Here is a 57,488-nt window from a genome sequence, read left to right on the forward strand (position 1 = left end):
GAAGCGGCGTCTTCGTTTGGCGATGACCGTATCTTTATCGAGAAATTCGTCACCCAGCCGCGCCACATCGAAATTCAGGTTCTGGCGGATGCCCATGGCAACTGCGTCTACCTGAACGAACGCGAATGTTCGATCCAGCGCCGGAACCAGAAGGTTGTTGAAGAAGCGCCGTCGCCGTTCCTTGACGAGGCAACACGTAAGGCGATGGGCGAACAGTCTGTCGCTCTGGCGCAGGCGGTGGGCTACACCAGCGCGGGTACTGTGGAATTCATTGTCGACGGTGACCGGAACTTCTACTTCCTCGAGATGAACACGCGTCTTCAGGTGGAACACCCTGTAACCGAACTGATCACCGGCGTCGATCTGGTTGAACAGATGATCCGCGTCGCCAATGGCGAGCCGCTGTCGATCACTCAGGACGACGTGAAAATCAACGGCTGGGCGATTGAAAACCGTCTTTATGCCGAAGACCCGTACCGCAACTTCCTGCCGTCCATCGGCCGCCTGACACGCTATCGTCCGCCGGCGGAAGGCGAACTGGGTGCAGGCATCGTGCGAAACGATACCGGCGTCTACGAGGGCGGCGAGATTTCGATGTACTACGACCCGATGATCGCCAAGCTGTGCACATGGGCCCCGACCCGTGCCGAAGCCATCGAAGTGATGCGCAACGCACTGGACAGCTTTGAGGTCGAAGGCATTGGTCACAACCTTCCGTTCCTGTCGGCGGTTATGGACCACGATCGCTTTACCTCTGGCAACATGACCACGGCATTCATCGCCGAGGAATACCCTGAAGGTTTCGAAGGCGTTGAACTGGGCGATGCCGATCTGCGCCGGATCGCAGCCGCAACCGCAGCGATGAACCGTGTCGCGGAAATCCGTCGCGCCCGCATCTCGGGCCGTCTGGACAACCACGAACGGCACGTAGGCGAAAGCTGGAACGTAGCCTTGCAGGGTCAAAGCTATGACGTGACAATCGCTGCGGATCGTGACGGTTCGACCGTTCGTTTCGAAGATGGTGCAGAGCTGCGCGTATCTGGCGATTGGACACCGGGTGATCAGTTGGCGACGATGGATGTCGATGGTGCGCCGCTGGTTCTGAAGGTTGGTAAAATCTCGGGCGGGTTCCGTATCCGGTCCCGCGGTGCTGATCTGAAAGTTCACGTGCGCACCCCGCGTCAGGCCGAACTTGCGCGCCTGATGCCGGAAAAACTGCCGCCGGACACCTCCAAGATGCTGCTCTGCCCGATGCCGGGTCTGATCGTCAAAGTCGACGTCGAAGTCGGCCAGGAGGTTCAGGAAGGTCAGGCGCTGTGCACCGTCGAGGCGATGAAGATGGAAAACATCCTGCGCGCCGAGCGTAAGGGCGTCGTGTCCAAGATCAACGCATCGGCTGGTGACAACCTTGCCGTCGACGAAGTGATCATGGAGTTCGAATAAGCCGATGATCCGGCAATCCCCGATAGCAGGGGGCGTGATGAACGCCCCCAAAGCTCAGGCCACGTTCGGTACGAACGCGGGCCTGTCGGGGTTTGTCGTGGCTTATGGCAATGCGTTGCGCTGGTCGCGGATTTCCTGCTGGCGCAATGGTAGTTTGTCGATGGATCGCGTGATTTCGCGCACGTCCCAAGGGAACGGTTTGCGCAGCACCTTGGTGCCGTCTTTTGCGATCAGGACAAACATAAAGCCGCGCGGGCGTAGTTCGGTGCGGATGGTCGATTGGGCCGCTGGATCGGTGTCGGTCAGAATGACCACATCGCGCTCTTCCAGAATATCCAGCCGTTCGGTCAACAGGTTGATCTGCTCCACATACCGTGGATCTGCGGGGCTGTCGGCAAAGACGACGATGGGCCGTTTCAGCCAGAGAAATTCAGACAATTCATGGTTGCCCGCTTCTAGAATGGGCACACCTGCGGCTCCGTCAGCGGCGTGCGCTGCGGGTCCAGACAACATCAACGCCGCAAGGGCAGAGGCAAGTATCCGTCTCATGCCTATCAATATAGGCGCGACTGCGTTGAAAACGAATAGCTTCGCCCCCTCGGGCCGAGAAAAAATTCAATGCCGGACAGGCCAGGCCCGTGCCGCGCATTCCCATTCGCCATGCCACCCCGCTTTGGTCGCGCAATTTGCGCATTCGGGGACGGCTTGCACTACGGAAGGACACTGACATGACAGCCAACAAAGACGACTGGAAGGCGCTTGCCGAAAAGGAACTGCGTGGCCGGCCCCTGGATGACCTGACATGGAACACGCTGGAAGGCATTCCGGTTCAGCCGCTGTATACCGAAGACGATGTGAAAGACCTGCCGCACATGGGCAGCCTGCCGGGCATCGGCCCGTTCACACGCGGTGTTAAAGCGACAATGTATGCAGGTCGTCCGTGGACGATCCGCCAGTACGCAGGTTTCTCGACAGCCGAGGAATCCAACGCCTTCTATCGCCGCAACCTTGCTGCCGGTCAGCAGGGTGTGTCGGTTGCCTTCGATCTTGCCACGCACCGTGGATACGACAGTGACCACCCACGCGTTGTGGGCGACGTTGGTAAGGCCGGTGTGGCCATCGACAGCATTGAAGACATGAAAATCCTGTTCGACGGCATTCCGCTGGACAAGGTTTCGGTCTCGATGACGATGAACGGTGCGGTTATTCCGATCCTTGCGAACTTTATCGTAGCAGGGGAAGAGCAGGGGCACGACCGCTCGGTTCTGTCCGGCACGATCCAGAACGACATTCTGAAGGAATTCATGGTGCGCAACACCTATGTCTATCCGCCGGAACCGTCGATGCGGATCATCGCGGATATCATCGAATACACCTCGAACGAGATGCCCAAGTTCAATTCGATCTCGATTTCGGGCTACCACATGCAAGAGGCTGGCGCGAACCTTGTTCAGGAACTGGCCTATACGCTGGCGGACGGTAAGGAATACGTCAGCACGGCGATGGCCCGTGGCATGGACGTGGACAAATTCGCAGGCCGCCTGTCGTTCTTCTTTGCCATCGGCAAGAACTTCTTCATGGAAATCGCCAAGCTGCGCGCCGCACGTATGCTGTGGCACCGCATCATGACCGATCTGGGTGCCAAGAGCGAACGTTCCAAAATGCTTCGGACCCACTGCCAGACGTCTGGCGTGTCCCTGGCGGAACAGGATCCCTACAACAACGTGATCCGGACGGCTTACGAGGCAATGAGCGCGGTTCTGGGCGGCACACAGTCGCTTCACACCAACGCTTTGGACGAAGCGATTGCTTTGCCCACAGACTTCAGTGCGCGCATTGCTCGGAACACCCAGCTGGTTCTTCAGGAAGAAACCGGCGTGACCAAGGTCGTCGATCCGTTGGCAGGTTCCTACTACGTCGAAAAGCTGACCCACGATCTGGCCGAAGCGGCGTGGAAGCTGATCGAAGAAGTCGACGAAATGGGGGGCATGACCAAAGCTGTGGCTTCCGGCATGCCCAAACTGCGTATCGAAGAGGCAGCAGCGACCCGTCAGGCGCTAATCGACCGCGGCGAGGACGTGATCGTCGGTGTGAACAAGTATCGTCTTGAGAAAGAAGACGACCTCGACATCCTTGATATCGACAACGACAAGGTGCGCGAAGCCCAGGTTGCGCGTCTGAACAACATCCGCGCAACCCGCGATGCGGCGGCTTGCGAAGCGGCACTGGCCGAACTGGAACGTCGTTCCGCCGAAGGTGGCAACCTTCTGGAAGCGGCAGTTGAGGCAGCACGTGCCCGTGCCTCGGTAGGAGAGATTTCGATGGCTATGGAAAAAGTATTCGGACGTCACCGCGCCGAGGTGAAGACATTGGCTGGCGTCTATGGCGCGGCCTATGAAGGCGACGAAGGCTTTGCCGCGATCCAGCGGTCGGTGGAAGAGTTCGCCGAACAAGAAGGCCGCCGCCCGCGTATGCTGGTGGTCAAGATGGGGCAGGACGGTCATGACCGTGGTGCCAAGGTCATCGCAACAGCCTTTGCCGACATCGGCTTTGATGTCGACGTAGGCCCGCTGTTCCAGACGCCGGAAGAGGCCGCGCAGGACGCTGTCGACAACGACGTGCATGTCATCGGTATCTCCAGTCAGGCGGCTGGCCACAAAACGCTGGCACCGCAGCTGGTTCAGGCCCTGAAAGAGGCCGGCGCCGAGGATATTCTGGTCATCTGTGGCGGTGTTATCCCGCAGCAGGACTATGACTTCCTGAAAAAGGCAGGCGTGAAAGCGATCTTTGGTCCGGGCACCAACATCCCCGAGGCTGCTCAGGATATCCTGAAGCTGATCCGCGAAGCGCGCAGCTGATCCTTTCGAGAAGGTGAGAAAAGGGCCGGAGTTTTCCGGCCCTTATTTTGTTGTGCGCACATGAAAAAAGGGGCCGAGAACGCTCGACCCCTTTTCAGAATTCTGCCGTGATGGCTTAGGGAATGATCCGCGTGTACTTGGTGCCGTCCAATGTCGCGCCAAGGCGCAGACCGGATTGGCCAAAAATCACCGCGATGATCGGTGCTGTCGAAGTTGTGGTCTCGGCTGCCAGCGTCTCACCACCCGACGGGATCGCATATTCGACGTTCGCGCCAGCAGCCCAACCGGGCGAACGGCGGAAGTTCAGCAGTGCTTCGTCCGTCATAAAGAACAGAACATGCGCGTATTGCTGTGCGCCGATTTGTAGACCGCCCGATGCTTTCGCGACCGAATAGTAGTCGACTGTCACGTCGTTGATGCGCAGTGCGCCGCGTCCGTATGCGCCACCCAGACCAAGGCCAGCCTCAGTCACCAACGGCATGACCAGCATGCCTGTGGATTTCGCACGCAGTGTGCTTGTTCCGGGGTACTGCGCATACATCTGGTTCAGTGTTGAATCAACACGCGCATCAATGCGCGCGCCGCCATTGCTGCCGACACCGTTTGCGCATGCCGCTGTCAGGCTGGTTGCGCCAAGCGCGAGGGCAAAGCCCCGTCGTGAAAAATTGTTCATATTACCGCTCTCGATGGTTGCCTGTTCCGGCTTGTGCGCCGAATTATGCCGAAACTCTATCCCTTGTTGCGCAGAATGTCACGCATTCTGAATATGGTACGCAAGTAATCGCTAGTTATTCAGTAAACGGGACGCTTCTGGCGCGAAATAGGTCAGGATGCCGTCGCAGCCTGCGCGTTTGAAGCACATCAGGCTTTCCATCATGACCTTTTCGCCATCGACCCAGCCATTCTGGCCAGCGCCCGCAATCATCGCGTATTCGCCGGACACCTGATAGGCATAGGTCGGCGCGCCGAACGTGTCTTTCACGCGGCGGCAAATATCCAAGTAGGGCATGCCGGGTTTGACCATCACCATATCAGCGCCTTCCGCCAGATCACGCGCGATCAGGCGCAACGCTTCGTCGCTGTTGGCGGGATCCATCTGGTAGGTTTTCTTGTCGCCTTTCAGTGCGCCCGATGCGCCTACAGCATCGCGGAACGGACCGTAGAAAGACGACGCGTATTTGGCCGAATAGCTGAGCAGAAGTACGTTCTGATGCCCCTCAGCCTCAAGAGCCGAACGCATTGCGCCGATACGGCCATCCATCATATCCGACGGGCCGATAATGTCTGCCCCTGCATCCGCCTGCGACAGGGCCTGTTTGACCAATGCCTCGACCGTGCGGTCGTTCACGATCACGCCGTCTTCGACAAAGCCGTCGTGCCCGTCGATGTTGTAGGGATCAAGCGCAACATCCGTCATCACCAGCATCTCGGGCACCGCGTCCTTGATGGCGCGGGTGGCGGTGTTCGACAGGTTGTCGGGGTTCCATGCTTCGGCGCAGTCTTTGGTTTTCTTGGCAGGGTCTGTGTAGGGGAACAGGCAAATCGCCGGAATACCTAGGCTATGCGCTTCTTTCGCGGCCTTGACGATGTTGTCGACAGACAGGCGGTTCACGCCGGGCATGGAGGGGATCGGTTCCGATACGCCCTCACCGTCGCGCACAAACACGGGCCAGATGAAATCGGCCGGGGTCAGCGTGTTTTCCCGTACAAGGTCGCGCATGGCTTGGGATTTGCGCGCGCGGCGAAAGCGTGTGGCGGGAAAGGGGGCTTGTACAGGCTGCATGTGTATGTCCGCTTACTGTGTTCCGGTTTCCACTTGGATGCACTGGAAGCCACAGTATTGTCCAGTCTTCGCCGTTTCGAACGGCCCATCTGGGCAATCCTGAAAAGGGGCGCTAGACATGGCACACGTTTAGAATGGAGTGCCGCGTGGATTGGCATCAAACAGTTTACGAACTGATCGATTTCAGATCTTTCTCCAACCTTTGGTTCTGGATCGGGCTTGCAGTTTTGTGGTCTACAGCAAGCCATTGGGTGATCGGCGTTCCGTTCGACATGGTGGCACGCGCAGCGAGACAGGGTGGTCAAGCGGAACAGGATTTCGAAAGCCTTGTCCGGATCAACTGTAACCGCATTCTGTTCATCACCGAAGAAGCCGGCCTGATCATGGCGGCGATCGGGTCGTTCCTGCTGAGCACCTTGGCCGTGCTGGCCTTTGTTTTCGACATCGAACTGGCGCAGGCGATTTTCCTGATGGCGGCACCTATGACCTTGGTTTGGGGGCTCAGCATCAGAACAGCCCGTAAGATCACCGGAAACCAGCTATCAGACGAACCGCTGCGCAAGGCGATGACGCGTCACCGCCTGATTGTGCAGGCCATCGGCATGGTGTCGATCTTTGTGACAGCGCTCTGGGGTATGTTCCAGAACCTGAGTGCAGGCGTTTTCGGCGGTTGACGCCGCCTGAGGCGCGGTCCATGTCAGCCAGTATGGCACAGAACACACCAATTCTTATGGGCGGCGCACCGGAGGGCTTTGATGCTCGTCTGGTGCTGAAAGAGGTCGAACGCGCAGGTGGCCCCGTCATCCACGTGGCACGCGACGCCAAGCGCCTGTCGCACATGCAAGAAGCTTTGGCCTTTTTCGCGCCCGACATGCCGGTTGTGACCTTCCCGGGGTGGGACTGCCTTCCATTTGATCGTGTGTCTCCGAACCCGGACATCTCTGCGGCACGCATGGCGACGCTGGCTGGGTTGGTGCACGGGATGCCATCCCAATTTGCTCTACTGACAACGCTGAACGCGGCGACCCAACGCATACCTGCGCGATCCGTTTTGCGGGAAGCGGCCTTCACCGCCCGCGTCGGTGACCGTGTTGATGAAGGCGCCTTGCGGAATTTTCTGGTGCGCATGGGCTTTGTGCAGGCGCCAACGGTCATGGAGCCGGGCGACTATGCCATCCGTGGCGGCATCATCGATATCTTTCCGCCGGGTGAGGGCGGTCCCGTCCGTCTGGACCTGTTTGGCGACATTCTGGACGGCGCACGCCGGTTCGATCCCGTGAGCCAGCGCACCACGGACAAGCTTGACCTGATCGAACTCGCGCCAGTGTCTGAAGTGATCCTTGATGAAAAGGCGATCACACGCTTTCGCCAGAACTACCGGATCGAATTCGGCTCTGGCGGTGCGGCAGATCCGCTGTACGAGGCCGTCAGCGCGGGGCGCAAATACCAAGGGCTTGAACACTGGTTGCCGTTTTTCCACGAGCATCTGGAAACCCTGTTCGATTATCTTCCGGACGCCACAGTGGTGCTGGATGAACAGACGACACCGGCCCGAATTGCGCGCTGGGACTCGATCATGGATCAGTATGAGACCCGCAAAGAAGCGATGGGCGCGAAGAACCGAATGGATACGGTGTATAAACCCTGTCCGCCGGATCAACTCTATCTGAATGAAACGGCTTGGGAAGAGGCCGTAGGTGATCGCCGGAGCGTTCAGCTAAGCCCGCTGCCACAAGCGTCTGGTCCCGGTGCTGTGGATGTAGGTGGTCGCGTGGGTCGTAACTTCGCCCCTGAGAGACAGCAGGAAAGTATAAGTCTTTTCGGTGCACTGGCGTCACATGTTAAGGTGAAGCTTGAACGTGGTCCGGTCGTCATCGCATCCTATTCCGAGGGTGCGCGCGAACGACTGACCGGTCTGATCGAAGACGAAGGGCTGGCCGAAGCCATTCCGATTTCCGATGGCACGCGCATTGGCAAACGGGGCCTACATCTGGCTGTCTGGGCTTTGGAGCACGGCTTTGAAGGCCCATGGAATAACGACCAGTCGATCACAGTCATTTCCGAACAGGATGTGCTGGGCGACCGGCTTATCCGCCAACCCAAGAAACGCCGTAAGGCTGAAAACTTCCTGACCGAAGTTCAGTCGCTGTCTCCGGGCGATTTGGTGGTCCACGTCGATCACGGCATTGGCCGCTATCAGGGGATGGAGGTCATCACCGCTGCGGGTGCGGCGCGCGAGTGCCTTCTGCTGGAATACGCCGAAGATGCACGCCTGTATCTGCCGGTCGAAAACATCGAACTTTTGTCCAAATACGGCCATGACGAAGGTCTGCTGGATCGGTTGGGCGGTGGCGCATGGCAGGCCAAAAAGGCCCGCCTGAAAGAGCGCATCCGCGAAATGGCGGACAAGCTGATCCGCATCGCGGCGGAACGCGCGCTCCGCAAGGGCGCAATTCTCGAACCGCCCCCGGGCGCATGGGATGCGTTCTCGGCGCGTTTCCCCTATCAGGAAACCGACGACCAGCTGCGGGCCATCGAAGACGTGATGGCCGATATGCAATCCGGCCAGCCCATGGACCGCCTTGTCTGTGGCGATGTGGGCTTTGGCAAAACCGAGGTCGCCCTGCGCGCCGCGTTTGTTGCGGCCATGTCAGGCGTGCAAGTGGCCGTCATCGCGCCAACCACGCTACTTGCCCGTCAGCATTTCAAAGGCTTTGCAGAACGCTTCCGCGGCTTCCCGCTTGAGGTGCGCGGTCTGTCCCGCTTTATCAGCAGCAAGGAAGCCAGCGAAACGCGCGACGGTCTGGCCAAAGGCACCGTCGACATCGTCATCGGCACCCACGCCCTTTTGGCCAAGAACATCAAGTTTAAGAACCTCGGCCTGCTGATCATCGACGAAGAACAACATTTCGGCGTCGCGCACAAAGAGCGCCTGAAATCCCTGCGGTCTGATGTGCACGTTCTGACCCTGACAGCGACACCTATCCCGCGCACATTGCAATTGTCGCTGACCGGCGTGCGCGACCTGTCGATCATCGGCACGCCACCGGTCGACCGACTTGCCATCCGCACCTATGTCAGCGAATTCGACGCGGTCACAATCCGTGAAGCCTTGCTGCGCGAACATTACCGCGGTGGGCAAAGCTTCTATGTCGTCCCGCGCATCTCTGATCTGCCCGAGATCGAAGAATTCCTGAAGGAACAGCTGCCTGAACTGACCTATGTCGTGGCGCATGGCCAAATGGCAGCGGGCGAGCTGGATGATCGTATGAATGCCTTCTACGACGGCAAATACGATATTCTTCTGGCGACCACGATCGTTGAAAGCGGTCTGGATATCCCGACGGCCAACACCATGGTCGTGCATCGCGCCGACATGTTCGGCCTTGCGCAACTCTATCAGATCAGGGGTCGGGTCGGACGTTCCAAAACCCGCGCCTATGCCTATCTAACCACCAAGCCGCGCGCAAAACTGACCCCCGGCGGCGAAAAACGCCTTCGCGTGCTTGGATCGCTCGACACACTTGGAGCGGGCTTTACACTGGCAAGCCAGGACCTCGACATCCGTGGCGCTGGCAACCTTCTGGGCGAAGAACAGTCCGGCCAGATGCGCGATGTGGGCTATGAACTCTATCAATCCATGCTGGAAGAGGCGATCGCCAAGATCAAAGCAGGCGAACTCGAAGGTCTGTCGGAAACCGATGATCAATGGGCACCGCAAATCAATCTTGGCGTCCCGGTTCTGATCCCCGAGGATTACGTGCCGGACCTCGACGTCCGCCTTGGCCTCTATCGCCGTCTGTCGTCACTTTCCACAAAGGTCGAACTCGAGGGTTTCGCCGCCGAACTCATCGACCGCTTCGGCAAACTCCCGCGTGAGGTCAACACACTCATGCTGGTGGTCCGGATCAAAGCCATGTGCAAACGCGCAGGTATCGCCAAACTCGACGGCGGGCCAAAAGGCGCGACGATCCAGTTTCACAACGATAAATTTGCCTCGCCCCAAGGGCTGGTCGATTTTATCAAGGATCAGAACGGTCTGGCGAAAGTCAAAGACAACAAGATCGTCATCCGCCGCGACTGGAAGTCCGATAAGGACAAAATTCAGGGCGCCTTCGCTATCGCTCGCGACCTTGCCGAAAAAGTCCGCGACGAAAAGAAACGTGCCAAAACCAAGCAGAAACAAGCGGGCAACTGACCCAACTTGGATCGCTTGTTTCATCTGTCCTGAAATACTCTGCGAACCCATGCATTGGGCGGCTCTTGGCAAACTGATGTTACGTTTGATGCCTTTTCGCACAGAGTGTTTCGTTCATGCGTGGTAAAGACCCCTGTCGGGTCCCGCACTGATCCGAACAATGTTGAACAGGTTGGTAGGGCGCCCGCGTATGTTATCTGTCGAACTCTTGGGCTGGGCCGGTTCGGCTGCGACCCTTGCAGCCTATTCCATGAAAACGATGCTGCCGCTCCGTGTCGCCGCGGTGCTGTCGAGCGTATTTTTCATCAGCTACTACGGCATTATCGGGATCTGGCCGTCGTTGGCGCTGGAATTGGCCTTGCTTCCATTCAACCTCTATCGGGCGTGGCAAATCTTGTCCCTGCGCCGCAAGGTCGAAGCCGCCCGCGCAGAACAGGTCGATGATTTTTCGGTCCTCAAAGCCTATGGAAAATCTTGCGATCTCGAAGCAGGCATGACCATTTTTCGGCGGGGCGATGCACCTGACCACCTCTACCTAATCGAAAAAGGCCAAGTGTATCTCGAAGAAATCGACGTCACACTCGGGGCTGGTGAAATATTTGGCGAAATCGCCTTCTTCTCAGACGCCAAAGAACGCATGGCGACAGCGCGCTGCACCGAAGACACCAGAATTTATATGGTCGATGAAAAGACCTTCATGCAGTTGAATTTCCAAGACCCAAGCTTCGGCATACAGGTTATGCGGATCATCACGCGACGTATCGTCGAAAGCGTCAGCCACTCTCCCCAACTGTTCCAGCGCTAAAAATAAGCCACTGCAATCCAAACCTCCCGCAGCGCCTCTGTTTCATCTGTCCGAAAATACTCAGGGGGGCTGGGGGCATCGCCCCCAGCCTCGCGTATCCTTTTTTAGATGGGCGTAGGCTGTCGACGTGCGCTCGTTACAGCCCAGTCAGAAGACTGCCCATCAGTCTGCGTCGTCGCAACCAAAGGCGCCGCACCATGCGCCCGTGTAGGTAATCTCGTCCATACGCTCGGCTAGCGGGCCGGTGATTCCCAGATCATTGGCTTTCTCCGCGTAGGCTACAGCCAATTCCATATTTTCGGGAATGCCATACAGCCCTTCATAGAAGATCAATGCCAGGTCGGCCGCGGCGGTGGCGTGCCCCTCTTTGGCGGCGAACCGCAGCATGGTCAGGCCAAAGACTTTGTTCTCGGGCACGTACTCGCCCTGCAACATGAGGTTCCCGTAGTTCTTCATAGCCACAGGATAGCCGGCCTCGGCGCCGCGCCGCACAAAGCCGACCCATTCTTCGGCGTTGTGGCGGACAAAAGCGCAATCCTGATTGGGGCTGATCATCCAGGCAAGGCTGGTCATTGCGACAGGATTATACCCCTGCGTCGCAGCATCAAAAAGCTCGGCAAAGGCGTCTTCGTCCCCAGCGCAGGCGGCAGTGGACTTTTTGATATAGTATGCGCGTGGCGTGGCCCATTCCGGGTCCAGCTTGTCCGCGAATGCAGGTGCCGTCGTTAGTGCGGCAAGAAGGGCGGAGTTCAGCAGCGCTTTCATCGGGTTACGGCCTTTGTCGTTTAGTTGTGGTGCTTTGGTCTTGGCTCGTTGGGTAGCATGGTGAAACGGGCTTTGCCAAAGAACAAAAAAGGCCGGGCGCCTTAAGGGCGCCCGGCGAATTGTCAGAAATCAAGCGCTTAGCTACGACTTAGCCGCGACGACGACGACGGCCACCTGCGCGACCACCACCTGCAGGTGCCGCGTCCGGATCCTTGTTGAAGGCAATCCAGTCACCACCGTGTGCGTCATTGTCCGTCAGCAGGTTGGCCGCGCGGATGGCTTCCATTTCTTTGCCTGCGCGGTACTTGGTCGAGCCGAGGTTGAACATTTTGCAGAACGCTTCGTCGTCCATATCCGGCGGCAGCATTACGCCAGCCGCTTCGACTTCCGCGCGCTTTTCTGCGATCTTCTTGGCAGAAACCGGCAGGGCGATCGGGTTCATGATCGCCGATGTCATGCCTGTGGCCATGGCCATGGGCAGGAACGCGTTGTTGATGCCGTGACGGTTGGGCAGGCCGAAAGAAATGTTGGACGCACCGCATGTCGTGTTCACGCCCAGTTCTTCGCGCAGGCGACGGACCAGAGCAAAGACCTGATTGCCTGCTGTCGCCATCGCGCCGATGGGCATTACCAGCGGGTCAACCACGATGTCGTGCGCCGGAATACCGTAGTCGGCTGCGCGTTCAACGATACGTTTGGCCACGGCAAAGCGGACGTCGGGGTCTTCGGAAATGCCTGTGTCGTCGTTCGAAATCGCCACAACGGGAACGTTGTATTTCGCGACCAGCGGCAAAACAAATTCCAGACGCTCTTCTTCGCCTGTGACCGAGTTTACCAGCGGGCGGCCTTTGGCGGCTTCCAGACCGGCCTCAAGCGCCGCGGGAACCGAACTGTCGATACAAAGCGGCACGTCAACAAGGCCCTGAACCAGTTCGATCATCTTCCGCATCAACGGCGGTTCGGTTTCGTTCGGGTTAGGGTTCGAGTTGTAAACAACACCTGCGTTCACATCCAGAATGTTGGCGCCTGCGGCAACCTGTGCAAGTGCGTCGCTTTCAACGGTGGAAAAATCGCCAGCTTCCAGTTCGGCGGCAAGTTTTTTGCGGCCCGTCGGGTTGATCCGTTCGCCGATCACGCAGAAGGGCTGGTCAAAGCCCATAATGGCGGTCTTGGTGGCTGACTCGATAATAGTACGGGTCATGAGTGTGCTCCTGTTGGGGTCATTCTGCGATCAAGCTCTGTAAGAAGGAGCGGATCATCAAAGGTGTCGATTGTCATATGAGCGCCAGCGGCGCGAAGTTCTGCATCATTCAGGCTGGACCGAAGGCCAACACAGAACGCACCGGATCCGCGGGCGGCTGTCATGCCGGAAGGGCTGTCTTCAAAGGCAACGCTGAGTTCGGGGCCTGACCCTGTTGCCTGCATGGCGGCCAGGTAGGGCGCAGGGTCCGGTTTGCCGTGTTTGCATTCTTCGCCGATGATCAGCGTTTCGAAACGGTCGCGAAGGCCGATGGCATTCAGCATGGCATCGGCGTTCACGCGCGGCGCATTGGTGACTAGCGCGCGGCCCCAGCCCTTGGCATCGCACAGATCCAAAAGTTCGATCAGACCGGCAACCGGTTCTGCCGACGCGCCGAGTTTGTCACGAAAACGGGCTTCCTTTTCGTGGCTCAACGCCTCCGCATCTTCATCCGGAAAAGCTTCACTAAAGATGTCCGCGTTCAGACGGCCGTGGATGTGACGCAGGTAATAGGCTTCATCAATGGCCCTGCCACGTTCGGCGAACAATTCCTGAAACACGGCCGCATGAAGCGGGTCTGTGTGCAGCAGGGTGCCGTCCAGATCGAAAAGCAGGGCAGGGCGCATGGTGAAAGACTTATCCTGTCTTGCTGTTTGTCAGGGTGTCGCCACGACGTTCGGACAGCCATTCGGCGCTGGCTTTGATGCCACCCAGCGGGAACAGGTGAATGTTCTCGATGTTGGTGGCGTCAGAGCCTGCTACGCCATCAGCGATGCCATCGACCACATCGTCAGGTGTGAACGGCAGCAACAGCTTGGTGACATCCTTGGCACGCTTTTGCAGCACCGACAGGGACGGGCCGACACCGCAGGCGATGGCGAATTTGATCAGCGTTTGCAATTTCGCGGGGCCTGCGACGCCCACGTGAACGGGCAGCGTGATGCCTGCGTCTTTCAGGCGTGTGGCCCATGCGATGACAGGCTCGGGGTCGAACACAAACTGGGTCGCCATGGCGATCTGTGCGTCGGTGCGCTCGGCAAAGGCGTTTTTCCACTCCAGCGCTTTGGTCACTTCGGCCTCGCCGCCATCGGGGTCGATATCGCGGTTGCCTTCGGGGTGACCAGCAACATGCAGGCGTTTAAAGCCCGCCTTGTCGAACAAGCCACTTTCCAAAAGCTGGATCGAGCTTTCGAAATCGCCGTGGGGTTCCTTGACGCCACCAGCCAGAACAAGCGCCTGATCAACGCCAGCTTCGCCCTGATAGCGGGCAATCCAGTCACCCAGCGTCGCCTTGTCGGCAATAATTCGGGCAGGGAAGTGCGGCATCACAGGGAAGCCTTCGCCAGCGATACGCTTGGCGGTGGCGACCATATCCTCGATCGGGGTGCCTTCGATATGCGCGATGTAGACGCGTGTGTTGGCAGGAAGAATGCTTGTAAAGCTTTCGACCTTTTCGGCCGTGCGCGGCATCACCTCGATCGAGGCATTGGCCAAAAGTGCGGACGCCGCCGGGGTCGCGGTTTTTGTCGCGGCTTGTTTTCTGCCAAATTTAATCACGGCCATGTATTCCTCCTACGCCTATGCGTTTCAGGCCTTGCCCCCGTTTTCAATCAAGACTTTCAGCCGTTCGGTGTCGTACTCTTGGTCGATCCGTGCGGTTTCAGCCTGAATGATCTCGGATGCTTCGCCCTCTACCTGATAAGGGGTGCCTTTGCGCCATTCGGACAGGTATTCATCGGTGCCTGCTGCGCCGGATTTCATGGCAGCGCGGTCGATGGCCTGTTCAAAGCGTTCGGGCAACTGGGCCTTGGTGCCGCGACGGCCTTTGCCCACGGTGATCTGCGCGGGGATATCGCGCCAGTAGACAATGGTGACGTCAGGCATCTTGGCCTCCCTCGTGATAGTTCAGCATAGCGCGGAAGAAACGACACGCGCGGTCGGATTTCGACCCTCGGTGCGATCTTCGCGACGTCCTGTACATATGCGGAAGCCGCCAAGGTGGCTACAGTGCGTTCAACCCAAAGTTTTCACACAGAACGTGAGCGCGGCTCATAATAGGCGTATTTGGCGCCTTATCAGGGTCACACCGGACATTTTGCCGATGCGGGCAATGTCGTTCGCGTATCTGCTTTGCAGAATTTCGGCATCTTTATCCGAGAATGCTGCAATCGGTGGGCCCGAGCTGTCGTCGGCGTATTTGCGGATCATCTCGGACAGACTGGCAGGTGACAGTTTCTTGCCGCTAGCGAAATGCGTCTGCATCGCACGGCAGGCGGCGTTGCTGGCCAGAAAATCCTAAAAGCTGCCGGTGCGATGTGCGCCGAAATGCAGATAGACGCCGTCTTGTGGCAGGTAGATAGGCATAGCCAACCTTTTAATTTGTTTGGCGCATGATGTTTTGCGCGGCTTGTTCGGGCAAGGCGATATTGATCAAGTTGGCTTCGGCCTGGCCAAATTGCACAGGGCCAGTGCGAAGCATTGCGACGAAAGCAGCGTGTTGCCCATTGCTCAGTTGTCAGGTGCTGCATATACTGAATGTAAGTTGTTATTCGGAAAGGCGCATAGACATGGCGCCAAAGCGTCCCAACGGTGCTGGCGCTTTCCCGAAACCGGTAGAGAGCCCCGCGCCGCAAAGGCCGGATCCGAGCGAGCTGTATGCCGCATTGGATCTGGGTACGAACAGTTGTCGTATGCTGATTGCCCAGCCTAAGGGCAGTCAGTTTCACGTTGTCGACAGCTTTTCTAAATCAGTTCAGTTAGGTCATGGGCTTGAAAAAACGGGCAGGTTAAGTCGTGCGTCCATGGGGCGGACAATCTCTGCGCTGCGGGTCTGTCAGCAAAAGATCAAGCGTCACAAGGTCAAACGCATGCGGCTTGTCGCGACCGAGGCCTGTCGCCGTGCCGCCAACTCGCGCGAATTCATTCGTGCGGTAAAACGCGAAACCGGTCTGTCGCTTGAGATCATCGCGCCCGAGGATGAAGCCCGTCTGGCGGTCATTTCCTGCGCGCCCCTGGTGTCGACCAAAACGGAACAGCTTTTGGTCGTCGATATCGGTGGTGGATCGACCGAACTGGTCTGGATCGACCTATCCTCGGTTCCGCACCGTGATCGCCCCCGTGCCATCATGCGCCTGCATGCGGGCTTCCATCAGCTTGAAAGCCCGTTTCCTGCTGCCAAGGTCGTGGATTGGATCAGCGTGCCGTTGGGCGTTGCGACCTTGCGGGATCAGTTTCTCGACGTTGAAGATGACGCCGCGCGCTATGCGTTGATGAGCTGGTTCTTCGAAGAAAACCTTGCCGAGTTCGCGCCATACAAGGACGAACAGGCGCGGGAAGGGTTTCAGATCGTTGGCACCTCTGGAACGGTGACCACCGTAGCCGCGTCGCATCTGGGGCTGAAACGCTATGACCGGACCAAGGTGGACGGTCTGCGGATGACATCCGATCAGATCGAAACCGTCATCAACCGTTATCTGGAAATGGGCCCGAACGGTCGCCGTAAAGATCCGCGTATCGGTCAGGATCGTCAGGCGTTGATCATGTCAGGGGCCGCGATTTTGCAGGCGCTTTTGCGCTGCTGGCCTACAGATCGCCTGTCTGTGGCGGATCGTGGTTTGCGTGAAGGGCTGCTTTATGCACAGATGTCGGCGGACGGAGTGCTTGAGGACGGCCCGTTTTAAGGGCAAATAGCGCCAAAAGGGTCGGGCGAACGGTGCGATCCGCAATGAAAAAGTAAAGTCATGGCCAAGAAACCAACAAGCAAGAACACCTCGGGACGCGGCGAACGCGATTTGAAGGTCAAGGTAAAGACCGCCCGTGGGCGCAAGCTTAGCTCGACCCGTTGGTTGCAGCGGCAACTGAACGATCCTTACGTGAAACGCGCCAAGGCGGATGGTTATCGCGGTCGCGCCGCCTACAAGATTCTGGAGCTGGACGACAAGTTCCGTTTCCTCGTGCCCGGTGCGCGTGTTGTTGACCTAGGATGCGCCCCGGGTGGCTGGTGTCAGGTCGCGGTCAAACGCGTCAATGCGCTGGGCGAAAAGAAGGGCAAGGCCATTGGCACCATTCTGGGCGTCGACCTCCAAGAGGTTGAGCCCATCGCAGGCTGCGAAATCCACCAGCTGGATTTCATGGAAGATGATGCCGACGATCAGGTAAAAGCATGGTTGAACGGTAAGGCCGACGTGGTCATGTCTGATATGGCTGCGGCCTCATCCGGTCATAAGCAAACCGACCACTTGCGCATTATGGCGCTGTGTGAAGCGGCCGCGTATTTCGCATTTGATGTTCTGGAAGAAGGCGGCACATTCGTTGCCAAGGTGCTGGCGGGCGGGGCCGAGGGTGATTTGCAGAAGATCCTGAAGCAGAACTTTACCAAAGTCATGCATATGAAGCCTCCGGCGTCGCGATCGGATTCATCGGAAAAATTTGTGGTGGCGACGGGTTTCCGTGGGAACCGTGCTACTCAGCAGCAAGGGCAGTCTGAGGAAGAGTAAAGGACCGGTTCGCGCGGTTCTGGAACTCCATCAACGCGTCGAGCGTCATAGGCTTATCCGTGGCTTGATCGGCAAGCGTCGTTTGACGCCAGACTTGCCCATGCAGCGCAAACAGGCGTTCAAGCCGCTGGCTGCGCGACGCGTCGCTTGGGAGAATCGGAAAATGCTTCACTGGACACCTGCAATCTGGTTTGTCCTAGGCGTAGCGGGCAAATCGGGCAGGGGTGGTGCGCTTTCGTGATCAATAAAAGAAAAAATACGGCATTAATTTGCGCGTTTGTCGGAATGACTGTGTTGGTTGGCTGCCAGAAACCCGCCGAAACGGTGGCGCCTATGGCATTGCGCAATCAATCCGCGCCTGTCGCCGCGCAGGTGGACGCGACAGAAGCCAGAATTTCAGGAGACTGGCGTGTGGTTGCTGGCGTGGGCATACCAGTAGGGTCCAAGGTATCCATAGGGCAAGGCGTGATGGCCGTGAATGGTTCGGCGTTGCCGTTGGCACAGGTAGGTCCTGGCCAGTTCAATGCCGCTGGCACAGCGCTTTGGGTGCATTGGCTGGACGCGGACGCGCGGACCGTCGCGATGGGCGATCCGGATGGGCATTGGTATTTTGTTATGGACCGGACAGGCAAACCCGGCGAACGGATGACCGCGGCCAGGACTATTCTGGATTGGTACGGCTACGATACAACGCGGCTTTAACCGTCAAGCGCGGAAAGTTCGACCTCAAGGGCTTTCAGAACCTGAGCAACGGCCGGACCGGGATCAACATGACTGCGGTTCAGCGCGAACCGCAGGTAAAGGCCATCGACCAAGCCACCCAGACGTTCAGCAATGCCATGCGCTGCGTCGCCCGCCAAGGGTCGCAGTGAATAAACCAGATTGGAATGGAAGCGACGATGGTACAGCGCCAAAAGCCGCTGCGCCTCGGGCGAGGTCTGGGCCAGAACATAGAAGTTCAGCCAAGCCGCCACCGCGCCGTCTTCGAACTGGCTGGGCGAGAAGTTGGTTTCAAGAATGGCTGTAAGCCGTTCAACAGGCTCTGTTTTCCCAACCAGATTGGCGCGGATCAACGCGCCGTAGGTCCGCAGGATCGACCGCATCGTTGCCAGAAAAAGCTGCTCTTTGTCGCCGAAGTAATGAAAGGCCAGACCCGGAGAAACACCCGCACGCTTTGCGATCTGGCTTACGGTGACATTCAGTGTCCCCTCGGCGCCAATTTCACGTATGGTCGCAGCGATCAGCTCCTGCCGTCTTTTCTGTTCTGCTTTCATCCGTACCAATTACCTCTGCGACAAAATGGTTGCGAATTTGATCAAAGGCATGATTAATTGACTCGTCAGTCAATGGATTGGCCGTTGGCGATCAAACCCGCAAAATCCACTTGGGAGTGTGACCATGCTCGACTGGCTTACGGAATACAAGATACCTGTCGGGGACTTTGCTGAAGCAATTTTCGATTGGGTCCGAGATAACGGTAAATTTGTTCTCGAAGCGCTGTCCTGGCTGATGGAAACGCTGATCGATGGCATTTTGTGGTTGCTGGAAACGCCGCACCCCTTTGTTGTGATCCTCGCCTTCATGGCCTTCACATATCTTTTGCAGCGTAGTTGGAAAGTGACGGCCTTTGTGGGCGTCGGGTTTTTGTTCATTCTGAACCAAGACTACTGGGACGAAACGCTGGAAAGCCTGACGCTGGTTTTGTCGTCTTGCGTGGTGTGTATGGCGGTGGGTGTGCCTATCGGAATTGCCGCAGCGCATCGGCCCAAGCTTTATACTTACATGCGGCCCATTCTGGATTTGATGCAGACCCTGCCGACGTTCGTCTATCTGATCCCCGCGATTGTGTTCTTTGGCATCGGTATGGTGCCGGGCCTGATCGCAACGGTGATCTTTGTTTTGCCCGCGCCAATCCGGCTGACCTATCTGGGGGTTTCTTCAACTCCGACCGCCTTGCTTGAGGCCGCGCGCGCATTCGGCGCGACTCCGCGTCAGGTGCTTTGGAAGGTCGAGATGCCATCGGCCCTGCCGCAAATCATGGCGGGGTTGAACCAGACCATCATGCTTTCCTTGTCGATGGTGGTGGTTGCGGCGCTGGTCGGTGCGGACGGATTAGGCGTGCCTGTTGTGCGGGCCTTGAACCGCGTGGACACATCGCTGGGCTTTGAATCGGGCTTCGTCATCGTGGTGGTCGCGATCATGCTGGACCGGATGCTGAATATGGGAGGCCGCAAATGACCACGGCTGTCAAAATCGACAATGTTTCCATCGTGTTCGGCGATCATCCGGATCAGGCATTGCCCTTGATGGACGCAGGTGAAAACCGCGCCCAGATTCAGGAAAAAACCGGTCAGGTGCTGGGCGTTCATAATTGTTCGATTGATGTGAAAGAGGGCGAGATCCTTGTTTTGATGGGGCTGTCGGGCTCTGGCAAATCCACGCTTTTGCGGGCGATCAACGGGCTGAACCCTGTGGTGCGCGGGGCCGTTCACGTGAATGACGGTGGTGCAATGGTCGATGTCACCCACGCCGGTCATGAAGAACTGCGCCGTATCCGCCTGAACCGTGTGGCGATGGTGTTCCAACAGTTTGGCCTGCTGCCGTGGCGTAGTGTGCGCGAGAATGTGGGGCTGGGTCTGGAATTGGGCGGCATGTCCAAAGCGGACCGCGCTGCCAAGGTTGATGAACAGCTTGGCCTTGTCGGGCTGGACGGCTGGGGCGATCGCAAGGTTGATGATCTGTCCGGCGGGATGCAGCAACGTGTCGGTTTGGCGCGTGCCTTTGCGACCGAGGCGCCGATCCTTCTGATGGACGAACCGTTTTCGGCGCTTGATCCGCTGATCCGCACCAAATTGCAGGATGAGCTGCTGGACCTTCAAACGAAACTGAAACGCACGATCATTTTCGTTAGTCATGATCTGGATGAGGCGTTCAAGATCGGAAATCGCATTGCGATCATGGAAGGCGGGCGCATCGTTCAGTGCGGCAGTCCGCAAGAGATTTACTCCAAGCCCGCCAATGATTACGTCGCTGAATTCGTGGCGCACATGAATCCTTTGGGTGTTCTGACGGCTGGCGATGTGATGGAACCCGCAAATGAGGCACCATCAGTGTCTATCCCGAAATCCGCCCGCGTCAGTGAAGTCATGCAACTGGTCACAGATACAGACGGCCCAGTGGGCGTCACGGTTCAGGGCAACCTTGTGGGGCAGGTGACGGAAAAAGGGCTGTTGAAGCGGCTTCTTGACCCGCGGGGCTAAGTGTACTGCGTCGCGCCTGCCACGGTGGGCGCGCATCGCCTGATCCGTTGTTCCGCAGCGCTTCAGCGCGTGGTAGTGTGGCCCAAAATAACAGGGGCCCACACGATGCAGACCACCGCCGCCGCGCTGACCATGGTGCGCGATGACGCGTTCTACCTGAAGATCTGGCTGCGCTATTACGGCGAAATGCTGGGCCGTGAGAACTGCTATATCATCAACCATGGACGCGGCGAGGAAGTGGCTGATTTGGCCGCTGGCTGCAATGTGATCGGCATTCCCGGTGATCCCAATCCTAGATTTGAGCAGAATCGGTGGAGACTGCTTTCCAATACTTTAGCTGGCCTGCTGGGCTACTATCGTCATGTCATTGTTTCTGACGTAGATGAAATTGTTGTTGTAGACCCGGCAAACGGGGGAAATTTATTGCAGTGGCTGGAGAAGCGCCGCCGCCTCCGGGTGTATACACCGCTGGGACTTGATATGTTTCAAAGATTGGACCTGGAGTGTGACGAAATCACTGATCAAGTGTTAGGTCCCCGCTTGCATGCTAAAATTGCACTGCCGTATTCCAAGCCTTGTGTGCTAGGCAAAGAGGCCAGATTTGCACGGGGTGGACATTACTCGACCTTCGAAAAGTTAAATGCTCCGAGTGAGCTGTATTTGCTGCACCTGAAATTTGTTGATTACGCTGAATACGTTAAGACATTGGACCGCAGAAATGCGATGGTTCAAGACATCGGTCTTGAGGCGAGGGAAACCACGATTGGTCGTCACTGGTACGCAAGCGACCGCGGCGATGATCGCGCTCCATTTGAAGAATTTGCCAACTACAAAATGGAAAAAGAATTCGATCTGGATTGGGTGCGCGATGCCATGCGCGAAAGCTGGAAACGCCGTGGGGAGACTAGTTTCTGGCAGTTCGACAGGCCCAAATATAAAACACAGGTTCGTCTGCCGGACCGGTTCGCGGGACTGTTCTAAACCGAAATCGATCCGCAGAACGCAGCAATGGCCTGCGCAGTCGCGTCAGGCGATTGATCCGGAAAGAAATGTCCGCCTGCAATCGCCGCGCTTTTCATATCGCTGAGCCGATCTGCCCATGTGGCGCCGACATCCATCGCTTTGGCCATGGCACCGTCCGCACCGTATAAAACCAACGCGGGGCAATCGACGGTTCGGCTCAGGTCCTCTGTATCCAACGGTAGGTCCACATCAATCGCGGCGCGGTAGTCGTTACACATGGCGGTAATCGCGGCAGGATCGCGCCAGGCGCGGCGGTACTCTTCCAGCAGTGTATCGTCGAAATCCGACAAGTCCGCCTTACCAAAGCCGATCAGGCACCGTTCGAAATACATGTCGGGATCATGTTCGATCATGGTCTCTGGGAAAGGCGCGGGTTGGGCCAGAAAGAACCAGTGGTAATAGGCGCGCGCGGTCTTATGCGTGATGTTTTCCAGCAAGTGTTCTGTCGGAACGATATCCATAACGGTCAGACTGGCGATCCTGTCGGGTGCATCCAGCGCCATACGATGCGCGGTGCGCCCGCCACGGTCGTGACCCGCCAGATGAAACCGGTCAAAACCGAGCGCATCCATCAGCCCCAGCATATCCTGACCCATGGGGCGAAACCCCATCTCAGGCATCGTCTTGGGCTTAAAGCTGTCGCCATATCCGCGCAGGTCTGCTGTGATGACGGTAAAATGCCGTTTTAGTTGCGGGACAATGGGCCGCCACATCGCGCGGGTTTGCGGGAACCCATGCAATAAAAGCAGCGGTGGGCCGTCTCCGGTGATGTCGTAGCTTATAGAGTGTTGATCGGCGTTCAGAAATTCAGGCAAAGTCCTGACCTCGGGCGTTATTGCCCGAGCGAGGAAACCAGAGCCAGACCTTTGACGTCAACATCCAAGTTGATGTCGTCCAGTGAAGAGCCGCCGCCCATGTTCAGCGCTGCCATTACTGCGCCTTGGGAACCGTTCAGAACCTTAAACGGCAGTTCCTGATAGAGGTAGGGCGGGGTCGCCACCAACATCATTGCCGCTGCGCCGCCTGCAAGTATACTGCCTGCCGCCCCACGTTGATCGCGACGCTTTGTGACGATGCGCACGGCAAACACGCCCATCATGAATAGGGTCAGGATAATCAGCAGGCCGAGCCCACCCATAATCCAAGTTTGTGCATCCGCGCCAATCGATCCTTGCGCTAAGCTGGCTTTCAGAAATTCGCGGTTTTCCACCAATTTGATGACAAAATAGATCCACGCAAAGCCCAACAACACAGATAGAAGGGGGCGCTTGTTGACGTTTGTGTATTCACGCTTGGAAACGCCGTGGCGGTAGAAATGCGCGTCGACGCGCTTCACCCGCTCTCGGAATGCCTCTTGGCCAGAATGTTCAAACGTGTTTGTCATGCACTCTATTAAGACGCGAAATTGGGCAGAATTTTGCGCGTGTTAAGACGTGGTTAAGATTTCATTAAGACCAAATACAACTTTTGCGTCACACCCTTTGGTTTTCAGGTGTGACGCAGCGGGTGTCATTTGCGACAGTTTGTTACTGCCGTAAAACCGTTATTTTCAGCTTAATTTGGAAACCGCATCCAGAATGCGGGCCCAGCTTCTGGTGCCTTTATGGAAGCTTTCCAGCGCATACTTCTCGTTAGGCGAGTGGATCTGGTCATCGTCGCGCCCGAAGCCAATCAGCATCGCGTCCATATCCAATAGGCTTTTGAAATAGCCCGCGATTGGGATCGATCCGCCACAGCCCACGAACGCCGCTGGATCGGGCCATTCGTCGGACAGCGCGGAACGTGCTGCTTCAAAGGCAGGATGATCTGTGGACATAACAGACGCAGGCGACGCGCCATGGGGCGTGAATTCAACCCTGCAGTCAGCGGGCACTTGCGCCTTAACCCATGTACGGAAGTTTTCGCGGATTGCGTGCGGGTCCTGTTGGCCAACCAGACGGAAGCTGACCTTGGCCGACGCTTTGGACGGCAGAACGGTTTTAAAACCCTCTCCGGTATAGCCGCCCCAGATGCCGTTGATTTCGCCGGTCGGACGGGACCAGATCATTTCCAGCGCGGTGTGGTCCGTTTCGCCAGCGGGGATCGACAGGCCGACTTCGCCCAGAAATTCGCTGTTCTCGAACTTGAGGTTATCCCATTGTTCTTTGATCTCTGCCGGCAGCTCGGGCACGCCAGCGTAGAAATCAGGCACGGTGACGCGACCCTGTTCATCGTGCAGACCGCCAAGGATTTTGGTTAGGACACGGATCGGATTGCGGGCAGGGCCACCATACATACCGGAATGCAGGTCTTTGTCGGGGCCGGTGATCGTGATCTCTTCACCCATCAAGCCGCGCAGCATGGTGACAATGGCGGGGGTTTTGTCGGCAAAAAGGCCGGTGTCACAGATCAGTGCGATATCTGCTGTCAGCATGTCCTTGTTCTGTTCCATGAACGGAATCAACGACGGCGATCCTGATTCCTCCTCGCCTTCAAAGAAAAAGGTGATGCGGCAGGGCATTTCACCATGCACAGTCTGCCATGCGCGGCAGGCCTCGACGAATGTCATCAACTGGCCTTTGTCATCAGACGATCCGCGTGCGCGAATGACCTTACCTTTTGCGGTATCTTCCAGCGCCGGATCGAAAGGATCACGATCCCACAGGTTCAGGGGATCGACGGGCTGCACATCATAATGGCCGTAAAACAGGACATGCGGGCCTTTGTCACCGATATGGCCGACGACCATCGGATGGCCCGGTGTCGGGTGCTTTTGCGCATCAACCCCGATGGATTTCAGGTCGGCAACCAACCAGTCGGCCGCTTGATCGCAGTCCTTTTTATATGCGGGGTCGGTGGAAATGGACGGAATGCGAAGAAGCTCAAACAGACGTTCGGTCGAATCGGACAGGCTTTCATCAATCAGATTGAGCACTTTATCGAGAGACATTGGGATTCCTGTATGCAGGTATGAGTTGCGTTGGGGTGGGACGGTAGCAGTCTAGGTTCGGGTGTCCAGACCAGCCGTGCGCACAACTTCGTTTAAAAAACTGCCGTTTTTTGTGCAGCTTGCCTGATATTTCACAAACGCGTGACGCTAAGTTATTGGATTATTGCGCCGTTGGTTACTTAGTCGACCAAAGGAGGCATGGTCATTGCAGGCCAAAAAAGTCTATCTAGGCCGTCAACGAACTGCGTGAATATGGTGTGTGATCTGAAAGGGTAAAAAGTTTCCGAAAGTGGCCGGTTGGTTTGATCTGAATCAAGACTGCGACGGTTCGTCATCGTGTAAACGATTGCCACATGGACTTTGCATCGTTATGTATTCATGAACTTGAATAAACTGGTCGTGTGCTGCGACCATGTTGAAGAAGACTGGAGGGCAGGGTGAACTACACCTCGCAACTGGACCAAGCGATTGATCGCCTTCACGAAGAAGGCCGTTACCGCACTTTCATCGATATCGAGCGTAAGAAGGGCCAGTTTCCTCACGCGACATGGCGCAAAGAAGACGGATCGGAGACCCCGATCACCGTCTGGTGCGGCAATGACTATCTGGGAATGGGTCAGCACCCCGTAGTACTGGCAGCGATGCACGAAGCCATCGACGCAACCGGCGCAGGTTCGGGCGGTACGCGCAATATTTCCGGCACAACAGTGTATCACAAGCGTCTAGAGGCGGAGCTGGCTGATCTGCACGGCAAAGAAGCGGCTCTTCTGTTCACGTCGGCCTATATTGCCAACGATGCGACGCTGTCGACGCTGCCCAAACTGTTCCCCGGCCTGATCATTTATTCTGACGAACTGAACCACGCCTCCATGATCGAAGGCGTGCGTCGTAACGGTGGTGCAAAGCGCATCTTCCGTCACAATGACGTCGAACATCTGCGTGAGCTTCTGGCTGCTGACGATCCTGCCGCGCCCAAGCTGATTGCCTTCGAATCGATCTACTCGATGGACGGCGATTTTGGCCCGATCGAAGCGATCTGCGACCTTGCCGATGAATTCGGCGCACTGACATACATCGACGAAGTGCATGCTGTCGGCATGTACGGCCCCCGCGGTGCGGGCGTGGCCGAACGTGATCGTTTGATGCATCGTCTGGACATTATTAACGGCACTCTGGCCAAGGCATACGGCGTCATGGGCGGCTATATCGCGGCATCTGCCAAGATGTGCGACGCCATCCGTTCCTACGCGCCAGGCTTTATCTTTACCACGTCGCTGCCGCCGGCAGTTGCTGCTGGTGCGGCCGCATCTGTCGCGCATCTGAAGCGTGATCAGGAACTGCGTGAAAAGCATCAGACACAGGCCAAGATCCTGAAAACACGCCTGAAAGCGATGGGTCTTCCGATCATCGACCACGGCAGCCATATCGTGCCCGTGATCGTTGGCGACCCCGTCCATACCAAGCAACTGTCCGACATGTTGCTGGACGGCTATGGCATCTACGTCCAGCCGATCAACTTCCCGACAGTGCCTCGTGGCACAGAGCGTCTGCGGTTCACGCCGTCGCCCGTTCACGGTCCGGATGAAATGAACCGTTTGGTGTCGGCCATGGACGAGCTTTGGTCCCACTGTGCGCTGAATCGTGCCGAATTGAGTGCCTGACAACGAATCGCCTGCAAATAATCTTGCGATATGCTACCTTTGGCGGAATAAGAACGTGTACTGAGTCGCCTTGGTGCACGTAACAAAACGGGCATATAGGCAAGAGAATGGTTCGGGTGGGGCACGCGCGATGATTGGGCGCAAATCCAAAAAGACTACTCAAGAAGATGTGCAAAAGCCGTTGGGCTTTGACGACTTCGAGATTCGTCTTGGGGATGTGATGCGCGGCGAACGTGCGACACTTGGTAAATCCCTTCTGGATGTCCAACGCGAAATCCGCATCAAAGCCAGTTACATTGCCGCCATCGAAAACTGTGATCCCACAGCCTTTGATACGCCGGGCTTTATCGCCGGTTACGTTCGTTCTTACGCGCGGTATCTGGGCATGGACCCGGACGAAACCTTTGCCTCCTTCTGTAAGGAAAGCGGCTTTTCGACAGCACACGGTATGTCGGAAAAGGCATCCGGCGCAGCTAAGTCGGGCGTTTCGGATCGCGCGATCAAGACATCGTCTGCTGCTGATCCCTTTGCGCAACCGAAGCTTCCCTTCGCCCCATCGCGTGACAGCTTCCTATCGCAGATCGAACCGGGTGCAATTGGTTCGTCTTTGGTCCTGATCGCATTGGTTTGCGGTCTTGGCTATGGCGGCTACTCGGTTCTGCAAGAGGTGCAGCGCGTCCGTCTTGCGCCTGTTGAGCAAACACCCGTTGTTCTGTCGGATCTGGATCCGGTTGAAACGGCGTTCAGTTCTACCGTAGACCAACCCGAACAGCCCACTGAAGACGTGGCAGGCGTGTTCACGCCTCCGTCGAACGAGGCGCTGGATCGTCTTTACCGTCCGCAGGCTTTGGATGTACCAGTTCTGGTGGCACGTGACGCGCCGATTTCCACACTGGACCCAAGCGAAGGCGGGGCATTTGCCAGCCTCGATCAGCGGAACCTGCCGTCGGCAGATGCGCTGACATCTGAGTTTGACGGCATCGAAACCGCGCTTGCCGAAGCGATGCAGTCTGCTGCGCCGCAAACGCCCAAAGTTTTTGAAGACAACGCCCCTGGCGTGACGTTGATGGCGGTTCGTCCGTCTTGGGTTCGTGTGCGTTCGGCGGACGGCTCTGTGATTTATGAGACAATCATGAACGCAGGCGACACCTATCAGGTACCGCAAACGACCGATCCTGCAACGCTGCGGATTGGTGAATCGGGTGCCGTTTATTTCGTGATGAACGGCGAAACCTATGGTCCGGTTGGTCCACGCGGGTCGGTAACAAGCAATCTGGCCCTTTCGGTGGATGAACTGCAGGCCAAATACCAGGTTGCGGAAATCCAGCAAGATGCCGATCTGGAACGTGTGATTGCTGAACTCAGCACATCTGCGCTGGTTGGCCGCGAATAAACCTGTGTGGTTTTGACCCAGACGGGTTGTTTCCCATCTCTATTCATATATCTGCCCTTGGTGTAGTTTGATCGCTGTCAGACGCTGACCGAAGGAATTGTCATGTCGCTTAATCATGTCCGCCCTTGGCGCAACATCTACCGTCGCAAGTCCCGTCAAATCATGGTGGGGAACGTGCCGGTTGGGGGCGACGCGCCGATTTCGGTTCAGACGATGACGAATACAGTGACCACGGATATCGCGGGCACGATCGATCAGGTGCAGCGCGCGGCAGAGGCCGGCGCGGATATTGTCCGCGTTTCGGTGCCTGACGAAGCTTCGGCCAAAGCGCTGAAAGAGATCGTGCGCGAAAGCCCTGTGCCCATCGTGGCCGACATCCATTTCCACTATCGCCGCGGGATCGAAGCGGCTGAGGCTGGCGCAGCCTGTCTGCGGATCAACCCGGGCAACATCGGCACACCAGAGCGCGTCAAAGAGGTGATCAAAGCCGCGCGCGATCATGGCTGTTCCATGCGCATCGGTGTGAATGCCGGTTCGCTGGAAAAACACCTGCTTGAAAAATACGGTGAGCCATGCCCCGAAGCGATGGTCGAAAGCGGGCTGGAGCACATCAAGATACTGGAAGATAACGACTTTCACGAATTCAAGATTTCCGTGAAAGCATCCGACGTCTTCCTTGCAGCGGCGGCTTATCAAGGCATCGCCGAGGCGACAGATAAGCCCATTCACCTTGGGATTACCGAAGCGGGTGGTCTGATGTCCGGTACGATTAAATCGGCCATCGGACTGGGCAACCTTCTTTGGATGGGTATCGGTGACACGATCCGCGTCAGCCTGTCTGCCGATCCGGTGGAAGAGGTGAAGGTCGGTTACGAAATCCTCAAGAGCCTTGGTCTGCGTCATCGCGGCGTGAACATCATTTCCTGCCCGTCCTGTGCGCGTCAGGGGTTTGATGTGATCAAAACCGTCGAGGCGCTGGAAAAGCGTTTGGAACACATCAAAACACCCATGAGCCTGTCGATCATCGGCTGCGTTGTGAATGGCCCGGGCGAGGCATTGATGACCGACGTCGGCTTTACCGGCGGCGGCAACGGGGCAGGGATGGTCTACATGGCGGGCAAGCAAAGCCACAAGATGTCCAACGACCAGATGGTCGATCACATCGTCGAGCAGGTCGAAAAGAAAGCGGCGGAACTGGACGCCGCCAATGCAGAAGAGGTGGCTGCGGAATAATTCCCGCAGCTACTGGTCTGCTTCGGCCAGATACCGTTCGATCACAAAAGGTGGCATGTGACCGCGGATCATGCGGTCTGACATGACGTAGGCGGGGACCGTGTCCAGCGTCAGTCGCTCCATGATGACTTGCGCGTTCGTGTCTTTTGAAAGATCGAAAACGCGCGCGGCGACGCCGAGTTTCTGCAAAACGTCGCTCAGTTCATCTGATGCCTGCTGGCAGTCGTCGCAACCTTCATCCACGAACAAAGCCATCAGGACAGGTCCATCGGCCGTGCCAATTTTCGGGCCATCAGAGGCAAACAAAGCTTGGGCTTCTTTGCCGATGCGTTCCAGATCAGCAGCAATGTCATCAGCGTAAATCTCGTCTGCCGTGACGACAGGCGGATAGAGCGCCTTTTGCAGAATTTCAGGTTCGTCGAGGAAAAGCTGTAAAAGTTCGCGTCCCAACGCGGCCTGCGCATCGGGGGCTGCAAACATATCGGCTTGGGCGATGGAGGCGGTCAAACAGGCCGCCATCGCCAAGGTCTTTGTGGACATCGGATTTAGCTGTTGTCGCGGATGTCTTCGACGATCATGCGCATGTCGTTCAGTGGTACATAGCCACGCACCAGCTCGTCACCCATGATAAAGGTCGGTGTGCCATTGATCTGGAAAATCTGCGCGAGTTTGCGGTTTTCTTCGATCGCGTAGGTGACCTTGTCGCTGTCCATTTCGGCCAGAATGGCGTCTGCATCCAGTTCCAGCGTTTCGGCCAGACGGCGCAGGACCGGCTCGGTCATTTCCGAGTTCATGGCCATCAGCGCATCATGCGCGGCCTTGTAGGCTTCGGGGCCTGCTACATTCAGCGTCGCGATTGCAAAGCGGGACGATACCAAGGACGCCTCACCAAGGATCGGGAATTCCTTCAGAATAAAGCGGATGTTGCCATCGCTTTCGACCAGTTCCTCGACCTCTTTCATCGCTTTGCGGCAATAGCCGCAGCGGTAATCAGAAAATTCGATGACGGTTATGTCGCCGTCAGGATTGCCGCCAACCCATGAATAGCCGTCGTCAAACAACATCTTGGCGTTCGCGGCGACCATGTTCTTTTCGGCGTCGGCCTGCGCTGCGGCTTGCTTAGCCTCTAACGCGGCAACGGCTTCCATGATGACCTCTGGGTTATCCAGCAGATAGCTGCGCACTTCGGCGCGGAACATGGCGCGCTCGTCCTCGGTCATGGCTGTGATGTCGAAAGCGAAAGCGGGGGTGCTAAGCGCGGTGATCAGCGCTGTGGCTGCCAGTGTCGGTTTCATTCGGGGTCTCCCTGTTTGTCAGCGTGCGGCTTGTGCGGCCGCAAGTATGTCTTGTGCGCGTTGCCAAGGCGGCGATCCCCGAGGGACCAGTGCTTCGGCGCGTTTGGCGTGGATAGCTGCATCTTTCAAGCGGCCTTGCAAGGCATATCGTTCGGCGGTCGCTACAGATGCCAGACCGGGTTGTTTCGTTTGTGCGTAAGCGACGGCAAGATCGCGTAGAATGCGCGCGTCTTGCCCGTCACGCGCCCGCGCACTTTCAAGGGCTTTTAGGGCCTCACGCGGTTGACCGGCGGCCAGCAAGGCGCGACCGAGACCACCCAGAATTAGCGCCTCTTTTGGCGCTTTGGCGGCGGCTTGGCGGTATACGGCAATCGCCGCATTCGCTTGACGGCCTTCCAGCAAAATCTGCCCTTTGAGGTCCAGAAGAAACGGATCATTCGGACGCAGTTGCAATGCCTTGTCGATCGAGGCGACGGCTTTTTTCAGGTTGCTTTGTTTGTGATAGGCCACGGCCTGACGCATGAACCCGATGTCCTGTGTCGCGCTGCTATCGGCGCGGCGCAACGTCCAGTTCGGGTTGCGCAGGAAGGCCGAAAGTTTGCCCTGTGTTCGTGCGTACCAATAATTGGCGGTGCCGTCAGTTTTCTGTTCTTTACCGTAAGCTGCCACATATCCCTGAAGCGCGCGCAGCCGGTCACGGGACAGGGGGTGCGTGCGCATGTAGGGGTCCTGGCGGTTTTCAGACAAAACCTCTTGCCCGCGAAAGATTTCCTGAACCTTCACAGCGCCTTCGGGGTTGATGCCTGCGGACGTCAGATAGCGGATGGATGACTGGTCTGCGGCGGATTCTTCGGCGCGGGTGTGGGCCAGAAAGTTGCGCAGCGCGGACGAACTTGTGCCTGCCGCCACGCCGATACCAGCCTCGGCCCCGCCAGCAGCGGCTGCGATGCCTGACAGGACCAGACCCAAGCCTGCAGCAGTGCGCGCGTTGCGCATGTTCGCCACGCGACGCGACAGGTGGCCGTTTGCGATATGCGCGGCCTCGTGGGCGATAACGGCCTGAAGTTCTTCGGCTGTGTTCAGCTTCAGGATCAGGCCCGAGTGGATAAGGATATGCTGGGTGTCGGCGACAAAGGCGTTCAACGAACTGTCATCAACCACAAGCACGCGGATGCGCGACGGGCTAAGACCTGCGGCCCGCAGGATCGGGGCAGAAAGCTGACGCAATGCATATTCGATATCCGCATCGCGCAACAGGTTGATGGCCCGTGCAGGCGTGGCGGCCATCAGCGTTATTGCCGTCGCCATCACAAGAAACCGGATCCACTTCATTGACCTGCTGCCTCGTTCGTTCCAAAGGTTTGGGCAGAGCATAGAGAGGCCAGTATGAAGAACTCAACCCGTGGTTCCGTTGATCCCTTTATTGTGATGGATGTCATGGAGGCAGCGCGCGCCGCAGAAGAGGCGGGGCGCCACATCATCCACATGGAAGTCGGCCAGCCCGGCACCCCTGCACCAAAGGGCGCACGGGCCGCTTTGGCCAAGGCGATGACGGATGATGCCCTGGGGTACACTGTTGCCTTGGGTCTGCCCGCGTTGCGCCAGCGGATCGCGAAATTATACAAAGAATGGTATGGGTTAGACCTTGATCCGGCCCGAGTGGTTGTGACGTCGGGATCGTCTGGCGCATTTCTTTTGGCCTTCACCGCGCTGTTTGATGCAGGCGACAAGGTGGCGTTGGGGGCGCCGGGATATCCGTCGTATCGGCAAATTCTGAAGTCGCTCAGCCTGACACCGGTCGAGGTACAGACGAAAGCGGAAAACCGCTTGCAGCCCGTGCCATCCGAACTGGAAGGCCTCGATTGGCAGGGGCTTCTGGTGGCATCGCCCGCAAACCCGACAGGTACGATGCTTGGCTTCGATGCTCTGAAAGAGCTGATCGATTGCGCGCAGGCCCGCAATGCGGCGTTTATTTCCGACGAAATCTATCACGGCATCGAATACGAGGCGAAGGCGGTCACGGCGCTTCAGGTGTCCGATGATGTTTGCGTCATCAACTCGTTCTCCAAGTATTTCTCTATGACCGGTTGGCGCGTGGGCTGGATGGTGGTGCCCGACGCACAGGTCCGCCAGATCGAGCGTTTGGCGCAGAATATGTTCATCTGCTCGCCACATGCCTCCCAGATCGCGGCCCTCGCGGCGCTGGATGACACTGACGAGCTTGAAGCAAACATGGACGTCTACCGTAAGAACCGCGCGCTGATGCTAGAGGGGCTGCCGAAAGCGGGCTTTACCAAAATCGCGCCGCCGGATGGGGCGTTTTACGTTTATGCCGACGTCAGTGATCTGACCGATGACAGCCGCGCTTTCGCTGCCGAGATTCTGGAAAAAGCGGGCGTAGCTGTGACTCCGGGGTTGGACTTTGACCGCGAACGCGGGGCGCAGACGCTGCGCTTTTCATATGCGCGCGGCACAGCAGATATCGAAGAGGGCCTGTCGCGTTTGAAAGCGTTCATGGAGCAACGCGGTTAACGGCTCGGCAATCCGATGCCGATAGCAGAAATGTGCGATGAAAGACGCAAGGTTGTGGGTGCGCCTTGCGCGTCATTCTTGTATAGAACGGCGCAAAGTCGCCGGAGAGGCAAATGAGCAGAATTCTGGCTGCGGTTTTGGCAGTGGTTTCCTTAGTAAACAGCGCAGATGCGCAAGACTTCGGGGCGTTGGCACGCGTCGATGCGTCCGCTAGCACTGTGCGTGATGGGTTTTGGGGGCGCGAGACGACGCTGGAACTGGCCCTGTCGCAAGGCGTGCCGTGGCGCGTCTATACTCTTGATGCACCGCGCCGTTTGGTCATCGACTTCCGCGAAGTTGATTGGACAGGGTTGGACCCTGACAGCTTTGATCAAAGCGATATCGTGGAGGCTGTACGCGTTGGGACCTTCCGACCGGGTTGGAGCCGTCTGGTCGCCGATCTGAACGAACCGATGTCGCTCGACGAGGCGGGTCTGGTTTTGTCCGAAGATGGCGGCATGGCGCGTCTGACGATCAAATTGCAAAGCACGGATGAAGACAGTTTTGTTGCCGCAAGTGGCGCGCCGCATGATCCCCGTTGGGATTTGCCCGCACCTGCAGCGATTGACGTGGTGCCGAACGAACCGCTGACCAACCGGCCCTTGCGTGTCATGCTGGACCCCGGCCATGGCGGGATTGATCCAGGTGCCGAAGCGGGCGGCGTGGATGAGGCCGATCTTATGCTGGCCTTCGCATTGGAGCTTCAGGAGACCCTTTTAAGGGCGGGTAATTTCGAGGTTTTCCTGTCGCGTGAGGCGGATGTGTTTGTATCGCTCGAGGGCCGTGTGGCCGCTGCGCAAAGGGCGCGTGCCGACGTGTTTCTGTCGCTACATGCGGACGCGTTGGATGCGGGCCAAGCACGAGGTGCGACGGTTTATATCCTGTCAGAAGACGCCACGGATGCGGCATCCGAGGCCTTGGCAGAACGCCATGATCGCGGGGATATTCTAGCCGGTGTTGACTTGACTGGTTCGGACGACCGGGTGACCGATGTTCTGATCGATCTGGCCCGCGTCGAAAATGCGCCGCGCAGTCTGGCGTTGGGAAATGCGCTGGTCTCTGGTATTCTGGACGCCACCGGTAACATCCATAAGCGGCCCTTGCGGCGCGCGGGGTTTTCGGTGCTGAAAGCGGCTGATATCCCCTCGGCTTTGATCGAGGTTGGCTTTCTGTCCACACAACAGGATTTGGACAACCTGACCAATCCCGCTTGGCGGGCCGATATGGCGGCCGGCATTCGGGATGGATTGCAGGATTGGGTGGTCGAGGATATGGCCCTGTCCGACCTGAGGCGGCAATAATTGGCGGTTCTTCGCGTCTGCGCAAATGGTTGTGTTTTGACCCAGCGGGTTCGCGGGTATAGTGAGACGTCAAACGGTACTGGGAATGGCTGAATGATCCGATTTATTATGTCCTTCTTTGGCGGGATTTTCAGTGTTCTGACGCTGGGAATCGGCATGATGGCGCTGACGATTGGCGCTGTCTTCTGGATGTATGGCCGCGATCTTCCCAGCCATGAAAGCCTTGCTCAGTACACGCCGCCGACCATCAGCCGGATTTATTCGGGCGAGGGCCGTATCATCGACGAATTCGCGCAGGAACGCCGTCTGTTCACGCCCGCCGATGAAATCCCCGATCTGGTCAAACAGGCGTTTATTTCGGCGGAAGACAAGAACTTCTACCAGCACCAGGGTTATGACCCGCGTGGTATTGCAGCCGCGGCCATCGAAGCGGTCCGGTCCGGTGGCCGGAACGTACGCGGTGCGTCGACCATCACGCAACAGGTCATGAAAAACTTCCTGCTAGGCGGTGAGCGTAGGGCCGAGCGCAAGATCAAGGAAATTCTGCTCGCGGCGCGACTGGAGCAGACGCTGAGCAAGGAGAAAATCCTTGAGCTGTATCTGAACGAGATTTTTCTGGGCCAGAACTCTTACGGTGTGACGGCAGCGGCGCAGACGTATTTCAACAAATCGCTGGCGGAACTCGCCCCGCATGAGGCTGCATTCCTTGCCTCGCTGCCCAAAGCGCCGTCGGATTACCATCCGGTACGTAACAAAGAGCGCGTGACAGATCGCCGGAACTTCGTGCTGAAAGAGATGTACGAGAACGGCTACATCGATCAGGCGACATATGAACAGGAAGTGGCTTTGCCGCTTCGGTCCGTTCAGAACGGCGACTTCGAGCCCTTCCAGAAACAGCTTCCTCCACGTGATTATTTCACCGACGAAATCCGCCGTCAGCTGAGCCGTGACTTCGGCGAAGGCGAATTCTTTTCAGGCGGGTTCTCGGTTCGGGCGACCATCGAACCTGACATGCAGGCCGAGGCCGCGGATGCCCTGCGCGTCGCGTTGGAAAACTACGACCGCAGTTTGGGCGTATGGCGCGGAACCGGCAAAACCATTCCAGCGGACCAGTTGGGAACCGAAGCCGACTGGCGTGCGGCCCTGTCCAAGGTCAGCGTCGCACGTGATGTTGTGCGTGAACACGTCTGGCATCCGGCTGTTGTTCTTGAAATCGGCAGCAACGACGCGCGCATCGGTATTGAAGGCGTCGAAGAGGACGCTGATGGACACTGGATCCCTGCCAAGGACGTGCAGTGGGCGCGCAAGTTGAACAAAGACGGATCACTGGGCCGCAAAGCGCAGGTCGCGGGCGATCTGCTTGAGGTCGGCGATGTCGTGCTGGTGCGCGAAATGACTGCGGACGCAGACGGCAGCTTTATCCGTTGGACGTTGCGGCAGGTACCGCGCGTGCAAGGCGCGTTTATGGCTATGGACGTCAATACTGGCCGCGTGATCGCGATGCAGGGCGGTTTCTCCTACCAGCATTCTGTGTTTAACCGCGCCACACAGGCCAAACGACAGCCCGGTTCGTCGTTCAAACCGTTTGTTTATGCAGCCGCTTTGGATAGCGGATATTCCCCCGCCACCATCGTTGTTGACGCGCCGATTGAAATCAACACGCCCCAAGGCGTCTGGCGTCCCAAGAACGCGTCCAACGAATTCTATGGCCCGACTCCACTGCGCACGGGTATTGAACGGTCGCGTAACCTGATGACGATCCGTCTGGCACAAGAGGTGGGGATGGACGTTGTGGGCCGTTATGCGGAACGCTTTGGCGTCTACGACAACATGAGCCGCGTTCTGGCCAACGCGCTCGGCTCCGAAGAGACAACGCTGTACCAAATGGTTGCTGCTTATGCGATGTTCGCCAACGGTGGCGAGCGTGTAGAACCCACTCTGGTTGACCGCGTACAGGACCGCTACGGCGAAACTGTTTACCGCCATGACAACCGCACCTGCGTCGATTGTTTTGACCGCAATATTCCCGCAGGTCGGTCGCCACGTATCACCTCGGATCGTGAGCGGATTATGAATGCGGTTACGGCCTATCAGCTGACATCGATGATGAAGGGTGTGGTTGATCGCGGCACCGCGTCGCGCACAGTCAATCTTCCGGTACCTACTGCTGGTAAAACCGGTACGACAAACGATGCGAAAGACGTTTGGTTTGTAGGCTTTACTTCGAACATCGTGGCGGGTTGCTACATTGGTTACGACCAACCGCAACCTATGGGACGGGGTGCTTCCGGTGGGGGCATGTGTGGCCCCGTGTTCCAGCAGTTCATGCTGGAAGCCGTCAAGAAATACGGCGGTGGCGCATTCAAGGTTCCGACGGAATGTCAGTTCATCAAGATCGACCGCTTCACCGGTGCCCGTCTGTCTGACGACGCATCCGGAGAGAACGTCGTGGCCGAGTGTTTCCGCGAGGGCGAAGAGCCGATTTTCGGCATCCAGTTTGACGGTGGTTGGGCGATGGGATCGGGTTTTGATCTGATCTCCCCAACCGGATCAACGCGGGAAGTTACGACCTCAACCGGCAAGAAAGCCATCGTCGGGCCAAAGGCAAGTTTCGGGTCGCTAAGCTCGGGCGGGCTCTACTGATCTTGTCCGCGAGGTGAGACTGGGCTATCACCTCGCGAACCCATAAAAATACCGAAGGTCCGAGCATGCGTGCCGACGCCCAAAATACTGTCGAAAAAATCCAGAAATCGCTGGACCTTCTTGGTCAGCGTCTGAACCTTGAAACGGCTCCGTACCGTCTTGAGGAGTTCAACGCGCGCACCGAGGATCCTGATCTTTGGAACGATCCAGATGCCGCGCAGAAACTCATGCGCGAACGACAGATGCTGGTCGATGCGATCGAAACCTATGACACGATCAAGCAGGAACTGTCCGATAACATCGAGCTGATCGAACTAGGCGAGATGGAAGAAGATGATGAAGTCGTGGCCGAAGCCGAAGCAGCGCTAAAGGCTTTGGCGGAAACTGCCGCCACCAAAGAGCTGGAAGCACTGCTGGATGGCGAAGCGGACGGCAACGACACCTTCCTTGAGATCAACGCAGGCGCGGGCGGCACCGAAAGCTGTGACTGGGCCAGCATGCTGGCGCGGATGTATGTTCGCTGGGCCGAGAAGAAGGGCTACACGGTTGAACTGCAGTCCGAAAGCGCGGGCGAAGAGGCGGGTATCAAATCCGCCGCATACAAAATTTCGGGTCCCAACGCCTATGGTTGGCTGAAATCTGAATCCGGTGTGCACCGTCTTGTCCGTATCTCGCCTTACGACTCGGCGGCCAAGCGGCACACGTCGTTTAGCTCGGTTTGGGTGTATCCTGTTGTTGACGACAACATCGAGATTGAAGTGAACCCCGCAGATATCCGCATCGATACCTACCGTTCGTCCGGTGCCGGTGGTCAGCACGTCAACACAACAGACTCGGCCGTGCGGATCACGCACGCGCCCACAGGGATCGTTGTGACCTCGTCCGAGAAATCACAGCACCAGAACCGCGACATCGCCATGAAGGCCCTGAAATCGCGTCTGTATCAGTTGGAACTGGACAAGCGGAACGCAGCCATCAACGAAGCCCATGAAAACAAGGGTGATGCAGGGTGGGGCAACCAGATCCGTTCTTACGTTCTTCAGCCCTATCAGATGGTCAAAGACCTGCGGACGCAGGTTGAGACATCGGACACCAAGGGTGTTCTGGATGGCGATCTGGATAAATTCATGGCCGCGACACTTGCCATGAAAGTGTCTGGCAAGAGCCGCGCAGACGCGCAGGCGGAATAAAACTTCGTATCAGGTAAACGGCGTGCTCAGCCTTAGCTGGGCACGGTGGAATGGTGGCAGGTCTTCGACATTGCAAATGCCGGATGCGCGTGCTGCCTCAAGCACCGGGCCTGTTTCGCGGCCCAAGTACTGATAGACCTGACGCGCGACGCGGCGGCCTGCTTCGCCTTCGGGCACGGTACGTACTGTAAATCCCAGCCAATAGTTGCTTTCGAACGCCGGAATGCGCGCAAGAAAGTTGAAGCTTGTGGTTTGCGTGTTTTTCCGGCTGATCAGCGTTGCGATGCCACCCATCTGTTGCATCACAAATCCGCGGAATTCGCGTGTTTTCGGATCACAAGGCAGGCCCTGTTGGCGCATCGCGTCTTTCGCTTCATGCCCACGCATGAAGGTCAGGCCATCACGACGGTAGACTGACACGAGGCCCTGAAAGAAACGTCCTTCTTCCATAAAGCTGGGCCGCGAAAAGCGGTAAAAGCCCGATGGAAAGGTGTGTTCGTCGGGCTGCAGGGCCGTGTTGCCCAGAAAACTCGCCAGCTCTTCGTGGCCGAAAAGCGTGGATGCTTGTTTGCCTGTAGCAAGGGTTTCTACAGGTTCCAGTAGGATGCGGGCGTCGACGCCGAAGAAGTCACAGATGCGGTGCAGCACGTCTGGCCGCGGGAAACTTTCACCGGACAGGTAGCGATTGAACTGGGTCCTGTTGATTCCTAAATCGCGGCAAAGTTGTGATATCGAGACAGATGCTTGGGATAATTTCCTAAGATTTGACCCAAAAACCTCGCGGAGTTCGGATGGCGTGAGCGACGCCGCTTTAGCGTTTGGTAACTGGTCCGTCATACGTACTGATTAACCGTGTAAGTCCTAGATTTTGCGCATGATTTACATGCGAGCCCCGAAATGACGCTAATTAGCGTCAGAGGTGACACTAGTTCGCGTCTTAATCTGTATTGCGTAGACACAAAAAGCAAGAGTTCGTTCGCAGGTTGTGGATGGATCGTTCGGAAATGTTCCCCGAAGCTGGTCTAAATCCGATAAATGAGAGAGGGGTCGCTCATGGTCGCTAGAAATATGTATGGTGTTGTTATTTGGTCCAATGCGGATCAGCGTAAAGCGATCATATGGTGTGAAGATCAAGGTGATCTTGCCTACTATACCAAAGATTGTGCCAGCGCGCTTGATGGCGTCACTTTGGATCCGGGCGATCTGATCCAATTTGATCTGCGATTAGAGCAGAGCTTGCGCATGGTTGATAATCCCCAGCGCGTCGAAAGCGGGTCGCATTCCAACCTTGCATCCAGCCTGAGCACAGAGAACGTCAATCAGGTTGAACCTAGCCGCGTAAGGTCAAAGCGCAGGACGGACAATATCGTGACCTTCCCGACAAAGGCGCGGCCTGAGAGAGAGCTTATTCCAGCCTAAGCAACTGATCACCAAATCAAACAAGAGCGTCCTTTCGGGCGCTCTTGGCTTTTGTGGCGGTACTCAGAACAGCAGAAACAAAAACGGCCACCTTTTTGTCAAAGGTGGCCGCTTTGGATCTTGTGGTCAGGCTTATTCGCCGCGGGCAAGTGCCGCGACACCGGTGCGCGCGATCTCGGACAGGCCAAGCGGGCGCATCAGATCTGCGAAAGCATCTACCTTTTCAGGCGTGCCGGTGATCTGGAACACAAAACTTTCCAACGTGCTATCAACCACTTGCGCACGGAAGATGTCGGCCAGACGCAGCGCTTCAACACGCTTCTCGCCTGTGCCAGCCACTTTCAGCAGCGCCAGTTCACGTTCGACCGAGCCGCCTTCGACGGTCAGGTCGTGTACGTCGTGAACCGGAACGATCCGGCCCAGCTGTGCTTTGATCTGCTCGATGATCTGCGGTGTGCCTGTTGTAACGATGGTGATGCGCGAATGATGACCTTGGTGGTCGATTTCGGCCACGGTCAAGCTGTCAATGTTATACCCACGACCGGAAAACAAACCGATGACGCGAGCCAGAACGCCGGGTTCGTTGTCGACGATAACGGCAAGCGTGTGCGTTTCCAGATTGTCGTCAAACGTGGATCGTAGGTTATAGGCCGAATGTTTGGTCGAGCCTTTTTTGATGTTTAGTGGGGACATTTGCGGTTTCCGTATTCTATCTTTCAGGCCAAGGCGGGGCAGGGTGCCGGTGTTAAACCAGCACCGCGCCTTTGCCCTTGATGGCGTCTGTGGCCGCGGCGTCGCCCAGCAGCATTTTGTTGTGCGGCTCGCCCGAGGGGATCATCGGGAAGCAGTTTTCGTGCTTTTCAACGAGGCAGTCGAAGATAACCGGACCATCGTAGTTGATCATTTCCATGATCGCGTCATCCAGATCCTTCACGTCATCACAATGGATGCCTTTCGCACCAAAGGCTTCTGCCAGCTTCACAAAATCAGGCAGCGCTTCCGACCACGAATGCGAATAGCGTTCGCCGTGCAGCAACTGCTGCCACTGGCGCACCATGCCCAGACGTTCGTTGTTCAGGATGAACTGTTTCACCGGCAGGCGATACTGGATCGCTGTGCCCATTTCCTGCATGTTCATCAGCCACGACGCTTCACCAGCCACGTTGATAACCAGTGACTCGGGGTGGGCAACCTGAATACCGATGGTGGCGGGGAAGCCATAGCCCATGGTGCCCAGACCACCGGAGGTCATCCAGCGGTTCGGATCTTCAAAGCCAAGGTACTGTGCGGCCCACATCTGGTGCTGGCCAACTTCGGTCGCGATATAGCGGTCGCGGCCTTTGGTCAGTTCTTCCAGACGCGCAAGCGCGTGCTGCGGGCGGATGTTGCCTTCTTTCTGTTCGAACTTCAGGCAGTCGACCTTTTTCCACTCTTCGATCTGTGCCCACCAGCGCTGGAGGCCTTCCTTGTTGACCTTTCGGCCACGGGCTTTCCAAACCTTCAGGACGTCTTCCAGAACATGGGCAACGTCACCGATGATCGGCATATCAACGTGGATGACCTTGTTGATCGAGGACGGATCGATATCGATGTGCGCCTTTTTCGAACGGGGCGAGAACGCGTCGATGCGGCCGGTGATCCGGTCATCGAAACGGGCGCCGACGTTGATCATCAGGTCACAGCCGTGCATCGCAAGGTTCGCCTCGTACAGGCCGTGCATGCCAAGCATACCCAGCCAGTTACGGCCAGATGCGGGGTAGCTGCCCAGCCCCATCAGGGTCGAGGTGATCGGAATGCCTGTTGCATCAACCAGTTCGCGCAGAAGCTGGCTGGCTGCGGGGCCAGAGTTGATGACGCCGCCGCCAGTGTAGAACACAGGGCGTTCGGCACCTTCCAGCGCTTCAACCAGCTTGGTGATCATTTCCATGTCACCTTTGACCTTCGGCTCGTAATGGCTTGTGCGGGTTTGCTGCTTGGTTGTGTATTTGCCGCTGGCAAACTGAACGTCTTTGGGGATGTCGATCAGAACAGGCCCGGGGCGGCCGGATGTGGCCACGTGGAAGGCCTCGTGGATGGTTTCTGCCAGTACGTCGGTTTCCTTAACCAGCCAGTTATGCTTGGTGCAGGGGCGGGTGATGCCAACAGTGTCCGCCTCTTGGAACGCGTCCGAGCCGATCATGAATGTCGGAACCTGACCGGTCAGAACAACCAGCGGGATCGAGTCCATCAGCGCGTCGGTCAGGCCGGTAACGGCGTTTGTCGCGCCGGGGCCGGAGGTGACCAGAACAACACCGGGTTTGCCGGTGGAACGGGCATAGCCCTCGGCCGCGTGAACGGCGGCCTGTTCGTGACGCACAAGGATGTGCTGGATGTCAGCTTGCTGAAAAATCTCATCGTAAATCGGTAGCACCGCGCCACCGGGGTAGCCGAACACTGTGTCCACGCCCTGATCCTTCAGTGCTTGAACTACCATTTTCGCTCCGGTCATCGCCTTGGTCATCATCTTGCTCCGTCTACGGCGTTACATCTGCGCAATAAAAAAGCCCCCGATTTCTCGAGGGCGCATGGGGTACCGTTATGGTGTCCGTTACCGGCCCATGCGCCATTTTCCCACGACTAGTACAATGCTGGTCTTCATTTTGGGGGCTCCTATTACGCGGGGGACATTATGTCGGTGGGATAGGGGCGTCAACCGCATTTGGTGAAGAAAAGTTACCTGAGGGGTGCATTTTCTTTCTGAAAATTGCGCATTATGTCGAGTTGCGTGAAATTTTCCAAAGAAAAGCCCCGAATCTGGCAGTGTTTCTGACCGGAATCGGGGCTTTTTCTGTTATCCGCGGCGGCGCCGTCTGCGATTGCCGCCGTCGCCGCTGTTGCTTGCGCCAAAGCCGACGTCAGGCAGCGTCACAACTTTCTGGAGTTCAGGGTAAGGCGCGGTTTTGTGCGGGATCGCGTTGGCGGCAACGAAATGTTCCTGGAATTTCGGCTCGATCGCCGTTTCCACTTTGGTGATCTCGCGTACCAGCTTTTCGATCCGCGCACGGGCATCGACGTTACAAAGCGCGATCCGCGCGCCTGTGCCCGCAGCGTTGCCTGCCGATGTGACTTTATCAAGCGACACATCGGGGATCATGCCCAGCACCATCGCGTGCTTGGGCGATATGTGTGCGCCAAAGGCCCCAGCCAGAACGACGCGGTCCACAGTTTCGACTTCCATCTCGTCCATCAACAGGCGCGCGCCTGCATAGAGCGCAGACTTTGCCAACTGGATGGCGCGCACGTCGCCTTGGGTCACCGTGATACGCGGTCCACCTTCGGCGGTGCCGTCAAAGATCAGGTATTCGTGGGTGCGGCCATCTGGAAGGCACCGTGGCGTGCCGGTTTGCTCTGCCGATCCGATAAGGCCGGAGGCGTCCATCAAACCGGCCATGCGCATTTCGGCCACGGCCTCGATGATGCCAGACCCGCAAATGCCGGTGATGCCGGTTGTGGCGGTCGCCTCGGCAAAACCTTCATGATCCGACCACAAATTACATCCGATCACGCGGAAACGTGGTTCCTTGGTGATCGGGTCAATCGCAATGGCCTCGATCGCGCCGGGGGCTGCGCGCTGGCCGGACGAAATCTGTGCACCTTCAAAGGCGGGACCGGTAGGCGACGAACACGCTAACACGCGCGTCGTGTTGCCCAGCAGTATTTCCGCGTTGGTGCCCACATCGACCATCAACACGAGGTCTTCTGATTTGTCGGGTTCTTCCGACAGAGCCACGGCCGCCGCATCCGCGCCCACGTGGCCCGCAATGCACGGCAGCACATAGATCTGCGCGCTCGGCAGCAAGGCGGTCAGGCCCAGTTCCTGTGCATTGATCGACACACTGTCAGACGTCGCCAGAGCAAAGGGGGCCTGACCCAGCTCAACCGGATCAATGCCCAGCAGCAGGTGGTGCATGACCGGGTTACAGACAAAGACCATTTCCATGATCTGACCGATGTCGATCTTGGCCTCATCTGCCAATTCACGGGCCAGAGTATCGATGGCCTCGCGCACAGCGGTCGTCATTTCCTTGTCGCCGCCTTCGTTCATCATGGAATAGGACACGCGGCTCATCAGGTCTTCACCGAAGCGGATCTGCGGGTTCATGATGCCGGAGCTTGCCATCACTTCTCCGGTCGCCAGATCGGTCAGATGGGCGGCAACGGTGGTCGATCCCAAATCAATCGCCAAACCGAAAAGCCCGCTTTCGTGCAGACCGGGGAAGGCGGTGATGATGGTGGATTGATCGCTGTTGTGCGGCTTGTGCACGGCGACAGTGATCTTCCAATCCGCTTTGCGCAGGATGCGCTGGATTTTGGACAGCACCGATAGGTTCATCTTGACGTTGGTGATGCCCCAGCCGGTTTCCAGCGCCCGTTCGATCCTTTCAAGATCACCTGTGGGCACGTGCATATCGGGTTCTTCGACCTCGATATAATAAAGCCGCGTTGCCGGGGCCATTTCGATCTGACGGGTCGAGGCCGCCTTGCGCACCACCTGTTTGTGCACCTGACTTTCAGGCGGCACGTCGATGACGATGTCGCTTTGCACAGTTGCCTGACAGCCCAGACGACGCCCCGGTTTCAACCCGCGTTTTTCGTCATAGCGTTGTTCAACACTGTTCCATTCCGACAGTGCGTCTTTGGCGACTGTCACGCCGTGTTTGGGGAAATCGCCATAAGACGGCGTGATCTGGCATTTCGAACAGATCCCACGTCCGCCGCACACAGAATCCAGATCAACACCCAGCGACCGCGCAGCGGCCAGCACGCGGGTTCCTTTGGGAAAACGTCCGCGTTTTCCGGATGGCGTAAACACAACAAGCGGGTCTTTGGTCATGTCGTCGGTCTTTCAGTGCACCAATTTGCCGAGCAACATAGGCGTCTTCCCACAGGAAGGAACCCCGATTGCGACCGGATTAGGCAAATTGCGTCACTTCCGACTGGAAGCGGGTTCAGGACATCTTTCGCGCGTGGAAAATGAAGCCCAGAAAGTTCATCAATAGTTGTGCTGCAAGGATCGATGTGCTGCCGGTGGGGTCGTAATCCGGCGCGACCTCGACCAGATCGATGCCGACGATTTCATTCTGGTTGGCAACGGCCTGCAGCAGCTCAAGCACTTCGTAGTAAAGAAACCCGCCATGGCTGGGCGTTCCCGTACCCGGAGCGATAGAAGGGCAAAAGGCGTCGATATCGATGGTGACGTAAAGGCGTTCGCCCATAGGAATGCGTTTGGCCAGCGCCTGAACGCCCATATCCCGCGCCTGCCGGACAGAGATGATATCCGACCCCATGGAACGTGCGGCCTCATACCCTTCGCGGGCGGTCGAGCTGACGTTTCGGATACCGACCTGCGTCAGACCGGTGACGTACCCTTTTTCCGCAGCCCGTCGCATCGGGTTGCCATGCCCGCGTGTCACACCGTGGCGCACATCGACGAAATCCAGATGCGCATCGATTTGCAGGATGTGGAATGGGTCCTGACCCTCAAATGCTTCGATACAGGGAATATTCACCGAATGGTCCCCGCCGATCACAACGGGCAGGGCGCCTGCATCCAACGCGGCGCGCACGCCCTTTTCGATATTCGCATGACTGCGGATGGTATCGGTATGGATGATGTCCGCATCCCCCATATCCACGATGGTCACATCTGATCCCAGATAGGTGGCGTCATCTTCGTGGTCGTAAGCCCCGTCGTGGCCGAAAGAAAATAGCGTCGAAGCCTCGCGCACGCTGCGCGGGCCGAACCGTGCGCCCGAACGCCATTGCGTGCCCGCATCAAACGGCGCGCCAAGGATGGCGGCATCGGCATCCAGACTGCCCCAGTCTTCGACATAGGGTTTCTTTGCAAAGGTGCAGATGCCCGTGAAGGGCAGGTTCAAGCGACCGCTGTCATATCCGTTTGTCATGGGCAAAGCTTTGTCACGGATCAGCGATTTGGCAAGCCTGTGACGCATCCGTTTGGATCAAACCGTCGGAATTTGTGAAACAACGATGAAAATCACGCTTGCTGTCTTTCCTTTCCGGTCTTTGCATGTAATAGGGACGCGTCAAACGAAGACTCCCACGGAAAGGTCCACCTATGGAGATTCGCGAGGCACTTACCTTCGACGACGTACTTCTTGTTCCGGCTGCTTCTTCGGTTCTTCCGTCGACAGCAGATACACGCACACGCGTGACCCGTAGCATCACCATGAACATCCCGCTGCTGAGTTCAGCGATGGATACAGTCACGGAAAGCCGCATGGCGATCACCATGGCGCAGGCTGGTGGGATCGGGGTGGTCCACAAGAACCTGAACGTAGAAGAGCAGGCACGCGAAGTTCGGCGTGTGAAACGCTTTGAAAGCGGGATCGTCTATAACCCCGTGACCCTGAAAGCGGACCAGACGCTGGCAGACGCCAAGGCGTTGCGTGACCGCTACGGATTTACCGGCTTCCCTGTTGTTGATGACAATCACCGCATCGTCGGTATCGTCACAAATCGCGACATGCGTTTTGCCGAGCGTGATGACACGCCGGTTAAGGTGATGATGACCACCAATGATCTGGCCGTTCTGGTTGAGCCTGCGGACCGTCAGGAAGCCATCAGCCTGATGAAGGCCCGCCGGATCGAAAAACTGTTGGTGACTGACAAGGACGGTAAGCTGACCGGCCTGCTGACGCTGAAAGATACCGAACAGGCCGTTCTGAACCCGACCGCGTGTAAGGACTCTCTGGGCCGCTTGCGTGTTGCGGCGGCGTCGTCTGTTGGCGATAGCGGTTTTGAACGCACATCGGCGCTGATCGACGCCGGTGTCGATATTGTTGTTGTGGATACGGCGCACGGCCACTCGGCTGGTGTGATCGAAGCGGTGAAGCGTGCCAAGGCCCTGTCGAACGAAGTTCAGGTGATTGCCGGCAACGTGGCCACCGCTGAAGCGACCAAGGCGCTGATCGACGCGGGTGCGGATGCCGTTAAGGTGGGTATCGGCCCCGGTTCGATCTGTACAACACGTATGGTCGCCGGCGTGGGTGTGCCCCAGCTGACCGCGATCATGGATTGCGCCAAGGCGGCAGGCGATGTGCCTGTCATTGCTGACGGCGGTATCAAATTCTCGGGCGACTTTGCCAAAGCAATCGCCGCTGGCGCGTCTTGCGCGATGGTTGGCTCGATGATTGCCGGTACTGACGAAAGCCCGGGCGAAGTGATCCTGTATCAGGGCCGATCGTTCAAAGCCTACCGTGGTATGGGTAGCCTTGGCGCTATGGCGCGTGGCTCTGCCGACCGTTACTTCCAGAAGGATGCCGCCAGCGACAAACTGGTACCCGAAGGGATCGAAGGTCAGGTGCCGTACAAAGGCTCTGCCGGTGCGGTGATCCACCAATTGGTGGGCGGCCTGCGCGCGGCGATGGGCTATACCGGCTGTGCAACCGTGGACGAGATGCGTCAGAATTGTCAGTTCGTGAAAATCACGGGCGCGGGTCTGCGTGAAAGCCACGTGCACGACGTTCAGATCACGCGTGAAAGCCCCAACTACCGCGTGGGCTAAGCCCGTTTAACTGGCAAAATCGGAGGCCGTCGTGACACCCGAAGCACGCGTTCAGGCGGCCATCGATATTCTCGATCAGATCAATGATGGCGATCCGGCGGAACGGGCGCTGACCAACTGGTCGCGCCGGTCCCGTTATGCCGGTTCAAAGGACCGTGCCGCCATCCGTGACCTGGTGTTCAGCGCCTTGCGCAAATGGCGCAGCACCGCCGCGCTGGGCGGCGCTGAAACGGGCAGGGGCCGCATGATCGGCTTGCTGCGGCAGGACGGCGTGGCGCTGGAAACAGTTTTCACCGGCAATCGCTTTGCGCCCGATCCCTTGCGCGCAGAAGAGCTGGAGGGCGGTACGCAACCGTCCGATGCTGCGGCAATGGATTTGCCCGATTGGGTCTGGGAAAAATTCAAGTCTGACCTTGGGGATCGTGCCGCTGATGCTGCGCAGGTTCTTCGCGACCGCGCGCCTGTGACGTTGCGGGTCAATACGCTGAAAGGTGACGTTTCCGCGGCGCAAAGCCGCCTGTTGTCCGAGGGCATTGTCACACGCGCCAACCCCAAAAGCGCGACGGCTCTGACCGTGGAAGAGGGCCAGCGCAAGGTTGCTCAGAGCGATGCCTATCAGTCGGGTCTTGTCGAGCTTCAGGATGCGTCCAGTCAGGCCATCGTTGATGCGTTGCCAGACCGTCAGCCGCAAAACATACTGGATTATTGTGCAGGCGGGGGCGGCAAATCGCTGGCTCTGGCGGCCCGTTTTCCAGACGCGCGCATCACCGCGCATGACGCCTTTTCGCAAAGAATGAAAGACATTCCGGCCCGTGCGTCCCGCGCCGGGGCGACCGTCAAAATAGCAAACAAAGCCGAGGGCTGGTTTGATCTGGTTTTCTGCGATGTGCCCTGTTCCGGCAGTGGCACTTGGCGTCGAGCGCCAGAAGCCAAATGGCGTTTCAGCCCAGACGATTTGCAGGACCTTGTCGAAACCCAAGCCGAAATCCTGCGCATCGCTTCTGAACTGGTGTCAGAGGGCGGCCTTCTGGCCTACGCCACCTGCTCCATTCTGGATGACGAAAATACCAAGCAAATTGACCGTTTTCTGGCGGACAATCCGCAGTGGCATGTTGTGAAGTCGGAATTCTATTTGCCGGATACTGATGGCGATGGTTTTTTCGTAACAATCCTTACCAGAGATTAACGGCCCATTAGCAACTATAAGTTGATATCGCCAAAATAGAGCCTAACGTGGTCTCTATCTTGGGGTGGAAGTTCATTTGCCTCGACTGAACTGAACGTGGGCCTGAACGACATGATGAAATCGACCGCAAAGAATATCGAAAGTTCCCAGCTGCGCGGCGTTTATCTTCTTCTGTTTTTGTCCGGTGTTCTGGCTATCGGTGGCAGCGTCGTCGTACCGCAAATTGACGGCTTGCTTTTGTTGATTGGCGGCGCGGCCTTCATCTGTCTTATCTGTTTTGCGTTTTATGCCGCCGTGCAGGGGATGTTTCAGCGCGGCATCTTTCTGGCGGTCAAAACCGCGGCGGAACTAAGCGCATCGCCGGTTCTGTTGACGGACAGAAACGCCTTTGTCGTTTTTCAGAACAAGGTTGTGCAGGATGAATTCGGCGATTGTTTGGATGCACCGATTGCACAGGCTTTGGATGATGATCTGATCGAACCGCTGCCTGCAATTGCGCAACTTCTTCAAGACGTTAAGGAAAATGGCGCCGCCTCGCAGGAGTTTCTGACGGACGGCGGGCAGCTTAAAATACATGTGCGCAAAATCGGGCGCAGGTATCTGTTGTGGCAAATCCAGCGCAGCGAAGCAGGTTCTGGTGGTGCGTTTTTGCCCAGTATCTCGGTGGGGCGCCACGGTGTCATTTTATCGATGAACACCCAAGCGCGCGCACTTTTCGGGATGCGCGCGCACAGGCTGGATCAGATCGCACCGATCAATGCATTCCGCGACGGACAAATCGTTGAACTGGCGACGAAGGATGGGCAAAAGCAGACCTTTATCACTAAATGCGTCGCCCGCGCAGTTGGGCGAACCGAATTTATCTTGGTGGAACATCAGGTCAGCGATTGCATGTCGCAGGTCGATTGCGACAGCCTGCCCATCGGCCTTTTGACGATCTCGCGCGAAGGGATCATCACAATGGCCAACAGTCGCGCCCGCAAACTTCTGAACCAAAGCGACGTTCAGGGTGGCCCGCTGGCCGCCTATTTCGAAGGTCTCGGGCGGTCGATCCCTGACTGGATTTCGGATGCCTACGCGGGCCGGGGATTGAACAAATCCGAATTTTTGCGCGTGTCACGGGATGATCGCGAAGTCTTTGTTCAGGTATATCTCAGCCGGATCGAAGATCAGGGTACGGAAAAACTGATCGCGCTTCTGAATGACGCGACAGAGTTGAAGACCCTTGAACGACAATTCGTGCAAAGTCAGAAAATGCAGGCGATTGGTCAGTTGGCGGGTGGCGTTGCGCATGACTTCAATAATCTTTTGACGGCAATATCAGGACATTGCGACCTGATGTTGTTGCGTCACGATAAGGGCGGGCCGGATTATCCTGACCTTGTCCAGATCCACCAGAACGCCAACCGCGCCGCCGGTTTGGTCGAGCAGCTGCTGGCATTTTCGCGCAAACAAACGCTACGCCCCGAGGTTCTGGACCTTCGGGATACCCTGTCTGATCTGACACACCTTTTGAACCGGCTGGTTGGGGAAACGGTGTCACTGCAATTGAAGCATGACCCGCTGTTGCCCCCCATCCGCGCAGACCGCCGCCAGATCGAACAGGTGCTCATGAACCTTGTCGTGAACGCCCGCGACGCGATGGCGAATGGGGGCAAGATCGTTATCGAGACCGAAAAAACCGTGCTGGACGAACCACTGGTGCGCAATCGCGCGAGCGTGCCTCCGGGGGAATATGTCTTGGTGCAAGTCATTGATGAAGGCGAGGGCATCCCCGAAGACCTGCAACAAAAGATCTTTGAACCCTTTTACACCACGAAACGCACAGGCGAGGGTACGGGGCTGGGCCTGTCGACGGTCTACGGGATCGTCAAACAGTCTGGAGGCTACATCTTTGTGAACAGTGAAATGGGCAAGGGCACGACGTTCCAGATTCTGTTTCCTGTCCATTCGGGGCCGGCCATCAGCCCTGTCGCGGAAATGCCCGAGCCTGTGCGAATGCCGACGAAGGCCGGACAGGGGGTCATCCTGTTGGTCGAGGACGAAGCGCCCGTGCGCGCATTTGCATCGCGTGCGTTGCGCCTGCGCGGCTATACGGTGATCGAGGCAGAGTCGGCGGAGGCGGCACTGAACACTCTGGCCGACGGAACGTTGCACATCGATCTGTTTGTGTCCGACGTGATCATGCCCGGCATGGATGGGCCGACTTGGGTGCGCAAAGCACGTGAGATGCGGCCCGATGTCAGCGTTGTGTTCGTGTCGGGGTATGCCGAAGATGCATTCGGGGGCGCGGCACAGGACATGGAGAAAGTCACCTTCCTGCCCAAGCCATTTTCGCTGTCAGCCCTGACTGACACAGTCAGCAAGGCTTTGGGTTAGATCGTGATGAACTCGATCACGTCGCCAGCTTTTCGCGCTGGATCGTGGGGCGCGCGGACGGCAAGCGCGTTCGAGGCGCTCAGGACGCTTAACAACGCGCTGTCCTGACGATCGGCGACGTGAAGCCCTTCGGCTGTCAGATGCGCGCGCATGTAGTGTTCACGTGGGCCGTTCTGGCCGATATCGTTCAGCAACAGACCCTTTTGACGTTCCACCGGTGCAGCGGGCAGGCCCATCATCGCATGCAGCAAAGGCACAACGAAAATCCGGCCGCAGACCATCGCTGACACCGGGTTGCCGGGAAGGCCAACCATCATCGCATTGTTCAAGCGGCCTGCCATCAATGGTTTGCCGGGGCGCATGGCAACTTTGTAAAAACTACGTTCAAGCCCCAGACCTTCGGCGGCCTGTGCCACCAGATCGTGGTCGCCAACAGACGCGCCGCCGATGGTGATCACCAGATCAGCATCTTCGACGAAGCCAAGCACAGTTTGCAGTGAATTGATCGTGTCGCGGGCGATTGGCAGCAGTCGAACATCAGCGCCAGCCTTGCTCAGCATCGCGTGCAGACCAAAGGTGTTGGACGCGATGATCTGGTCCGGGCCGGGCGTTTCGCCGGGCATCACCAGCTCATCGCCCGTGGAAATCAGCGCCACTTTCGGGCGCTTGGACACGGTCACTTCCGGACAGTTCATTGATGCCATCAGCGCCAGATCATTCGGCGTGATCCGCATCGGGGCCTTAAGGGCAAACCCTTCGGCAAAATCGTTGCCCGCGGGACGGATGTAGGATTTCGTGTCGGCATCAGGCTTGATCGTGATCTGGTCGCCGTTTCGATCCACATCTTCCTGAATGACGATCCGCGTTGCACCTTCGGGCACCGGCGCGCCGGTGAAGATGCGCACAGCCTGACCAGAGGCTACCGACCCGCCAAAGGCATGTCCCGCCGCGCTTTCGCCAATCACCGTCAGCGTGTCATCGGTTTCGGCGGACACAACGGCATAGCCATCCATGGCAGAGGCTGGAAAGGGGGGCTGGTTGCGCGTGGACACGCAGTCGGTCCGCAACACGCGATCATAGGCCTGAAGCAAAGGTACCGTTTCTGTCGCCAGGGTTTGCGACAGCGAAAACAGATGGTCCAGTGCTTCGTTGACGGAGATCATTTTGCTTCGTAACGGCCCGATTTACCGCCGTCTTTCAGCGTAACGCGCACACCGCCGATTTCCATCGCCTTATCGACGGCCTTGGCCATATCGTAGACCGTCAGCGCCGCTGTCGAAACGGCTGTCAGCGCTTCCATCTCGACACCGGTCTGACCGGTTGTCTTGACGGTTGCCGTAATGCGAATGCCAGGCAGGTCCGCGTCAGGCGTCAGTTCAACCGCAACCTTTGTGATGGGCAGCGGGTGACACAAAGGGATCAGATCAGGGGTTTTCTTAGCGCCCATGATGCCAGCCAGACGCGCGACACTGATCACATCGCCTTTCTTGGCGCGGCCTTCGGTGATGATTTCATAGGTGGCTTGCGCCATCTTGACCCAACCCTCCGCCGTCGCGATCCGCGAGGTATGCTCTTTGTCCGAAACATCCACCATATGGGCATCGCCCTTGGCGTCGAAGTGGGTCAGTTCAGCCATATTACATCACCGGTTCAGCTAGCAGGGCACGGGTGGCCGCAGTTACATCATCTTGCCGCATCAGGGATTCCCCGATCAGGAAGGTGCGCGCACCGCAGGCCGCCATGCGGGCAAGATCGTCAGGGGTAAATAGACCGGATTCCGAGACCAGCAAACGGTCCTTTGGTACGGCCTTGGACAGCTCTTCGGTCGTTGTCAGTGACGTCTCGAACGTGTGCAGGTTGCGGTTGTTCACACCGACGAGCTCAGATTTCAGCAGCAGAGCACGGTCCAGTTCTTCGCGGTCGTGCACCTCGATCAGAACGTCCATTCCCCATTCAAACGCGCAGGCCTCAAGCTCGGCGGCTTGGGCGTCGGACAGGCTTGCCATGATCAACAGGATGCAGTCAGCCCCAAGCGCGCGGGCTTCGGCGACTTGATAGGTGTCGTACATGAAATCCTTGCGCAGGGCGGGCATGTTGGTGGCTTCACGTGCCTGAACCAGAAATTCTTTCGCGCCCTGAAAGCTGGGCGTGTCTGTCAGAACCGACAAACAGGTCGCGCCGCCGTCTTCGTAGGCTTTCGCCAATTTGGCCGGATCGAAGTCTGCGCGGATCAGGCCCTTGGAGGGCGAGGCTTTCTTCACCTCGGAAATCAGGCCATAGCCGGTTTCCTCTGCCTTGCGCAGCGCCTTGGCAAAGGGGCGTACGGGGCTTGCTGATTTGGCGTCGGCTTCGACATCGGACAGGGATTTGGCCGCTTTGTCGGCAGCAATTTCTTCAAGCTTGTAGGCTTTGATCTTTTCCAGAATAGTCGCAGTCATGATCCTGTCCAGTCGATTTCAGGCTGTCCACCTGCCTTAAGCCACTCGTTCACCCGCGAAAAGGGGCGAGAGCCGAAAAAGCCGCGTCGGGCCGACAAGGGCGATGGATGGGCCGAGGCCAGGATCAGATGATCGGGGCCTGTGATGCAAGATTGGAATTTTTGCGCGTGGCCGCCCCAAAGGATGAACGCGCGCGGTTTATCGGACAGCGCGGTCAGCACATCTTCGGTTAGATGTTTCCAGCCGAGTTTCGCATGCGCGCCCGCTTCTCCCGCAGGGACTGTCAGCGCGCTGTTCAGCAACAACACACCCTGATGGGCCCAGAACCGCAGGTCGCCGTTTGCGGGACGTGCGCCGAATTCGGCATCCAGTTCTTTGTAGATGTTGCCCAGAGATCGGGGCAGGGGCTGGACATCGGGTTCGGTGGAAAACGCAAACCCATGGGCATGGCCGGGCGTCGGATAAGGGTCTTGTCCCAGAATGACCACGCGGACGTCGTCAGGCGCATTGGCATTCAGGGCCGCAAAAATCTGACCCTGCGGCGGCAGGATCGTGCAGGTTTCCTGTGCCAGGGCATCGCGGATCGACGGCCAATAGGTGGTGAAAAAGGGCAGGTGATCCCACCCTTTGGGAAGGTCTGTCATCACGCCTGCGTCAGTCGCGCCAGTGTTTCTGCCGCATTCAGCGCTTTGCCACTGGCGATGCTTTCTGCAGCGACTTCCACGCCTGCTTTGAGGTCAGCGGCGACATCGGCCACCACCAGCGCAGCGGCAGAGTTGAACAGAACCGCATCGCGATAGGCACCTGTTTCACCTTCCAGAAGCGCGCGCAGGGCTTTGCCGTTTTCCTCGGGCGTGCCACCCAGAATATCGCGCATATGGTGCACCGGCAGACCTGCATCCTCGGGGTGGATTTCGCGGCTGTGGATTTCGCCTTCTTCCAGCGCGGCGACTGACGTTGTGCCAGTGATCGACACCTCATCCATGCCGTCGCTGCCATGAACCAGCCATGCTTTCTCGGACCCCAGAGCCTGCAGCGTTTCCGCCATCGGGTGGATCAGATCCAGCGCGAAGGCACCGGTCAGCTGGCGCTTTACACCAGCAGGGTTGGTCAGCGGACCAAGGATGTTGAAAATCGTTTTGCAGCCCAGTTCCTGACGAACCGGCATCACATGTTTCATTGCCGGATGGTGCATGGGCGCCATCATGAAACCGATGCCAGCCTCGGCGATCGCACGTTCTACGACCTCGGCCCCGACCATCACGTCGATGCCCAAAGCCCCCAAGGCATCAGCCGCGCCGGATTTGGACGACAGGTTGCGGTTGCCGTGCTTGGCAACAGGAACGCCTGCGCCAGCCACAACGAACGCAGTCGCGGTCGAGATGTTCAGTGTGCCCAGACCGTCGCCGCCAGTGCCCACGATATCCATCGCGTTTGCGGGGGCTTTGACCGGAACGCATTTGGCCCGCATTGTCGCGGCGGCTGCGGCATATTCGGACACGGATTCACCGCGTGCGCGCATCGCCATCAATAGACCGCCAACTTGGGCAGGCGTGGCTTCGCCTTCGAAAAGGATTTCGAACGCCTGATTGGCTTGCGACCGGCTAAGGGGGCCTTCCGAGGCGGCAAAGATCAGCGGTTTGATTGCGTCGCTCATGCCGGCACCTTCATCAGATCGGTGAAGTTTTGCAGCAGCTTATGACCGTGCTCGGACGCGATAGATTCAGGGTGGAACTGAACGCCGTGGATGGGCAGCGTCTTGTGCGACAGGCCCATGATGGTGCCGTCTTCCAGCTCGGCTGTGATCTCAAGGCAATCGGGCAGCGATTCACGTTCTACGACCAGCGAATGGTAGCGCGTGGCTTCGAACGGGCTGGGCAGGCCTTTGAACACGCCTTTGCCGGTGTGATGCATGATTCCCATTTTGCCATGCACGATTTCGCTATGCTGCACGACTTTGCCGCCAAAGGCCTGACCGATGGTCTGATGACCAAGGCACACGCCCATCAACGGCGTTTCGGTTTCGGCAGCGGCCTTTGTCAGAGCAAGGCAAATACCTGCCTGATCGGGATCGCACGGACCGGGCGACAGCAGAATACCCGCTGGGTTCATGGCCATGGCTTCTTGAACATTGATCGCGTCGTTGCGTTTCACGACAACTTCGGTGCCCAGTTCGCCCAGATAATGAACCAGATTGTAGGTAAAGCTGTCGTAATTATCGATAAGAAGCAGCATAACGTGTTTGTCTTTCCGGATTTCTATCAACGGGGCTGGCGGCACCCGCCTTGGTCGCTATATACATGATGCGAGGTACAGGTTCGCGTCAAGGGCACGGGGCCTAATCCATGCGATCTGCGAAGTCTAAATCGCGGGCGAGGGTATTTGAGCAGGTAAAGGGGCGAATTCCATGGCAAGGAGTTTCCTAACAGGTATTGGAGCGGGCTTGGTGACATCGGTCGCTGGCGCGGTGGGGCTTTCCTTGGTGCTGGGCGAACCGAACGCGACGCCGCCTCAGGACATGATGCAGGAAACCGAAACGCCGGTTGTGCCGGTCGCGGAACCTGGTGCCGATGCGACAGTGCCTGCCGTGGAAACCGATATACCCGAAGTGGCGGTCGTCGATCCTTCGCTGAATGCGCCGCAGCCTGATGCGGCTCCGATTGCGACGCCTGACGTGGCCGAGCCCGAAGTCCAGCAAGATGTCGGTCAGGGTGTCGCGTCGGAAACGGAAAACGCTGATGTCGCGCCTGCGCCATCCGAGGCGCCCACAATACCACAGACACCCTCGGCACCCGATGCAGCCACCGCTGACGCTGCGCCAGAGCCTGTTGCCGAGCCGGAAAACTCACCTGCAACCGACGGAGCATCTCCGGAAATGGCGGATGCGCCAGAGGCCGGTTCGGCGGACATTGTGGCCCCTGAAACGGAAGTGGCGCCTGCGTCCAACGAAACAGCGGCGCTGCCAGCACCTGACGCGACAGCTGACGCACCCAGTATTGATACCGAACCGCCTGCTCCGCCTGCAGAGGAACCCGAGATCGCAGCCATCGCGCCGCTTGATCCATCGGGTCCGGTGATCGGGAAACCGGCGGGTTCGCTGCTGGATCGTACAGACAGCGCGCGGTCAAGCCGCCTGCCAACCGTTGGCCAAACCGCTGATACAGCGGTTGTGGCACCTGCCTCGGTCCCGGTCGAAATGTTTGCCGCCGAGGTGGAAATTGACGAAACCCTGCCGCGCATGGCGATTTTGTTGATTGATGACGGGCAGGGGCCGCTTGGCCCCAACGCATTAGATTCATTTCCCTTTCCTGTGACTTTTGCAATCGATCCGGCAGCGCCCGACGCAAAAGAACGCATGGCGGCCTACCGCGAGAAAGGCTTTGAAGTCATGGCGCTGGTGTCCGCGCCCGAGGGGGCCACACCGCAGGATGTCGAAGTGACGCTAGAAGCCAACCTTGTCACGCTGCCCGAGGTCATCGGCGTGATGGAAGCGCCCAATGGTGGTCTTCAGACATCGCGTGCCGTGTCCGATCAGGTGGCGGAATATCTGCGTGCGTCCGGTCATGGGTTGGTACTGCAACCCAACGGTTTGAACACGGCGCAGGCCTTGGCTGAACGTCTGGGCGTTCCGTCCAATTCGGTCTTCCGCGACTTCGACGGTGACGGTCAGGACCCGCGCGTTCAGCGCCGTTTCCTTGATCAGGCGGCGTTCAAAGCACGTCAGGAAGGCGGGGTGATCATGATGGGTCGCCTGCAGGCCGATACGATCTCGGCGTTGTTGCTGTGGGGGCTACAGGATCGCGCGGGGCAGGTGGCCTTGGTTCCTGTCACCAAGGTGCTGAGCGAACGCGGGCTTTAAGCCCAATCCGCCATTGTCCGTTCCAGATCGCCGTAGCCGGTGAACCTGCGTTCAAAATCCAGCCCGAGCCGCGCGGCACAGTCCTGCGCCTTGGCGGTCAGCGCCGGATCGTCGATCTGCGCCTGATAGACCAGCTTGGTGTAATGGGCGAAATACATGTCTCGCAGTTCAGGATGGCGGTCTAGGCCAAGAGGCTCCCAGACGAACGCATCGAATTGCCGCACCAGAAAATCGGTCAGGTAGAATGCTGTGAATTCGTCCCGCGCGGCAAAGGCATCGTTTCCTTCGAAAAAGCTATAGCAATGGGGGCCAGCCACCATTTCGACGCCGAGGTCATCGCAGGCCGCTTGCAACAGACCGCCGGTGCCGCAGTCGGCGTAGACCACATAAATCCGGTCATATGAAGAACGGTTCTTTTCCACCGCAGCCTTCACCGCTGGCACAATCTGATCTGGTGAGTTGTGAAGAATGGCAGGCAGGCAGGTCAGATCCAGATGATCCCAGCCATTTTTATCTTTCACATCAAGGATTTCGCGGGCCAAAGCGCCGCAAG

General features: G+C 57.7%; 50 protein-coding genes (2 of these 50 only partly in view). 23 read left to right on the top strand and 27 right to left on the bottom strand.

The window, feature by feature from the left end; translation table 11 throughout:
* On the top strand, window positions 1-1,443 hold the 3' portion of the coding sequence (locus C4S59_RS05610) for an acetyl-CoA carboxylase biotin carboxylase subunit (protein WP_103909516.1). It extends 558 nt beyond the left edge of the window; only the last 1,443 of its 2,001 coding nucleotides appear in the window; the start codon falls outside the window, past its left edge; the stop codon is at window positions 1,441-1,443.
* A 102-nt stretch (window positions 1,444-1,545) separates the two neighbouring features.
* Here C4S59_RS05610 and C4S59_RS05615 read toward each other — a convergent pair whose 3' ends face one another.
* On the bottom strand, window positions 1,546-1,992 hold the full coding sequence (locus C4S59_RS05615) for a DUF4174 domain-containing protein (protein ID WP_103909517.1): 447 nt from the start codon (window positions 1,990-1,992) through the stop codon (window positions 1,546-1,548).
* 179 nt (window positions 1,993-2,171) lie between these two features.
* On the opposite strand from C4S59_RS05615, the gene scpA reads away from it, so the two are divergent.
* Window positions 2,172-4,301, top strand: a complete 2,130-nt coding sequence (scpA, locus tag C4S59_RS05620; protein ID WP_103909518.1) for a methylmalonyl-CoA mutase — start codon at window positions 2,172-2,174, stop codon at window positions 4,299-4,301.
* Window positions 4,302-4,416: 115 nt separating this feature from the next.
* Here scpA and C4S59_RS05625 read toward each other — a convergent pair whose 3' ends face one another.
* Together C4S59_RS05625 and hemB are read right to left on the bottom strand one after the other, a co-directional pair.
* Window positions 4,417-4,974: a lipid-binding SYLF domain-containing protein gene (locus C4S59_RS05625; RefSeq protein ID WP_103909519.1), complete on the bottom strand. Its 558-nt coding sequence runs from the start codon at window positions 4,972-4,974 to the stop codon at window positions 4,417-4,419.
* Window positions 4,975-5,085: 111 nt separating this feature from the next.
* On the bottom strand, window positions 5,086-6,084 hold the full coding sequence (hemB, locus tag C4S59_RS05630) for a porphobilinogen synthase (RefSeq protein ID WP_103909520.1): 999 nt from the start codon (window positions 6,082-6,084) through the stop codon (window positions 5,086-5,088).
* 146 nt (window positions 6,085-6,230) lie between these two features.
* Between hemB and C4S59_RS05635 the strand changes: the two genes are divergently transcribed.
* The 3 genes from C4S59_RS05635 (at window position 6,231) to C4S59_RS05645 (ending at window position 11,087) form a co-directional block, all read left to right on the top strand.
* Window positions 6,231-6,758: a component of SufBCD complex gene (locus C4S59_RS05635; protein ID WP_103910282.1), complete on the top strand. Its 528-nt coding sequence runs from the start codon at window positions 6,231-6,233 to the stop codon at window positions 6,756-6,758.
* A gap of 32 nt (window positions 6,759-6,790) precedes the next feature.
* Window positions 6,791-10,282, top strand: coding sequence for a transcription-repair coupling factor (mfd, locus tag C4S59_RS05640; protein WP_103909521.1), 3,492 nt, complete (start codon window positions 6,791-6,793; stop codon window positions 10,280-10,282).
* A 190-nt stretch (window positions 10,283-10,472) separates the two neighbouring features.
* On the top strand, window positions 10,473-11,087 hold the full coding sequence (locus C4S59_RS05645; protein ID WP_234994690.1) for a Crp/Fnr family transcriptional regulator: 615 nt from the start codon (window positions 10,473-10,475) through the stop codon (window positions 11,085-11,087).
* A gap of 162 nt (window positions 11,088-11,249) precedes the next feature.
* Here the strand turns inward: C4S59_RS05645 and C4S59_RS05650 are convergent, their stop codons facing one another.
* The 5 genes from C4S59_RS05650 to C4S59_RS05670 form a co-directional block, all read right to left on the bottom strand.
* Window positions 11,250-11,852: a tetratricopeptide repeat protein gene (locus tag C4S59_RS05650; protein ID WP_103909523.1), complete on the bottom strand. Its 603-nt coding sequence runs from the start codon at window positions 11,850-11,852 to the stop codon at window positions 11,250-11,252.
* Window positions 11,853-12,000: 148 nt separating this feature from the next.
* Complete coding sequence (locus C4S59_RS05655) at window positions 12,001-13,053, bottom strand: dihydropteroate synthase (RefSeq protein WP_103909524.1); 1,053 nt, start codon at window positions 13,051-13,053, stop codon at window positions 12,001-12,003.
* Entirely contained in the window at window positions 13,050-13,718 is a 669-nt protein-coding gene (locus tag C4S59_RS05660; protein WP_103909525.1) for an HAD family hydrolase, read from the bottom strand. Before C4S59_RS05660 ends, C4S59_RS05655 begins: the two co-directional genes overlap by 4 nt.
* Window positions 13,719-13,728: 10 nt before the next feature.
* The gene (locus tag C4S59_RS05665) at window positions 13,729-14,655 is read right to left on the bottom strand and encodes a methylenetetrahydrofolate reductase (protein ID WP_103909526.1); all 927 of its coding nucleotides are present in this window, start codon (window positions 14,653-14,655) and stop codon (window positions 13,729-13,731) included.
* Between the two features lie 24 nt (window positions 14,656-14,679).
* Window positions 14,680-14,976 carry a virulence factor gene (locus tag C4S59_RS05670; RefSeq protein ID WP_103909527.1) on the bottom strand — a complete coding sequence of 99 codons (297 nt, stop codon included), beginning with the start codon at window positions 14,974-14,976 and terminating at the stop codon, window positions 14,680-14,682.
* 683 nt (window positions 14,977-15,659) lie between these two features.
* On the opposite strand from C4S59_RS05670, the gene C4S59_RS05680 reads away from it, so the two are divergent.
* From C4S59_RS05680 to C4S59_RS05690, 3 genes are all read left to right on the top strand, one after another.
* Window positions 15,660-16,772 carry a Ppx/GppA phosphatase family protein gene (locus C4S59_RS05680; protein ID WP_103909529.1) on the top strand — a complete coding sequence of 371 codons (1,113 nt, stop codon included), beginning with the start codon at window positions 15,660-15,662 and terminating at the stop codon, window positions 16,770-16,772.
* Between the two features lie 60 nt (window positions 16,773-16,832).
* Window positions 16,833-17,588 (top strand): RlmE family RNA methyltransferase, encoded by a 756-nt coding sequence (locus C4S59_RS05685; protein ID WP_103909530.1) that lies wholly within the window; start codon window positions 16,833-16,835, stop codon window positions 17,586-17,588.
* A gap of 333 nt (window positions 17,589-17,921) precedes the next feature.
* Entirely contained in the window at window positions 17,922-18,290 is a 369-nt protein-coding gene (locus tag C4S59_RS05690; protein WP_234994691.1) for a lipocalin, read from the top strand.
* On the opposite strand, the gene betI is transcribed toward C4S59_RS05690, so the two are convergent.
* Entirely contained in the window at window positions 18,287-18,862 is a 576-nt protein-coding gene (gene betI / locus C4S59_RS05695) for a transcriptional regulator BetI (RefSeq protein WP_103909532.1), read from the bottom strand. The genes C4S59_RS05690 and betI overlap by 4 nt on opposite strands.
* 124 nt (window positions 18,863-18,986) lie before the next feature.
* Between betI and choW the strand changes: the two genes are divergently transcribed.
* The 3 genes from choW (at window position 18,987) to C4S59_RS05710 (ending at window position 21,829) form a co-directional block, all read left to right on the top strand.
* The gene (choW, locus tag C4S59_RS05700) at window positions 18,987-19,826 is read left to right on the top strand and encodes a choline ABC transporter permease subunit (RefSeq protein WP_103909533.1); all 840 of its coding nucleotides are present in this window, start codon (window positions 18,987-18,989) and stop codon (window positions 19,824-19,826) included.
* Window positions 19,823-20,848, top strand: a complete 1,026-nt coding sequence (gene choV, locus C4S59_RS05705) for a choline ABC transporter ATP-binding protein (RefSeq protein ID WP_103909534.1) — start codon at window positions 19,823-19,825, stop codon at window positions 20,846-20,848. The genes choW and choV overlap by 4 nt, the downstream gene beginning before the upstream one ends.
* Before the next feature lie 105 nt (window positions 20,849-20,953).
* Window positions 20,954-21,829 carry a glycosyltransferase family 2 protein gene (locus C4S59_RS05710; protein WP_103909535.1) on the top strand — a complete coding sequence of 292 codons (876 nt, stop codon included), beginning with the start codon at window positions 20,954-20,956 and terminating at the stop codon, window positions 21,827-21,829.
* Here C4S59_RS05710 and C4S59_RS05715 read toward each other — a convergent pair.
* The 3 genes from C4S59_RS05715 to C4S59_RS05725 form a co-directional block, all read right to left on the bottom strand.
* Window positions 21,826-22,686: an alpha/beta fold hydrolase gene (locus tag C4S59_RS05715; protein ID WP_234994692.1), complete on the bottom strand. Its 861-nt coding sequence runs from the start codon at window positions 22,684-22,686 to the stop codon at window positions 21,826-21,828. The genes C4S59_RS05710 and C4S59_RS05715 overlap by 4 nt on opposite strands.
* 17 nt (window positions 22,687-22,703) lie before the next feature.
* Window positions 22,704-23,255 carry a hypothetical protein gene (locus C4S59_RS05720; RefSeq protein WP_103909536.1) on the bottom strand — a complete coding sequence of 184 codons (552 nt, stop codon included), beginning with the start codon at window positions 23,253-23,255 and terminating at the stop codon, window positions 22,704-22,706.
* Window positions 23,256-23,420: 165 nt separating this feature from the next.
* Entirely contained in the window at window positions 23,421-24,800 is a 1,380-nt protein-coding gene (locus C4S59_RS05725; protein WP_103909537.1) for a M20/M25/M40 family metallo-hydrolase, read from the bottom strand.
* Window positions 24,801-25,237: 437 nt separating this feature from the next.
* Between C4S59_RS05725 and hemA the strand changes: the two genes are divergently transcribed.
* The 3 genes from hemA (at window position 25,238) to ispG (ending at window position 29,087) form a co-directional block, all read left to right on the top strand.
* Window positions 25,238-26,461 carry a 5-aminolevulinate synthase gene (gene hemA / locus C4S59_RS05730; RefSeq protein WP_103909538.1) on the top strand — a complete coding sequence of 408 codons (1,224 nt, stop codon included), beginning with the start codon at window positions 25,238-25,240 and terminating at the stop codon, window positions 26,459-26,461.
* A gap of 130 nt (window positions 26,462-26,591) precedes the next feature.
* The gene (locus C4S59_RS05735; protein ID WP_103909539.1) at window positions 26,592-27,854 is read left to right on the top strand and encodes a helix-turn-helix domain-containing protein; all 1,263 of its coding nucleotides are present in this window, start codon (window positions 26,592-26,594) and stop codon (window positions 27,852-27,854) included.
* Between the two features lie 102 nt (window positions 27,855-27,956).
* Window positions 27,957-29,087 (top strand): flavodoxin-dependent (E)-4-hydroxy-3-methylbut-2-enyl-diphosphate synthase, encoded by a 1,131-nt coding sequence (ispG, locus tag C4S59_RS05740; RefSeq protein WP_103909540.1) that lies wholly within the window; start codon window positions 27,957-27,959, stop codon window positions 29,085-29,087.
* Between the two features lie 9 nt (window positions 29,088-29,096).
* Here the strand turns inward: ispG and C4S59_RS05745 are convergent, their stop codons facing one another.
* Genes C4S59_RS05745 through C4S59_RS05755 form a run of 3 tightly spaced genes read right to left on the bottom strand, consistent with a single transcriptional unit; the run spans window position 29,097 to window position 31,714 of the window.
* A complete protein-coding gene (locus tag C4S59_RS05745; RefSeq protein ID WP_103909541.1) occupies window positions 29,097-29,627 on the bottom strand; it encodes a hypothetical protein in 531 nt (176 codons plus the stop codon).
* Window positions 29,628-29,632: 5 nt separating this feature from the next.
* Window positions 29,633-30,382 (bottom strand): DsbA family protein, encoded by a 750-nt coding sequence (locus C4S59_RS05750; RefSeq protein WP_103909542.1) that lies wholly within the window; start codon window positions 30,380-30,382, stop codon window positions 29,633-29,635.
* Between the two features lie 18 nt (window positions 30,383-30,400).
* Window positions 30,401-31,714 (bottom strand): M48 family metalloprotease, encoded by a 1,314-nt coding sequence (locus C4S59_RS05755; RefSeq protein ID WP_103909543.1) that lies wholly within the window; start codon window positions 31,712-31,714, stop codon window positions 30,401-30,403.
* A 54-nt stretch (window positions 31,715-31,768) separates the two neighbouring features.
* On the opposite strand from C4S59_RS05755, the gene C4S59_RS05760 reads away from it, so the two are divergent.
* From C4S59_RS05760 to prfB, 4 genes are all read left to right on the top strand, one after another.
* Entirely contained in the window at window positions 31,769-32,914 is a 1,146-nt protein-coding gene (locus C4S59_RS05760) for a pyridoxal phosphate-dependent aminotransferase (protein ID WP_103909544.1), read from the top strand.
* Between the two features lie 113 nt (window positions 32,915-33,027).
* Window positions 33,028-34,254, top strand: a complete 1,227-nt coding sequence (locus C4S59_RS05765) for an N-acetylmuramoyl-L-alanine amidase (protein ID WP_103909545.1) — start codon at window positions 33,028-33,030, stop codon at window positions 34,252-34,254.
* Between the two features lie 93 nt (window positions 34,255-34,347).
* Window positions 34,348-36,897 carry a penicillin-binding protein 1A gene (locus C4S59_RS05770; protein WP_103909546.1) on the top strand — a complete coding sequence of 850 codons (2,550 nt, stop codon included), beginning with the start codon at window positions 34,348-34,350 and terminating at the stop codon, window positions 36,895-36,897.
* Window positions 36,898-36,962: 65 nt separating this feature from the next.
* Window positions 36,963-38,087 carry a peptide chain release factor 2 gene (gene prfB, locus C4S59_RS05775; RefSeq protein ID WP_103909547.1) on the top strand — a complete coding sequence of 375 codons (1,125 nt, stop codon included), beginning with the start codon at window positions 36,963-36,965 and terminating at the stop codon, window positions 38,085-38,087.
* 9 nt (window positions 38,088-38,096) lie between these two features.
* On the opposite strand, the gene C4S59_RS05780 is transcribed toward prfB, so the two are convergent.
* A complete protein-coding gene (locus C4S59_RS05780; RefSeq protein ID WP_103909548.1) occupies window positions 38,097-38,924 on the bottom strand; it encodes a helix-turn-helix domain-containing protein in 828 nt (275 codons plus the stop codon).
* Window positions 38,925-39,140: 216 nt separating this feature from the next.
* On the opposite strand from C4S59_RS05780, the gene C4S59_RS05785 reads away from it, so the two are divergent.
* Entirely contained in the window at window positions 39,141-39,506 is a 366-nt protein-coding gene (locus C4S59_RS05785) for a hypothetical protein (RefSeq protein ID WP_146064511.1), read from the top strand.
* Window positions 39,507-39,638: 132 nt separating this feature from the next.
* Here the strand turns inward: C4S59_RS05785 and ilvN are convergent, their stop codons facing one another.
* From ilvN to C4S59_RS05805, 4 genes are all read right to left on the bottom strand, one after another.
* The gene (gene ilvN / locus C4S59_RS05790; RefSeq protein WP_103909550.1) at window positions 39,639-40,199 is read right to left on the bottom strand and encodes an acetolactate synthase small subunit; all 561 of its coding nucleotides are present in this window, start codon (window positions 40,197-40,199) and stop codon (window positions 39,639-39,641) included.
* A 52-nt stretch (window positions 40,200-40,251) separates the two neighbouring features.
* Window positions 40,252-42,006: an acetolactate synthase 3 large subunit gene (locus C4S59_RS05795; RefSeq protein WP_103910284.1), complete on the bottom strand. Its 1,755-nt coding sequence runs from the start codon at window positions 42,004-42,006 to the stop codon at window positions 40,252-40,254.
* A 330-nt stretch (window positions 42,007-42,336) separates the two neighbouring features.
* Window positions 42,337-44,379: an ASKHA domain-containing protein gene (locus tag C4S59_RS05800; RefSeq protein ID WP_103909551.1), complete on the bottom strand. Its 2,043-nt coding sequence runs from the start codon at window positions 44,377-44,379 to the stop codon at window positions 42,337-42,339.
* Window positions 44,380-44,494: 115 nt separating this feature from the next.
* Window positions 44,495-45,451, bottom strand: coding sequence for an agmatinase (locus C4S59_RS05805; protein ID WP_103910285.1), 957 nt, complete (start codon window positions 45,449-45,451; stop codon window positions 44,495-44,497).
* 173 nt (window positions 45,452-45,624) lie between these two features.
* Here C4S59_RS05805 and guaB point away from each other — a divergent pair, with 173 nt between their 5' ends.
* The 3 genes from guaB (at window position 45,625) to C4S59_RS05820 (ending at window position 50,638) form a co-directional block, all read left to right on the top strand.
* Window positions 45,625-47,073: an IMP dehydrogenase gene (gene guaB / locus C4S59_RS05810; RefSeq protein ID WP_103909552.1), complete on the top strand. Its 1,449-nt coding sequence runs from the start codon at window positions 45,625-45,627 to the stop codon at window positions 47,071-47,073.
* Between the two features lie 31 nt (window positions 47,074-47,104).
* A complete protein-coding gene (locus tag C4S59_RS05815) occupies window positions 47,105-48,259 on the top strand; it encodes an RsmB/NOP family class I SAM-dependent RNA methyltransferase (protein ID WP_103909553.1) in 1,155 nt (384 codons plus the stop codon).
* A 111-nt stretch (window positions 48,260-48,370) separates the two neighbouring features.
* Window positions 48,371-50,638: a hybrid sensor histidine kinase/response regulator gene (locus C4S59_RS05820; RefSeq protein ID WP_234994693.1), complete on the top strand. Its 2,268-nt coding sequence runs from the start codon at window positions 48,371-48,373 to the stop codon at window positions 50,636-50,638.
* Here the strand turns inward: C4S59_RS05820 and C4S59_RS05825 are convergent.
* Genes C4S59_RS05825 through C4S59_RS05850 form a run of 6 tightly spaced genes read right to left on the bottom strand, consistent with a single transcriptional unit; the run spans window position 50,635 to window position 55,311 of the window.
* Window positions 50,635-51,801, bottom strand: coding sequence for a molybdopterin molybdotransferase MoeA (locus C4S59_RS05825; protein WP_103909554.1), 1,167 nt, complete (start codon window positions 51,799-51,801; stop codon window positions 50,635-50,637). The genes C4S59_RS05820 and C4S59_RS05825 overlap by 4 nt on opposite strands.
* Window positions 51,798-52,274: a cyclic pyranopterin monophosphate synthase MoaC gene (gene moaC / locus C4S59_RS05830; RefSeq protein WP_103909555.1), complete on the bottom strand. Its 477-nt coding sequence runs from the start codon at window positions 52,272-52,274 to the stop codon at window positions 51,798-51,800. Before moaC ends, C4S59_RS05825 begins: the two co-directional genes overlap by 4 nt.
* 1 nt (window position 52,275) lies before the next feature.
* On the bottom strand, window positions 52,276-53,076 hold the full coding sequence (trpC, locus tag C4S59_RS05835; protein ID WP_103909556.1) for an indole-3-glycerol phosphate synthase TrpC: 801 nt from the start codon (window positions 53,074-53,076) through the stop codon (window positions 52,276-52,278).
* Entirely contained in the window at window positions 53,073-53,720 is a 648-nt protein-coding gene (locus C4S59_RS05840; protein WP_103909557.1) for a uracil-DNA glycosylase, read from the bottom strand. The genes trpC and C4S59_RS05840 overlap by 4 nt, the downstream gene beginning before the upstream one ends.
* Complete coding sequence (gene trpD, locus C4S59_RS05845) at window positions 53,720-54,733, bottom strand: anthranilate phosphoribosyltransferase (protein ID WP_103909558.1); 1,014 nt, start codon at window positions 54,731-54,733, stop codon at window positions 53,720-53,722. The genes C4S59_RS05840 and trpD overlap by 1 nt, the downstream gene beginning before the upstream one ends.
* Complete coding sequence (locus C4S59_RS05850; protein WP_103909559.1) at window positions 54,730-55,311, bottom strand: anthranilate synthase component II; 582 nt, start codon at window positions 55,309-55,311, stop codon at window positions 54,730-54,732. The genes trpD and C4S59_RS05850 overlap by 4 nt, the downstream gene beginning before the upstream one ends.
* A gap of 172 nt (window positions 55,312-55,483) precedes the next feature.
* Here C4S59_RS05850 and C4S59_RS05855 point away from each other — a divergent pair, with 172 nt between their 5' ends.
* Window positions 55,484-56,935 carry a divergent polysaccharide deacetylase family protein gene (locus tag C4S59_RS05855; protein ID WP_103909560.1) on the top strand — a complete coding sequence of 484 codons (1,452 nt, stop codon included), beginning with the start codon at window positions 55,484-55,486 and terminating at the stop codon, window positions 56,933-56,935.
* On the opposite strand, the gene C4S59_RS05860 is transcribed toward C4S59_RS05855, so the two are convergent.
* A protein-coding gene (locus C4S59_RS05860) for a DUF1638 domain-containing protein (protein ID WP_103909561.1) crosses the window boundary here: on the bottom strand, window positions 56,932-57,488 show its 3' portion. It continues 82 nt past the right edge of the window; 557 of the gene's 639 nt are visible here — the last part of the coding sequence; its start codon lies beyond the right edge, outside the window; the stop codon is at window positions 56,932-56,934. The genes C4S59_RS05855 and C4S59_RS05860 overlap by 4 nt on opposite strands.

It is taken from the genome of Thalassococcus halodurans, assembly GCF_900108225.1.
In the GTDB taxonomy this organism is placed as follows: domain Bacteria; phylum Pseudomonadota; class Alphaproteobacteria; order Rhodobacterales; family Rhodobacteraceae; genus Thalassococcus; species Thalassococcus halodurans.

Excerpts from the sequence above, each read along its gene's own strand:
- C4S59_RS05625 (WP_103909519.1), bottom strand. The coding sequence starts at position 4,974 with ATGAACAATTTTTCACGACGGGGCTTTGCCCTCGCGCTTGGCGCAACC.
- ilvN (WP_103909550.1), bottom strand. The coding sequence starts at position 40,199 with ATGTCCCCACTAAACATCAAAAAAGGCTCGACCAAACATTCGGCCTAT.
- C4S59_RS05745 (WP_103909541.1), bottom strand. The coding sequence starts at position 29,627 with ATGTCCACAAAGACCTTGGCGATGGCGGCCTGTTTGACCGCCTCCATC.
- C4S59_RS05820 (WP_234994693.1), top strand. The coding sequence starts at position 48,371 with ATGATGAAATCGACCGCAAAGAATATCGAAAGTTCCCAGCTGCGCGGC.
- C4S59_RS05720 (WP_103909536.1), bottom strand. The coding sequence starts at position 23,255 with ATGACAAACACGTTTGAACATTCTGGCCAAGAGGCATTCCGAGAGCGG.
- trpD (WP_103909558.1), bottom strand. The coding sequence starts at position 54,733 with ATGAGCGACGCAATCAAACCGCTGATCTTTGCCGCCTCGGAAGGCCCC.
- C4S59_RS05750 (WP_103909542.1), bottom strand. The coding sequence starts at position 30,382 with ATGAAACCGACACTGGCAGCCACAGCGCTGATCACCGCGCTTAGCACC.
- guaB (WP_103909552.1), top strand. The coding sequence starts at position 45,625 with ATGGAGATTCGCGAGGCACTTACCTTCGACGACGTACTTCTTGTTCCG.
- choV (WP_103909534.1), top strand. The coding sequence starts at position 19,823 with ATGACCACGGCTGTCAAAATCGACAATGTTTCCATCGTGTTCGGCGAT.
- C4S59_RS05850 (WP_103909559.1), bottom strand. The coding sequence starts at position 55,311 with ATGCTGCTTCTTATCGATAATTACGACAGCTTTACCTACAATCTGGTT.
- C4S59_RS05710 (WP_103909535.1), top strand. The coding sequence starts at position 20,954 with ATGCAGACCACCGCCGCCGCGCTGACCATGGTGCGCGATGACGCGTTC.
- C4S59_RS05735 (WP_103909539.1), top strand. The coding sequence starts at position 26,592 with ATGATTGGGCGCAAATCCAAAAAGACTACTCAAGAAGATGTGCAAAAG.
- C4S59_RS05645 (WP_234994690.1), top strand. The coding sequence starts at position 10,473 with ATGTTATCTGTCGAACTCTTGGGCTGGGCCGGTTCGGCTGCGACCCTT.
- C4S59_RS05725 (WP_103909537.1), bottom strand. The coding sequence starts at position 24,800 with ATGTCTCTCGATAAAGTGCTCAATCTGATTGATGAAAGCCTGTCCGAT.
- C4S59_RS05780 (WP_103909548.1), bottom strand. The coding sequence starts at position 38,924 with ATGACGGACCAGTTACCAAACGCTAAAGCGGCGTCGCTCACGCCATCC.
- C4S59_RS05660 (WP_103909525.1), bottom strand. The coding sequence starts at position 13,718 with ATGCGCCCTGCCCTGCTTTTCGATCTGGACGGCACCCTGCTGCACACA.
- C4S59_RS05765 (WP_103909545.1), top strand. The coding sequence starts at position 33,028 with ATGAGCAGAATTCTGGCTGCGGTTTTGGCAGTGGTTTCCTTAGTAAAC.
- C4S59_RS05685 (WP_103909530.1), top strand. The coding sequence starts at position 16,833 with ATGGCCAAGAAACCAACAAGCAAGAACACCTCGGGACGCGGCGAACGC.
- C4S59_RS05805 (WP_103910285.1), bottom strand. The coding sequence starts at position 45,451 with ATGACAAACGGATATGACAGCGGTCGCTTGAACCTGCCCTTCACGGGC.
- C4S59_RS05680 (WP_103909529.1), top strand. The coding sequence starts at position 15,660 with ATGGCGCCAAAGCGTCCCAACGGTGCTGGCGCTTTCCCGAAACCGGTA.
- scpA (WP_103909518.1), top strand. The coding sequence starts at position 2,172 with ATGACAGCCAACAAAGACGACTGGAAGGCGCTTGCCGAAAAGGAACTG.
- prfB (WP_103909547.1), top strand. The coding sequence starts at position 36,963 with ATGCGTGCCGACGCCCAAAATACTGTCGAAAAAATCCAGAAATCGCTG.
- C4S59_RS05770 (WP_103909546.1), top strand. The coding sequence starts at position 34,348 with ATGATCCGATTTATTATGTCCTTCTTTGGCGGGATTTTCAGTGTTCTG.
- C4S59_RS05690 (WP_234994691.1), top strand. The coding sequence starts at position 17,922 with ATGGCATTGCGCAATCAATCCGCGCCTGTCGCCGCGCAGGTGGACGCG.
- C4S59_RS05825 (WP_103909554.1), bottom strand. The coding sequence starts at position 51,801 with ATGATCTCCGTCAACGAAGCACTGGACCATCTGTTTTCGCTGTCGCAA.
- mfd (WP_103909521.1), top strand. The coding sequence starts at position 6,791 with ATGGCACAGAACACACCAATTCTTATGGGCGGCGCACCGGAGGGCTTT.
- C4S59_RS05615 (WP_103909517.1), bottom strand. The coding sequence starts at position 1,992 with ATGAGACGGATACTTGCCTCTGCCCTTGCGGCGTTGATGTTGTCTGGA.
- C4S59_RS05650 (WP_103909523.1), bottom strand. The coding sequence starts at position 11,852 with ATGAAAGCGCTGCTGAACTCCGCCCTTCTTGCCGCACTAACGACGGCA.
- C4S59_RS05670 (WP_103909527.1), bottom strand. The coding sequence starts at position 14,976 with ATGCCTGACGTCACCATTGTCTACTGGCGCGATATCCCCGCGCAGATC.
- betI (WP_103909532.1), bottom strand. The coding sequence starts at position 18,862 with ATGAAAGCAGAACAGAAAAGACGGCAGGAGCTGATCGCTGCGACCATA.
- hemB (WP_103909520.1), bottom strand. The coding sequence starts at position 6,084 with ATGCAGCCTGTACAAGCCCCCTTTCCCGCCACACGCTTTCGCCGCGCG.
- ispG (WP_103909540.1), top strand. The coding sequence starts at position 27,957 with ATGTCGCTTAATCATGTCCGCCCTTGGCGCAACATCTACCGTCGCAAG.
- C4S59_RS05855 (WP_103909560.1), top strand. The coding sequence starts at position 55,484 with ATGGCAAGGAGTTTCCTAACAGGTATTGGAGCGGGCTTGGTGACATCG.
- C4S59_RS05665 (WP_103909526.1), bottom strand. The coding sequence starts at position 14,655 with ATGGCCGTGATTAAATTTGGCAGAAAACAAGCCGCGACAAAAACCGCG.
- C4S59_RS05655 (WP_103909524.1), bottom strand. The coding sequence starts at position 13,053 with ATGACCCGTACTATTATCGAGTCAGCCACCAAGACCGCCATTATGGGC.
- C4S59_RS05800 (WP_103909551.1), bottom strand. The coding sequence starts at position 44,379 with ATGACCAAAGACCCGCTTGTTGTGTTTACGCCATCCGGAAAACGCGGA.
- C4S59_RS05795 (WP_103910284.1), bottom strand. The coding sequence starts at position 42,006 with ATGACCAAGGCGATGACCGGAGCGAAAATGGTAGTTCAAGCACTGAAG.
- trpC (WP_103909556.1), bottom strand. The coding sequence starts at position 53,076 with ATGACTGCGACTATTCTGGAAAAGATCAAAGCCTACAAGCTTGAAGAA.
- C4S59_RS05785 (WP_146064511.1), top strand. The coding sequence starts at position 39,141 with ATGGTCGCTAGAAATATGTATGGTGTTGTTATTTGGTCCAATGCGGAT.
- C4S59_RS05840 (WP_103909557.1), bottom strand. The coding sequence starts at position 53,720 with ATGACAGACCTTCCCAAAGGGTGGGATCACCTGCCCTTTTTCACCACC.
- moaC (WP_103909555.1), bottom strand. The coding sequence starts at position 52,274 with ATGGCTGAACTGACCCACTTCGACGCCAAGGGCGATGCCCATATGGTG.
- C4S59_RS05760 (WP_103909544.1), top strand. The coding sequence starts at position 31,769 with ATGAAGAACTCAACCCGTGGTTCCGTTGATCCCTTTATTGTGATGGAT.
- C4S59_RS05755 (WP_103909543.1), bottom strand. The coding sequence starts at position 31,714 with ATGAAGTGGATCCGGTTTCTTGTGATGGCGACGGCAATAACGCTGATG.
- choW (WP_103909533.1), top strand. The coding sequence starts at position 18,987 with ATGCTCGACTGGCTTACGGAATACAAGATACCTGTCGGGGACTTTGCT.